The following is a 57339-nucleotide window of genomic DNA, read 5'->3' on the forward strand; positions in this document are numbered from 1 at the left end:
AGTGGCCAGTCTTGTAGAATCCGGCGAGATTCCGGCACGAGGTGAGTTCGTTCTCCTTGTATGGACTGATAAAAGCCGTTAAAATTATGGGGTGAGGGGCCGATAATGTTGATGAAAGGATGGATCAATCGATGACGATTGAACGGCTTGGGCCGATTGACCCGATTCATAGATACCACAAAGCTGAAAAAGCAGCCAAGTCGGCAGGGGCAAAAACTGGTGACGCGATCTCTCTCTCCGATGAGGCGCGGGCCCGGTCAGAGGTCCTGCAGGCCCTGGAAGAGGTGCGGGGGCTTCCCGATATCCGTCAGGACCGTGTCGAGGAAGTGCGCCGAAAGCTTGAAGATCCATCCTACATCTCGGACAAGGTAGTCGAGGCCGTGGCGGAGGAGATCCTCTCCGTCTTCGATCTGGGCTAGTGTTTCTCCTCTGGTTTGCATATATCAGCAGCACCTCCACCGGGGGCGCTGCTTTTTTTTTGATTCCGCGTGAAATAATTCCCAAAGATGATTATGATTACCTGTGTTTGGATCTGTCGCCTGGTCCCGGGTGGTGAGCCAGGGCCGGATGATTGTGAGTAATTATAGCGTGATAACTGGAATGTAAAGCCCATGCGTAGCATATCTCTCAGATTGCCGTCGACTGTTGTCTTTGGCAAGGATGTATTGACCCAGGTAGGTTCGCTGGCTCGGGAGCGGGGAACCCGGGCACTTGTCGTCACCGAAGGTGTCCTCCACGAGGGAGGGCATATCGAGCGCGTCGCCGAGATACTGAGGCGATCGGGTCTGGACGTAATGGTCTACGACGAACTCATGCCGAGTTCCGCCTCGTCCCGGGTGGATGAAATCGCCTCGCTGGCTCGGGCCAGCAAAACCCAGGTTGTTCTTGGTCTGGGGGGGATGAGAGTCCTCTCGGTAGCCCGGTGTGTGGCCAACTGCGCCGCTTCAGCCTTGACCGTGCGGGACCTTCTGGAGGGAAAAACCGCCCGGGACTCGGTCGATTATATTGAGGTCCCCTCGTCGTTCCGGAACCATCTTCTCATGCGTGACGAGGCCCTTTTGCGCGATTCCGGTTCCGAGCGGGCCCGGATGGTCCGGACCTGTCCCGGCACCGTGAAGGCTGTGGTGCTGGAAACGGAGTTCTCCCAGACGCTGTCGGCCAAGTACGCCCTGGCGGCGGTGATGGATACCCTCCTGGCGGCGATCGAGGGGTTCTTCTCCACGCGGTCATCCCTCTATTCCGACACGCTCCTGGAGCGGGCAATTCAGGAGCTCCATGGATCGGCCCTGACAGCGGTAAAAAATCCTCTCGACAGCCGGTTTCGGGAGCGCGCCGCCGAGGCGGGTCTGATGACCGCCCTGGCTCTGGCCGTGACCGGCCAGGGGGCGGGGGGCGCTCTGGCCTACGGTATCAATGCCCGGTTCAGTCTTCCCAAATCCTGGGTCGCCAGTATCTTTCTGCCCCACGTTGTCGAGACCCTGAGCACCCAGAATGTCGAGAAGGCAGCCCGGGTTGCCGCCGCTTTGGGGGAACCCCTGGAGGGAATCTCCCCAGCTGGTGACGCCCCCCGGGCCGCGCGGGGTATCCGCAAGCTGGTGAGCCATCTTGATCTGCCTGCCCGGCTTCGGGATCTCGATGTGACCCTGGACGAGCTCTCCCATTGTGCAGAACAGGTGGCCGACTTTGATATGCTGGCGCATGTTCCCGGGGGAGCGGGGGTTCAGGAGCTGCAACGGCTGGTCTCGGCTGCGTACTAATGAGGCGGGCTCCTTCCCGGATACCCTCGCTGGGGTCCGGCGGGTTGCGTCGGGTTCTGTTGCCCCTCTTTACTCTGGACCAGGAGGGTCGGCCCCGGGTGCTGTGCGATCCCCTCTATCTGGCCCGGGTCCTGGAGGCGGTCCGGGACGATTCCCGGCGGACGACCCCTCTGCGGGAGGCTGCCGGGAAAGCCGTGGCTTTTCTTGCTCAAGGAGGTGATCCCCGGGACCGTTCCTTTCTGATCCTGCGGGATGTTCTTGATCGGGAAGCAGGGGTCATGGTGGAGGAGGAGCCGCTCCGGGAGGGGCTCTCCCGGGAATCCCTGGCTGCTCCCGATGGCCGGGAGTATCGTCCGATACCCCTAGTGCTCTATCTGGAACACCTGCGGTCCCCCTTCAACACCGGAAACATTCTTCGCAGCGCCGCCGCCTTCGGGGTCGCCGGGGTTGTTCTGGGAGCCGGTTGTCCCTCGCTGGATCATCCCAGGCTTCTTCGGGCAGCCATGGGAAGCGAGGGGATGATTCCCTGTCTGGTCGGAACCGAGGAGGATGCCCGGACTCTTCTGGAAGAGCGGTTTCCTGCTCCGGGGCAGGAGCGTCCACGGCTGTACGCGCTCGAAACGGGAGGAACACCCCTCTCCCGGGCCGGGGTTACCTTCCCGGCCGTGGTGATCCTGGGCCATGAGGAGAAGGGGGTGTCAGCACCTCTTCTGGAGAGGACTCGCCTCTCGGGGGGGATTGTGACGATACCCCATCAGGGACCAAAGGGGTCCCTGAACGTGGGTGTTGCGGCGGGAATACTCCTGAATCACCTGAACCACCTGGCCGGGCCGACAGACTCTGCCGGGCCGGAATAGTTACGGGTTGCAGCGGATCCGGTGGGTTATCTTTCCCACGCCTTTCAGAGTAGCCGCAACTCCGCAGTATTTCTCCTGGGACAGCTCCACGGCCTTTTCAAGCTTGCTCTCGTCCAGGTTGTCGCCCCAGAAGGAGTAGACCAGCTGTACATCCTGGTAGACCTTGGGGTGTTCCTCCGAGTTTTCCCCGGCCACGGAAATTTCCAGACGTTCCAGGGGAACCTTCATCTTTTTGAGGATCGAAACTACGTCCATCCCGGTGCACCCTGCCAGCGCACTCAGAAGAAGGGCTTTGGGACGAGGTCCCTGGTCTGAACCGCCCACGGACTCGTCGGCATCCACTATGAAGGAGTGTCCCTGCAACTCGATATCGAAGGACATGTCCCCCCGCCAGCGTGCCTTTGTTTCTGCTGCCATAACGCCTCCTTTGCGGCCTTTGATAGATGTTTCTCTCCCCGAGGGAGGAGAAAGAACATGCTTCTTTTTCTGCTGCCGGTCAAGAAAAAGGAGCTCTGCCAGTTTCAGGAAGAGCTATCGCGGCGATGGTCCAGGTGGGCGTATTCGGTATCGTACTGCTCCTGGAGGCGCTGGTGGATGAGGCGGAGCCGTTCGGGAGATTCCACCCCCAAAAGACGCAACACGCGCCCGTCCAGGAGCTCGTATTCGTCGGCATCCATATTGGCCAGGGTATTTGCCAGGAAAACCGTGGCCACCACATCCCGGTATCGGGGAGGGGCTTTCAGCGGAGCGTGGTGGTGCCGGATCGTCTCAATCAGCACGTCGGGAAAGTTCCACCGCTGGGCCAGCTGGGCCCCCACCTCGGCATGGGCTATCCCCTCGCTCATCTCCTCGAAGACCGACGAGGGGATTCCCTTCTTGCGGGAGAAATCGTTGATCTTCTCAACCGTATCGGGGTGAATATTCGAGAAGACGATCTTGCCCATGTCGTGGAGAATCGCTCCCACGTAGACATCGTCCAGGAGGTCCTTTCGTTTACTCACGTGGCGGGTTATTCCGTAGGCGTAGAAGGCCACGCGCTGGCTGTGCTCCCAGAGGGCACGGGAGACAGCGTTCTCCGAGCCGTCGCCCAGCACCCGCTGTGTTCCGTAACTGAACAGCATCTGCTTGAGCCCCCGGAGCCCCACCACCTTTACCGCCTCTACGACGTTGTCCATCTTGCGGGGGAGCATGTAACGGGCACTGTTCACCGTTCTGAGCAGGTCCGCCGTAAGCGCCGGATCCTGGCCCAGCGTTCTTGCGATCTCTGTGACCTCGGCATCGGGATCGTCCAGGAGTGCCCGCAGTTGCATGATGCTCTCGGGAAACTGGGGAAGCGACTGAATGTGGGCGGTGAGCTCTTGGGACATGTGGGTGAGGTGGTCTCCCTTGGTCTCGTCCATGGGGATTACCAGGCGCGCCACGGTCTCATTGTTCTCCACGTCGATATCGAAGGCCTCTTCGTCAAGGCCCAGCTTCTTGAGCATCAGTACCAGAATAACAATCCCCAGGCCAGCCCCCTCGCTATCGTCCAGAACCGCCGTCATCGCCTCCTCGAGGCTCCGGAATGCCCGGGACCGGGCGATGCGGTCGTAGATCCTGATCTGCTCTTTTCGTGTGATGTGGGTGTTGTTGGCCACGCGGATATGGAGATCCTTGCCCTGGATCTGAAAACTCACCCGCACGTAGAGACCCGCCGCCTCCTGTTTTTCCAGCCAGTAGCCGATGTTGTCCAGGGTTTCCTGCTTGAAGGTTTGCATGCCCTGGCGGTAATCCTCGTCGCTGGAGAGGTCCAGCTCCTTCTCTTCAAAGTACACACGCTTGGTGTTGGCCTTTTTTGCGTTTGTCGTAAGTTCCCGCAGGCAATAGGCGAGAGAGTCCTTGAGAACATCCCGGTTGAGCTCCTTCAGGAACGCCCCCAGAATTTCCTCAATCTGCATTTCCGTTTGGTGAGGAAGGGTATAACTCTTGATAGAGATCGGTTTGTGTGCGCGAGCTGCCGCGCGGACTTTTTGCATCATCGAAGGTGCCTTCTCGCCACTCATACAGACAAGTATAGACGGCACCGGTTCAGGCCGCAAGAAAGGAAGAGCGGGAAAAGTGTAATCGTTCTCATTTCGGGCAGACCGGGAGCAACCCGGTCCACGCCCACCGCATCTTCCCGTAACGAAGGATCTCAGGAACCGATCAGGAAAAGTCCTTGACCTGCTCCGCCATCTGTCGCAGGCGCCGTTCCACCCTGCCGTTTACGGTATGCTTGGGGAAGTGCCCGTCGTTTCCTCGTGTTCCGGCGGGAAGTCCCGTGAGAATCTCGATTCCCTCGTCCACCGTATCGATGGCGTAGATGTGAAACTGTTCCCCCGTTATGGCCTCCTGAACTTCCTGTGAAAGGATCAGGTTCTGGACATTCGTTCGTGGAATGAGCACACCCTGGTCTCCCGTAAGGCCCATGAGGCGGCAGGTGGCAAAGAAGCCCTCGATCTTCTCGCTGATCCCGCCCACGGGCTGGATCTGACCGAACTGGTTTACGCTTCCCGTGACGGCAATATCCTGGCGCAAGGGAATATCCCCGATAGCCGAGAGAAGAACGTAGATCTCGGTGGAAGAGGCGGAATCGCCGTCGACCTCGACGTAACTCTGCTCGAAGCCGATGCTGGCGTTGATCGAGAGAGGGAACGTGGTGGCGTAGGTGGCCTGGAGAAATCCCTGGATGATATAGATCCCCTTGTCGTGGATCTCTCCCGAGAGTCCGCTTTCCCGTTCGATATTGATGATGCCGTCGGATCCGGGGGCGACCCGGGCGGTGATCAGCATGGGGCGGCCAAAGGCATAATAGCCCCGGTCAAGGACGGAAAGCCCGTTGATCGCCCCTATCCGGTGGCCCGTGACCTGGAGAATCATCTCGCCCGAGGAAAGTTGCTCGTCAAACTTTTCTTCCGGCAGATTATGGAGGAAGCGGCGCATGTCCCGGGCCTTTTCCACCGACGCGCGGCCGATCGCCGCGGTCTGGCTCTGCCGTGCCCAGTGGTTCGATTCACGGATCAGGTCCGCGATCAGGGAAAAGCGGGTGCTGATTTTGTCCCTGAACTCGCTGAGACGCACACCGTATTCCAGAATGGCTGCCTTCCCGCCGGGATCCAGCGGCAGAAGCTGTTCCTCCTCGCAGATCATCTCCATGAAATCCAGGTAGGCCTTGCGCGTTTCCGCGCTGTTGGCCATAACCGAATCGAACTCGCTCAGGACCTTGAAGAGTTTTCCAAACTCCTCGTCCTGGTGAAAGAGAATCTCGTAGACATGCTCGCTCCCCATGAGGATGACCTTCAGGTTGAGCTCGATCGGCTCGGGTTTCAGGTTCTGTTGAGGCCCTCCAAAGGGTGAGGGGGGGGTGCGTATCTCGGTGATACCGTCCTGGAGAGCCCGCTTAAGGCTTGCCCAGATCTCGTCGTGGCTGAGCACATCCTCAGCCCGGAGGACCAGGTATCCCCCCGAAGCCGCGATGAGACTTCCGCCGCGGAGGGTAAGAAACCCCTGGGCACCATCACCGTCGGGAAGGCTGTCCTGGGAGCCAAAGAGCTTCTGGTAATCGGGATGGCTTTCAAAGATAACAGGCTTTTTCCGGGTATTGCTGTGGTCGAGGACGATGTTGATGTTGTAGCGCTGGAGTTCCTGCTGGATCTCCTGGTCCCGGGACAGATCCTGGGGAATGAAGAGCTCCAGGTTTTCAAGGATATCCTCCTTGAGCTCCTCCAGGTGGTGGTGGATCTTTTCTCCCTGGAATACATCGGTCACCTCCAGGACAAGCTGGTCAAGAAGAGGTTGAATCGTCTCTTTCTGGAGGGTGCGGAGTTGTTTCTCCGCTACCAGCCGATCGCCCCGGAGGGAGAGAAAAATCTGGTTCATCTGATCCATGAGCTGGTAGTAGCGCCGGCGCAAGGCTTCGGCCCGGGCAGGCTCAAGGGATCCCTGGGCCACGTGCTTCTGAAGCTCCTCCATCGGCACGGGGGTTCCCTCAATCACAGGACTGATATCGCTTCGTTGCTCCTGCTCTTCCTGGATCTGGACGATGGTAAACCCTTCCCGGGAGAGATCGCTCTCGAAAGACTGGAGGGCTGAGGCTTCGCGCTGTTCCGTATCGAGCATGATACGGTCCCGTTCTTCCCGGAACCCGCTTTTTTCGAGAATGGTGGGGAGCTGTTCTTTCAGCGTTTCGATGAGATCGTGGACCTTCCGGCGAAACCGGAGAGCATCACCTGGAGAAAAGGAGAGAACCCGGGGGCGGTCGGGCTGGTGAAAATTGTTCACATAGGCGATATCCCGCAGTTGGTGCGGATCAAAGGGCTGGTCCTTGAGGATCCGCATCACGGCGGTACGCTTGCCGGTCCCGGCCTGACCTGCCACGAAAACGTTGTAGCCCTTTGCCGGGATCGCCAGGGCCAGATTCAGGGCCTCCACCGCCCGGGGTTGCCCGATGATACGGTGGTGGATATAGCTGGGCCGGATGCCGGCGAGTTCTTCCTCGCAGATAGTGTAGCGCACAAGGGCCGGATCCAGGCGGAATCGATCTGAAGACTTTTGCATTGCCAGAGAGTATACCGGGCTCTGTGCATGCGGACAAGTTGAAGGCTCGGAGATTTCGCAGGCCCGATGGCACTACACAGCCTGGCACAGTCCCGAACAGGACAGAACAGGACAGGGCAAAAAACAGATTCAGGGACTGTCCTGGCGGGAACCATGGAAAAAGCCGGATCGCGGGGTATATTGTGCTGCCGAGACGGGGATTTTTTCTGTTGCAAACGTTCAGAGGTGTGATTACAATGATTAAGCTAATATTATGAATACGGAAGATCGAATTTATCAGGAAGCCCTTAGTGTAGCAACAATGTATTACTACCAGGGGCTGACCACCGAGGCCATAGCCCGGGAAATGAACTTTTCCCGGCCAAAAGTGAGCCGACTCCTCTCCCATGCCCGTTCTTCGGGAATGGTGGAGATAAAAATTGTCAATGTCCAGAAGGCTCTCTCTCCACTGGAGCGGCAGATTCGGGATACCTTTGGTCTCGATGCAGTTCACATTGTACCGGCCCCGGAGTTAATGGGCGAGGTTGTGTGGCTGGAACGGGTGGCTCGATACACCGCAAACTACCTGAACTCGGTTCTCTCGAGCGGAGATATTCTGGCGATCGCCTGGGGGACAACAATCAGCGAGATCGCCTCCAACTTGATCCCCCACCGGGTTCCCGAACTGCGGGTAGTCCAGCTGAACGGTTCCGGCAACACCTTCACTCCTGACAACCGCTACGCCGCAAACATTCTCCATCACTTTGCCCAGAACTACGAAGCCAACGTGATGCTCTTTCCCGTCCCCACCTTCTTTGATTATCGGGAGACCAAAGCGGCCATGTGGCAGGAGCGGAGCGTCAAGCGAATTATCGATCTGCAACAGAACGCCAGCGTGCTGCTCTACAGTATCGGCTCCGTGAACGCCGGGGTCCCCAGTCACGTCTACTCCACAGGGTATCTGGATCCCGAGGATATGGAGGAGCTTGAGCGTGAGCAGGTTATTGGTGATCTGGCAACGGTATTCTTCCGCGAAGATGGAAGCTGGGAAGATATTCCTCTGAACAGTCGGGCCAGTGGTCCCCCGCTGTCGCTCTATCGGAAGGTGAAGCGGGCGATCTGTGTTGTCAGCGGCCGGAACAAGGTTCCCGGGTTGAGGGCTGCCCTCAAGGCGCGTCTCATGAGTGAACTCATCCTCGATGAACCCACGGCCCGGCTCCTGTGCCGATCCGGTGATTGTGGAGACCTCGAGACATGATGACCCTGCAGGAAATTGATGCCTATTTTCACGAAATACTCCCTATCGATGAGTTTGCCGGAATAGATTCATCGCGCAATGGCCTGCAGGTTTCCCGGCAGGCCCAGACCATTCGCCGTGTCGCCTTTGCCGTCGATGCTGCCCGGCAGGTCTTCGAGGAGGCTGCCGATTGGGGTGCAGATCTTCTCTTTGTTCATCACGGAATCTTCTGGGGCCGTGAAGAAGTCCTCCGGGGAGCTCACTACAGGCGGCTCTTCACGCTTTTCCAGAAGGATCTGGCGCTCTACGCAGTTCACCTTCCCCTGGACGCGCACCTTTCGTTGGGCAACAACGCCCGTATGGCCGCTGTCCTGGGTTTGACCGATGTCGAACCCTTCGGTCTGGTGCGAAATGTTCCAATTGGTGTATCGGGGCGTCTGACCGAACCTTTGAGTCTCGACGAGGTGCAGAAACGCCTTTTCGGTCCCGCTTTTACCCCCCTGGCGGTTCTTCCCTTTGGTCGGCCCCGGGTCGAGTCGGTGGGGCTCATTTCCGGAGGAGCTCCTCTGGAAGTCGATCAGGCGATCCGGCAGGGTCTGGATCTGTACATAACCGGTGACGCCAACCATGTAGCGTACCACCGTTGCAGGGAGTCCGGGATTAATGCTATTTTCGCAGGGCATTACGCTACTGAGACATGGGGGGTACGGGCCGTTGCGGAAAAACTTGCGAGTGATACGGGAATCGAGACGACCTTTCTCGATGTTCCCACCGGGCTGTGAGGTCTCTCTTTGACCAGATCCTATAAAACCACCTTGGGTGATCCTCCGCAGCGGGAGCTGTTGAAGCCGTTGATCCTCCTGGCAGGAATCGTCATTCTGGATCAGATCACGAAGGCCCTTGTTGTTGCTACGGTGCCGCTCTACTACGAAGCCGGTTACACACTTCCCGTGGTGGGTGATTTCTTTCGGATCCTTCATGTGCGAAATCTGGGAATTGCCTTCAGCATCGGCCAGGGGTTGCCGCCTCTGGTCCGGCAAGGGTTGTTTATTCTCCTGCCGGTTGTTGTTCTGGTGGTTCTCTTTTGTACCTTTTACCTGAGCAGCGATCTGCCGCAACGGCAACGGTGGTGTGTTGCTGCGATCATGGGGGGAGGCGTGGGAAACCTGGTCGACAGGATCTTCCGGCCTCTGGGGGTCGTCGATTTTCTTGATTTCAAGTTTTACGGCATTCTGGGAATGGAGCGGTGGCCGGCTTTCAACGTGGCCGATGCTGCCGTGGTGGTGGGGGGGATCTTTCTGGTCCTCTTTGTTCTTCTGCCTTCATCGGAGGGAACATGAATAAACGCGTCAATACGTTTCTCTTTATTCTGGCTGCTACAGTGGTGAACATCCTCATGATGATGGTGCTCTTTGTGCTTTTCCTGGTGGTCTTCGCCCGCTTTGTGGCGCCATCGCTACCTCCCCAGGTAAACCAGGTGATGCTGATGGTGCTCTTTTTGGCATCGGTGATATCCACCTATCTGCTGTATCATCGGCTTATGCGGTGGGCTTCACGGACCTACGATCTTCAGAAGTATTTTGGCCCTCTTTTCGGGAAGGACGGGAAGGGGCGACGCTCTCCGGAGTAACAACACTGAAGAATCCTGGAGGCCCTGCGGCGTTCCGGGGCACCCCTCTTCCGGGGTGCGGTTCCTCTGCGGGCCGGCTACGCCAGGGTGGCCTCTAAGATATACCCGCTAATATCCCACTGACATGGCCCGGTTCTGATCCTTCTTGTACAGATCCTGGTATACAAAGCCCCTGTTTTTCAGGGTCTCCTTCACCTCCTGGGGGAAGGGAATGTACCGCCAGAAGATATCCCGGACTTCCCGGGGCATCTTCTGGGTTCCGTTGCTCTCCTTGGTGATCCAGAGGATATAATCCTGGATGAACTGATCCTTCACGTCGCCCTTCATGCGCTGTTCGGAAAACCACTGGTAGTACCACCCCGTGAGGCCCTCTTCCATCCAGTAGTGGGCTGCGCGTTCCTTCGCCACCTGCCACCGGAGATCCCCCAGGGCAGCAATAACCGCTGTGGTCAGATCCTTGCTGTACATGGGGATTGCCAGGCGACCGCGGCTGGTGGCACGGTTGTACCGCTCGAAGGGTTCCCAGCAGATACCCAGATCTCCGTAACAGGGGACCAGGATAATGTTTGGTACAATTCTGGTGGTTTTCTGCTTGAAGGTACGAAGGAAGAGTCCCTGATCAAGATGTTCCACATCGGCCAGAATATTGTGAACGTTCTCTCGTGTCCCCACCGAGGCCAGGCCACCCCGAAAGTACTGGCGGGAGAGCAGGGGAAAGTGATTGCCCTGGCGACCCACGCAGAGTTTTGCCATTTGCCGGATCGTTCCCATCTCTTCCATGGAGGCTTTTGTGTCAACGGCATCGATGTCTTCTCCGGCTTGCTCGGCTTGCCGCTTGAGATCGGCCAGAGCGTCCTGGTAGCGTTCAAGTTCCAGGTAGGCCCGGCCCATCTCCCGTCCCTGGTGGCTCAGGCGGCGGAGATCGGCCGATATGTCGGCAAAGATGCTGCGCTGGGCATCGGTGTAGGGGCCTTTCTGCTGAGTCTCGTAACGGACTTCCCGCTCTGTGAGATCCCCCACCAGACGCCTCAGGGAGGTTTCAATCGATTCCATTTCCTCGTTGCGGGTTTTGATGAGCATCAGCTGGGCTTCTACCTTGCCTCGAGCCGTTTCAACCTGACGGGCGAGGCGGGACACCTGCTGGCCCGTGGCGGCCTTGGTCTCATCGGTAGCGGAGAGCGTAAAACTTCCCGAAGCGATTCCCTTCAGCCATTCATCGACGTAGTGAATCGGCTCTCCCCAACGATTGTCCTGGATAATCTGGGCGATCATGAGGCGCTGGTCCTTGTCGAGCATGGTGGGCAGGAGGACACCAAAGCGGAGGAGCAACATCTTGGGCTCGGGCATCGTCCCATAAGCCTTGAGCGCCAGGGAACGAGCCAGGTCCCAGTAGACGGGAATGAGGCGGTTTCGGTATAGCGATCGGTCTTCGGGGTTATCGGCCTTCAGAAATTGCGCCAGGGTACTGTGAAGGCGTTTTGCCACCTCCCCCTCGCCGGTGAGGGCCTCCTGGTAGAAGTTGGCATTGCGGAAGTACGGCTTGGGGTCCTCCGAGAGGGTCTCGATCTTCTGGACCCTCTCTTGGATCGCAGATTTCTCGTCGGCGTCGGGGTCATCCTGAAAATCATCAGGAAGATCTTCATCAAAGAGGTCTGCAAAACGGGGGGCTTCCGTATCCTGTTCCGAGGCCTCGGGCGAGACAAAGAGATTATCGCTTGTGTCAAAGGAGGAACTCATGACACTAGTGTATACCATTTCATTTCACAGGTCATGGGTCTGAAGCAGAAACAGATAGCAGGGTAAAAAAAAACCCGCCGTGGCGGGGTTTTTAAAAGGTGGAAAATTGGAGGTGACGGGAGTCGAACCCGTGACCCCTTGAATGCCATTCAAGTACTCTAGCCAGCTGAGCTACACCCCCAATTCGATGTGACCTGTTGTACCCTTTCACCCGGTTCTGTGTCAAGACCCGGGCGATCATTTTAGAACCCCATGGAGTTGATGGGGCTTCCCCCGCCAAAGGGACCGCCGGATCCCTCGGGGAGACCGCCAAAGCTGCGTTGTTCAATCACCCGGTAGAGCCGGAAGACCGTGCGAACCTCTCCCAGTTGACGCCGGAGATTCTGTTCCACCCGGGAGAAGCGGGCAAAAAAATCACCCGATCGGACTCCGTCGATGGTGGTTTCACCGATGCCCTGGGCGTGGAATCGGCTCAGTTCCTCCAGGCGGTATACGGTGTTCTCGAAGAGAGGCAGGATGCTGCGCATCTTGATGAGGGCAGGGCTCACCTCGGTGCGGAGACGCATATCCCCCCCGAGAGAGGTTCCGGTGCGGGATGCTTCTCTCTCCAGCCGGTTTCGGTGAGCCATGAGTTCTCGGTAGGCCTTCTGAAACTCCGGCTCTGTGTCGTTAAACCGGCGGACGTAGGCCTTGATGAATGTTGGGGCCCCGCTTCGGAAGGCCTGCAACCGGGCCTCGGTCCAGACAGAGTAAAACTGATCGAAGTCACCCTCTGGTACCGTCTGGGAACGAGGGGCCTGGTTCTGCTGGACTTCTGCTGCCGATCCGCCATCGACCAGGACTTTTTGTCCGCTTGAGGAAACTTCAACCTGGCCGGCACGAACCCCTGCCAGGGTGCTCTCGTCTGGTGCGGTGAGAACATCAAACTCCGTTCCCCGGACTCCCAGCACGGCCGATCGGGTTTCCACGTTTACCTGGGAGTTTCGCGACACATTCTGCACCGCCATCTCCACTGACCCTGAAAGAAGACGGAGCCGGGTGTTCTCTCCTCCGCCGGTCTGGGGTTCTACCTCGATATAGTAGGCTGTGTTTTCCTGTATTCGAACGGTGGAGCGGCCTCCGGCGGTCAGGAGAACCTCGGCGTAGCCGTCGAACCCCGTCTGGATCACATCCATTTCCAGCAGAGGATCTCCCGGGTTGATCTGGAACTCATCAAGGATCTCCCCGTCCCGGATCAAGGCCACGTCGCCTTCGATATACTCTATTCTGCCGATTGATTCGGCGAGAACCGCTGGAGAGGACACCAGGAGGCCTCCCAGGATAAGGCCCGGGAGAAGAAGCCCCTTGACGGCGCGCGAGGGTCTGACCGGGCGAAGCCATCGGCTAAAACGCAGGGACGATAAAAATGGTTTCGAGGGTCGTGTCGTGTACAGGATCTTGTTCATGGGAGTCTCCTTGAAATCAGGCAGGCCTTCTTCCTATTGTCCCAGATCTTCCCGGGCCACAACGAGGCTGTAGAAGTATCTTCCATCGGCCGAGGTGTGGCGGGCGAGCACCAGGAACTGGCTGAGCACCGCCGAGGCCTCCTGGGCGCTGAGGGTTTGCTCGAAGGTACCCACCCGTTCTACATCGCGCCGGTCTTCCAGTGTGCGGACGCTGGCGCCGGACAACAAGAGGATATCCTTGAGCGCATCCTGATCGGCGGTGTCTATACTGTTGCGCAGGCGGTGACTCCGCAGGGTTGTTCCCACCGTGACGAGGAACCCCGGGATTGCGGGCGGGCGGTTTACCCACTCCGGTTCACCGGATCCTCCCAGCCCTTTCAGCGCAACCCGGGGTGCTGCAGGAACCTGGGAGACAGCCGCTACAATGTAGGTGCCCTGATGATCCTGGAAGCTTTCAAGGACCTCCACGTGTTCCACCAGGGTCTGGGCATAATCGGCATCCCAGTCGGTGATGATGTCGTCCAGGAACTCTGCAGCACGTCCTCCCCGCTGGGTGACGAGCTGATACCGTGCAGCCATACGGGTGTAGCGGGATGCCTGCTCCGCCACGTGGAGGATGGCCCGGTCTTCTTCCTCGTCACGGTTGCGTAACCGCGGTGAAATGCCCAAAAACACCGGCCGACCGTCTCGGGGGGTGAGGTCACTCATGAGCATGTCCAGAGAGGTTGCCTGTGTCCGCTGCCGGGCGGCTTCCCGGGGCTTTTCCTCGGGCTGGGATGAACACCCCAGGATCAGGAGGATAACTCCAGCGATAATTCCGAAATTCAACTTTGCCATTACCCTCAACTATAGGGGCAGGAATGGGGAAAATCAACCGATTCATTGACAAAGGATAGGGCGAAACCTAAACTTCACACTAGAAACGTACGTGCTGGAGGCAAAGAAGAATGAAAAGGATAACAGGACTTTTGCTGGTGGGGCTTGCTGTGATTTTTGCGGGCTGTTCAACGCCAAGCCGAACGGTTGAACGCACAGCTGCCGACGCCCAGATTGACCTGAGCGGTCGCTGGAACGATACCGATGCCCGGCTTGTGGCAGAGGAGATGATCGACGACGTTCTGGCCAGACCTTGGTTAAACCAGTTCTCGTCGCAGAAGGGCGGCTCGCCTGTGGTGGTGGTTGGCGATGTCCGGAACCTCAGTTCCGAGCACATTGATACGACTCCCTTCATCCGAGATATCGAGCGGGAGCTCATAAACAGCGGCATGGTTCGCTTTGTGGCAGGAGAGCAGGCTCGCCAGCAGATCCGGGCAGAGCGGATGGATCAGCAGACCCAGGCCCGGGAAGAGACGGTGGCGCGCCTTGGTGCCGAGACGGGGGCCGATTTTATGTTGCGCGGATCGATATCCTCCACGGTGGACGCCATCGAGGGGATGCGGGCAATCGCCTACGCCGTCAATATGGAACTTGTTAACATTGAAAGCAACGAGATCGTGTGGATCGGAAACAAGGAAATTAAAAAGTTGATTGAACAGCGGCGCTCGCGTTGGTAGGGCGCAGTGAAGGCTGTCCAGTCAGAAGGAGTAACAGGCATGTTTAGTCCTGCCGGAGTTATCAAGCGGGCCCTGGCGGGGGCCCTTTTTGTCCTGGTTCTGTCCAGTTGTGCGTCGACACGGAATACCCTCTTCATTGAAACTGACGAGGCGGCACAGCAGGGTGATTTTTCCCGTGCAGCCCGGATTGTGGAGGAAAACGTTGACACCCTCTACGGGCGGCGCGACGGCGTGCTCTACTACCTCGATTCGGGGATGTTGCTTCACTACGCCGATTCTCCTGCGGAGAGTTCGCAGCGGTTGAGCGAGGCCGAGCGGCTCATTGAGGAGTATTTCACGCGAAGTATCAGCCAGGCTGCAGCGACCTTTCTGATCAATGATACCATGCGCGATTACGCCGGGGAGGATTTTGAGGACATCTACCTGAACGTCTTCAAGGCACTCAATTTCAATGCCCTGGGGCAGACCGACGGCGCGTTGGTGGAGGCCCGGAGGATCAACATCAAGCTGAACCTTCTCGAGGACAAGTACCAGTCTCTGGCGAAGGGCTATGCCCAGGCCGATGAGGCCGAGGGGCCCGAGATTCAGCCAGGCGAGAGCCGGTTCTACAGCAGCGCCCTGGCCCGGTACCTCAGTCTGGTTCTGCGTCGCGGCGACGGTGATATGGACGGGGTCAGGATCGATTGGGAACTTCTCCAGGAAGCTTTCCGGGAGCAGTCAAACCTCTATGACTTCCCCCTTCCCTTCACCGATGAGGTGATGCAGCGTCCCGACGATGCCCGCATCAGCGTGCTGGTCTTCACGGGGCGTTCTCCCATCAAGGTTGCCCAGACTCTGTGGGTTCTCACCCGTGACGGTGCTGTTGATATTGTTCGCGCCGAGGAGGATGAGCACCTGGGCCGGGTTATAGAAGGCTATCATAGCTTCGCCTTTCCGGGGGTTCAGAGTGGCTACCGCTTCAAGTTTGAGTTGCCCCGAATGCAGCTGCGAGGCTCCGAGATCACCCGGATACGGGTTATGGCCGACGGGAGGCCCCTGGGGGATGTCCAGCTCCTGGAAAACATGGAGCAGATCGCCCTTGATACCTTCCAGATCAGGGAGCCGATCATCTTTCTGAAGACCGTGACCCGGACGATAATAAAGGGCATCGCCGGTCAGCGGGCGGGGCAGGCCATGCGTGAGGCCGGATCGGGTTCCCTTTTCGGAATGGCTGCGGGGCTTGCCGGATCCATAGCAACTGATATTGCCCTGGATGCAAGCGAGCAGGCCGATCTTCGTATTTCCCGATACTTTCCCGCCTACGCCTACGCTGGCGAGTGGGATCTCCCCTCGGGCGAGTACGACATCGCTGTGGAGTATTATCGGGGATCATCCCGAGTGCATGTTGATCAGGTGGGCACCGTGAAGGTGGACAGGAACTCTCCAAACCTGATCTCCTCGTTTCTGATTCGCTGAACCTGGTTGCCAGAAAAAGGAGCTGATGACGATTATGATGAACGGAAAAAAACGAATGGTGCTGTCGGCGGGCGTCTTTGCCGCGATGGTGTCTCTGGTCCTTGCGGGGGTTCTTGCCGGGTGTTCCAGCTCTCCCAAGCCGGCCCGGCCCGCTCCGGGGAAAGCCGATTTGCCCGAGTGGTACCTGAATCCCGCGGCAGTGTATCCCGATGATGTCTATCTGACAGCGGTGGGAACGGGCGATACCCGACGGGCCGCCGAGCAGCAGGCCATGGCGGGGCTTTCCCAAATCTTTGAGGCGAATATCCAGGTGGATATGACCACCCAGGAACGGTACCGGGATATTGTTACTGCCCAGGGGGATTTCTCGGAAGCTGAAGTCGAGTTGGCCCAAACCACCTCGGTCCAGTCTGCGCAGCGTCTCACCAACGTTCAGATGGGTGAAGCCGCTGTGGACGAGTCGGGGCGCGTTCACGCCATTGCCTACATCGAGCGTCTTCCCACGGGTCGCCTTTATGTGGATTTGATCGAGAAAAACGCTGCTCAGGTTGCCTCTTTTCTGACTCAGGCCGATGCAAGTGACAACCTGATCCGGGAATACGCCTACGTGAGCGCAGCCTGGATCATCGCATCGGGGAACGAGCTTCTGCGGGATCAACTGCGAATTATCGCCCCCTCCATGGGTCAGATGGTGCAGTTGCCCTATTCCTACGATTCCTTGATTCAGCGGCGCACCGATATCGCCTCGGGAATGCGCGTTTCCATCTCCATCACCGGGGACACCGGTGACCGTGTCGAGGGCGTGGTTCGCCAGGCCCTGGGGGAGGAACGCTTTCCGGTCTCTGCGACAGATCCGGTCCTTCGGGTCACCGGCAGGGTTCAGGTTGAGCCGATAGAGCTGACCTCGGATTTTGAATCGGCTCGCTGGGTTCTAAACCTTGATGTTGCCGGCCCTGATGGCAGCTCGATCGTCTCCTACGATGATCAGGGCAGGTCTTCGGCGGTCACCACGGAATCGGCCATAGCTTTCGCGTATCGCGATATTCAGGCAGCGGTGAAGAATAACTTTGTCTCCCGCCTGCGCGGATATTTTGATGGGCTGGTGCTGGGGGACTAAGGGTCTCCTGCCGATGTCGTCTCTCCCCGGGAGTACACAACTCTCGGGGGAGGCCGTTTGCGCGTGAGCAGAAACGCCCTGGCCGGAGAATCCGGTCAGCGGCGGGGTTGCACCAATTTTGTCTTGAGGAATCCCAGAAAGATATCAAAAAGAATCGGGTCTATCTTGGGGCTCTTTTCGATGAACTCTGTCTTGATCATGGCGAGGGCCTCGGCTGGTTTCAGGGGTGAGCGATACTTCCTGTTCGGGTCGGTAAGGGAATCGTAGACGTCGACGATCTCGAGCATTTTTGCCGGAAAGTAAGACAGCACCTGGTAGTCAATGAGGGGTTCCATCGTGTAGGACATGATGTAATCCTGAACAGCCTCGGGGCGCGCTCTCTTGTAGGCCTTCAGGAACTCCCGAAAGTAACCGTAGCCCTGGGGATGGCCGTAGTACTCATGGTGATACCCCGTGATCAGGGCGGCCTCGCGGGGGTAGTTGGTTTTTTCCATGACCGCCTTGTAGCCAATCTTCACATGGCGCTCCACCGTGGCACGGTCGAAACCTGCCTCTCCCTCGTGGTACTCGATATCCTCGGCTTTGCCCACGTCGTGAACAAGGAACCCCGTGGCAAAGGCGTTGATCTCTGCCTCGTCCAGAGCCTTCATGCCACCATAGAAGACGTGCTCCAGCGTTATCTGATCTTCGTGAAGGTGAGGGAGGAGAGAGTGATAGAAAGGCCTGTAGGTGGACCGGAACCGGACGCGAATCTTGCTGGCGATGCCCCGCATGATGACCTGCCTGTTGTAAAAAAGAAGAAACTCCAGCCCCAGCAGAAAGACGCGGGTCATGTGCTGAACCACGGTACCGTCTGATTTCGCAATGACCTGCAGGACCAGGTCATCGTTGTAGATCGCCGAATCAACGAGACGGGCCGTTGTTTTTACCAGTTCCCGCGTTTCTGTTACCATCTGTTGCGTATAGGTCCGGGCCTGATCGTTGCCCTGGCGAAGCGCTTCCATAAGAGTTGCCCGGTTTGCGAGGGTTGCATCTCTGGTCGCATCCACCACCGCCGTGGCGACCTCCTGTTGTGGGGCATCGTCTTTCTGAAGCAGCTCGTTGAGGTGGTCCCGTGACTTTTTGAGAAGGCCGCACCGCTCCTGGGGGTGCAGGTGCGAGTACTTTTCGGCGAGGCCCCCAAAATTACTCAGACCGGACGGCGGGGCGGGCGTTGAGTGTTCGGGCGTCGGGGCTTGTGATGGCGGGATAGCATCGGAACTCCGGGCCTCTTCGGCATTCCGGGCTGTCGGTGCACCCTTGGTCTGTTTTGTCAGGGCCTCGATATGGTGCTCGGCGACAGCCCGGTCCAGAAAAAACTCCCATGATCCGGGGCTTTCCCAAAAACGGGGATTGTTCTGATGAAGAGCCCGGAGCTGTACCTTTTTGACCTTTCCCGAGGTGCGATTGCGGCAGAAGAGGTTCTCCCGATCCCGAAGCAGGAGATCAAGCGCCTGGGGATAGCGGCGGATAAACTGGCGAAAGGGTACAACTTTTGCTGTTTCCACAGATAAACCCAGCTTACGACAGTTGAAAAAGCTCTGCAAGCGCTCCGGGTCACCCCCAGGTGATCAGAGTTCCTCCGTAGGTGAGGCCCGATCCAAAGCCCACGCAGAGCACGCGGTCGCCCGGGGCAAGAAGTCCTTTCTCGTTCATCTCGTCCAGGGCAAGAGGGATCGACGCCGCCGAGGTGTTGGCGTACTCTTCTATGTTCATGTAGAACCGGTCTGCATCCCACCCGCCGCGCTTTGCCGCAGCAGCAATGATCCTGGTATTTGCTTGATGGGGAACCACATAGGCAAGATCAGAGAAGGTCAGTCCGTTTTGATCCAGCAGATCCTGAATAACTTGAACGATTACTGCTACGGCGAAGGTATAGACCTTCTTGCCATCCATCTGAAGGAGCAGGGCCTCGGGGGGGGTTACACCAGGGATATAGGGATGGCGGGTTCCTCCGTAGAGGCGGCAGAGTGATTCTGCTCCGCTGCCCCGGCTTCCCAGAATGGCGGGAGATATGCGGTTCTCTCCTTCGGACAGAACACTCACCACGGCGGCACCAGCGCCGTCTCCAAAGAGAACACTGCTTCCCCGGTCTTCCCAGTTGACGATTCTGCTGTAGATCTCGCTTCCCACCACCAGAACGTTTCGGGCTGCCCCGGCGGCAACGTAGGTGCGGGCCGTCTCCAGACCGTAGATGAATCCGGAACAGGCGGCCACCAGGTCCATGGCTCCCGCCGAGGGGATACCCAGCTTTTCCTGGAGGACACAGGCCGTCGAGGGCAAGCCGGGATAATCGGGGGTACTCGTGGCGACCAGGATGAGGTCTATATCGTCGGGGGAGACCCCGGCCTTGGCCATTGCTTTTTTCGCTGCCGGCACGGCCAGATCACTGGCGGCCTGGTCTTCACTGGCAATGTGACGGTAACGAATTCCCGTGTGGGAGAAGATCCACTCATCGGAGGTATCCACCATTTGAGCGAGATCCTCGTTGTGGACACGTCGCTCCGGGGCAAAGGCCCCCACTCCGGTGACCGCTACGGGTCTCAATATCGTATTCACAATAAAATCTTACCAGAACATCAGGGAAAGGGGGAAGAGAAAATGAGAAATTTTGTCGGTTCTCGGCCGACTAACTTGATCGTTCCTGCCGGGCGTGGTACTATATAGACCATGAATATTGCTTATCTTTTTCCCGGACAGGGAGCCCAATACGTAGGAATGGGGAAGGATCTCTTCGAATACAGTCCCGCCGTGCGCGAACTTTTCGAGATCGGTTCCGATGCAGGGAAGCTCGATCTTGCGGCGCTTCTCTTTTCGGGAAGCGAAGAGAGCCTCCGGAAAACCGACAACACCCAGATCGCCGTGACCCTGGTAAACCTTGCGGCTGCCCAGGTTCTGGCCGATTTTGGTGTTCACAGTACCGTCTCGGCCGGGTTCAGTCTGGGCGAGTATTCGGCTCTGGTGGACGCCGGTGTGCTGTCCCGGAACGATGCCCTCACCCTGGTTGTGCAGCGGGGGCAGATCATGGAGCGTGTCAGCCGTCACCTGGATGGGGCCGAGGGGCCTGCCGGTATGATGGCTGTCATGGGCCACGAGGCCGATGCGGTGAAGAAAATTCTTCAGGACGCCGGCGTTGAGGAAGCCTATCCTTCCCTGGCGAACAGCCCGGTCCAGACTGTGGTAGGAGGAAGCGCCCGGGGCCTCGCAGCAGCTCGGGACGCGCTGAAAGCTGCGGGTGTCAGAAAGATGATTCCGCTCAAAGTGTCAGGGCCGTTTCATACCCCCCTGATGGCCGAGGCCCGGGAAGCCTTCTCCCGAATACTGGAGATGGTTGCCTTCAGCGAGCCTGCGCAGCCGGTGTATTCCAACGTAACGGGATCCCGGATCATGAGCAGCGGAGAAGCACGCCAGATGTGTCTGGATCAGCTGGTAACTACCGTCTCCTGGGTGCAGGAGCAGCGGCAGATCCTTGCTGACGGTGCCGATGTGGTTCTTGAAGTGGGGCCGGGGAAGGTTCTGCAGGGATTGTGGACGGCTCTGGGCAAGACCGATTCCGACTGGCCCGGTGAGCGATGCCACACCGCAGGAACGCTCGAGGAGATCGAAAAAATCGCCCTGATGCTCGAAAAAGAGGAACAACGTGTTGGATAAAGCCTTGCTGCAAGGAAAAGTAGCTGTCGTTACGGGAGGATCCCGAGGGATCGGTCGCGCCATTGTGGAACAGTTTCTGCTGAATGGCGCGGTGGTCCATTACTTCTCGCGAACCGAAGGGGGCTCCCTCGAATATTTTCGCAACCAGGTTCCTGGGGCCGATGTAACCCACCACGAGGTGGATGTGAGCAATGAGGAGGCCCTTCAGGCTGCCTTTGAGGAAATCTTCACCCTCCGCGAGGGGATAGATATTCTGGTGAACAACGCCGGGATCACCCGGGACGGGCTGATCATGAGAATGTCGCTGGAAGACTGGGAGACCGTTCAGACGATAAACCTGACCAGCGCATTTCTTGCCAGCCGGGCCGTGGCACGACACATGATCAAGCGAAGATCCGGCTCGATCATAAACATCACCTCGGTGGTGGGAAAGATCGGAAACGCGGGACAGGCAAATTATGCGGCCAGTAAGGCGGGGCTTATCGGGTTCACCAAGAGCCTGGCCCGGGAGACAGCAAGCCGGGGGGTTCGGGTGAATGCCGTTGCCCCGGGGTTTATCGCCACGGAAATGACGGAAAAGCTCTCTCCCCAGCAGCAGGAACAGCTCACAGAGCAGATTCCTCTGGGCAGAATCGGGGAAGCTGGTGATGTGGCTGGAGCGTGTCTGTTCCTTGCTTCGGATATGGCCTCCTACATCACCGGTGAGATCCTCACCGTGGGCGGCGGCCTTGCCATGTGAGAACCCCCGAGGGGGTCTCCAGGAGGATGAAATGAAACGGGTTGTTGTAACTGGAATGGGTGTGGTGAGCCCCGTGGGAAATTCCCTGGCCGATTTCTGGCAATCCCTCCAGGAGGGAAGGAGCGGCGTTGGTCCGATTACACGGTTTGATACTACAGGGTTTGTAACAAACTACGCCGCTGAGGTGAAGGATTTTGATCCCACCCGGCGGATTGATCGTCGTGATGCCCGGAAAATGGATCGCTTCTCCCAGTACGCTGTCTATGCTGCGGCCGAGGCCTGGGAAGACGCTGGCTTTGCCGGGATAAAGAGCTCCTCGGGCGGTGCATCCTTTGATCCGGAGCGTCTTGGGGTTGTCCTTGGTATCGGAATCGGCGGGTTTGAAACCACCGAAGAATCCCTTCGGGCTCTGCACGAGAAGGGGCCATCCCGGGTTCCTCCCATGACAATTCCAAAGTTGATTGCCAATATTGGGCCTGCCCACGTTGCGATCTCTCTGGGAGCTCTGGGGCCTGTGTACTCCCTGGCTACGGCCTGTGCCAGTGCCACCGATGCAATCGGCAGCGCCCTGCGGCACCTGAGGGATGGGTCCCTGGATATTGTGGTAACTGGAGGGGCCGAGGCCTGCATCACGCCCCTGGGAATTGCCGGGTTTAATGTGATTCAGGCCCTGAGTTCATCCTTTGCTGATGATCCCCAACGCGCATCCCGCCCCTTCGATGCAGATCGCGATGGATTTGTCATGGGCGAAGGAGCAGGTATCCTGGTTCTGGAGACGCTCGATCACGCCCTGGCGCGAGGAGCCCGGATCTATGCCGAGGTTGCCGGAAGCGGCATGACCGATGATGCCTACCATCTCACGGCGCCTCATCCCGAAGGGATCGGTGCAGCCCGGGCGATCAAGGCTGCGCTGGCCGATGGAGGGCTGGTGCCCGAGGATATCGACTATGTGAACGCTCACGGAACCTCAACTCCCGTAAATGATCCCACCGAGACAAGGGCAATCAGGAATGCCTTCGGTGATCATGCCGAGAAGCTGGCTGTGTCGTCAACCAAGTCAATGACTGGGCATTGCGTGGGTGCTGCCGGGGGAATAGAGGCGATCGCTTCTGTGCTGGCGATCCACGACAGCTTTATCCCGCCCACGATCAACTTTGAGAAGCCCGGTGAGGGGTGTGATCTGGACTATGTTCCCGGCACGGGGCGGCGGCAGCCGGTTCGGGCCGCCCTGAGCACATCCCTCGGATTCGGGGGGCACAACGGGGTGATCATCTTCAGGAAGTATGAATAAGGAAGAATGACAAAAAGGGACTGCCCGGTTTGCTGACGTGACGGGCTTGTTTCTTTTGTGTACAAGAGGCGCCTGGAGTCGGCCGGGGCTTTTCGGGAGATCCCGTCAGTCCCCGGCCGGGTGGACGTATCCTGGTCAGTCCTCGGTGGGGCTGAACTCGTCCTTGTCTGCGCCGCAGACGGGACAGACCCAATCCTCGGGGAGATCTTCAAAGGACGTGCCTGCGGGGACGTCGCTGTCGGGGTCTCCCTCGGCCGGATCGTAGATGTAACCGCACAAGTCACAAACGTACTTTTTCATGGTTGCTCCTTTCTGAATGTTTGCGTTAGCTCACCCTGGGGGCGATGCCCCAAGACTGGGTGAATTGTACCCTTTTATGGAGTTTATGCAACAAAATTTCGCCACCCCCGTCGCTACATCGAGACGTTTCGGGGGAAGCGTATCCGCTGTACGGGTGCCTTCCTGTCAGCCCGTGGAGATGAGCAAATGGGGATACGGGCTCTGCTGAACCAGGTGGAGCCGTATCCGGGCGGGGGTTCCCATTTTTTCAACAGCCTTCAGGCTTATCTCCACGTTTCCCATGGCGCACTCGTTCTTCTGCCGCACCGTTCCGTGGATCGGTCGCACTTCAGATCCCTCGATGGTGGCCGGACTCTCGCCGTAGTAAAAAACGGCCGTTGTGTCCGACGTGAGCAGGCCCAGATCGAAACCGTCGTTAGGGTTGATCACGATCTGGTTTTCCGGGAACGAAAAATCAGCAAGCACCTTCAGGTATCCTGTTTCCTTGACATCCATGGCGATACTTTAAACCATTTTTCCCGGATCAAGCAAATCCTGAATCTGCTGTTCCGTGAGAAAACCGCTTTCTCGGACCACATCACGAATCATCCGCTTTTCCCTGTAGGCCTGATAGGCAAGATGTGCCGCCTTGTCGTAGCCGATTTCCCGGGCCAGGGGGGTGACCAGAGCAAGTGACCACTCGATCCAGTAGGAAAGCCGTTCCGGGTCCGCCTCGATCCCCAAAATGGCCCGCTCGGCAAAGACCCGACAGGTTCTTGTGAGCAGTTCCAGGGCGGAGAGTGTTTCGTGGGCAATAAGGGGGAGCATCATGTTCAGCTCCAGAGGGCCGTGCTGACCGGCGATGGTGACGCTCAGGGCCTTGCCGTTGATGTGGGCTGCGACCTGGATGACCATCTCGGGAATCACGGGGTTGACCTTGCCCGGCATGATGGAGCTTCCCGGCTGGAGTGAGGGGAGCGTGATTTCGCCCAGTCCTCCCCGGGGGCCACTCGCCAGAAGACGCAGATCGTTGGCGATTTTCATGAGACTTGTGGCCAGTGTGTTGAGTGCTCCCATGAGCGCTACCTGGGCGTCGCGGGAGGCGATCGCCTCAAACTTGTTGGGGGCGCTTCGGAAGGGGAGTCCCGTCTCTTCGGCGAGGGTCCTGGCCACGGTCTGGGCAAATCCGGGCTCGCAGTTGAGGCCCGTTCCCAGAGCGGTTCCTCCCAGGGCAAGTTCTTCCAGATCGGATGCTGTGGCCCTGATGCGGTCCCGGGCTTTTTCAATTTGTACGGCAAAGCCGGAAAACTCCTGGCCCAGAGTCATGGGAACCGCATCCTGAAGATGGGTTCTTCCCAGTTTTATCAGGGCAGAGAAGTCCTGCTCTTTTTTGCGCAAGCTCTCAGCCAGCACCTGGAGGGCCTGCAGCAGGTCTTCCAGGGCGATGCGGTTTGCCAGGTGGATTGCCGTAGGAATTACATCGTTGGAGGACTGCCCCCGGTTTACGTGATCGTTCGGGTGGATGGGAGTTTTGCTCCCCCGGGTTCCTCCCAGGAGTTCGTTTGCCCGGTTGGAGATCACTTCGTTGATGTTCATGTTCCAGCTGGTGCCGCTTCCGGTCTGGAAAACGTCCAGGGGAAAGTGATCGTTCCATGTTCCGGCGATAATCTCGGCGGCGGCGGTCTCGATCGCCTCTGCCAAGGGAGGGTCCAGAACCCCCAGACCGGCGTTGGCCCGGGCGGCGTGCTTCTTGACCAGACCAAGCGCGACGATCATCCCCCGGGGAATCCGAAGGGGCGAAACATCGAAATTCTCCCGGGCTCGCTCTGTCTGGGCTCCCCAGAGAGCCCAGGCAGGCAAGGTCATCTCTCCCATGGTGTCCGATTCAACCCTCGTGGCATGAGGTTCACCAGGCCGGGGGGTCATGGCATGACCTCCTTCGAGAGGTCCTTATGCTGGAAGATCCGGTAGACTTCGTAGGCCGGTTCTTCGTAGGGGTGAGCCCTGAGGAGGGCTTCCACAGCGGCCAGGGCCACATGGTCGGGCAGCAGAATTTCCACGCGAAACTCCTCCAGGCGTTCCAGTTGGCCCGCCTCCCCGATGCCAGCCCTTCCAATGAAGGGGTTGCTCCCCGAAAGAGGCCGAAACTGTCCGGTCCCCTGTGATTGCCACGAGCAACGGTCGTATTTCTCGTAGGATCCACCGCCAGCCTGAAAAACAGCCTCCTTCACCGCTTCCGCGTGGTCGGGAGGGACAAAAAATACCAGTTTGAACATGACAAAACTGTAATGATATTGAAAGAAAGGGGAAAGAGCCGGGCCTCATATTCTTCTCATGAAAACAGGAGGAGCAGTTATGAAAAAGCACAGTCTCTTTGGTGTGGCATATCTCGTTCTGGCCCTCTTGCCCGGTACCGTGGCGGGACAGAGCCGGCTGGATCCCATGACCGTTATGGAGGCACAGCAGGAAACGCTTCGGCGTGTCTCCCAGGAAGTTCTCCCCGTAGTGGTCGAGGTGGAAGTTGTGCAGCGGGTGACGCGCAGAACGATGCCCCGGATGTCTCCCTTCGACTTCTTTTTTGGCCGTCCCGATCCGGAGAACCGGGAGCAGCAGCGGGAGTTCGAGCAGCGAGGAATCGGTTCGGGCATTATTGTGCGCCGTGTGGATGAGAAGGTGTATGTGCTCAGTAATGATCACGTGATTGGCAAGGCCGAGGAGATCAACATAACCCTTCACGACGGAAGAACCTTTAAAGCTACCCGGGTTGGTTCCGATCCCAATACGGATCTGGCTTTGGCGATGTTTGAGACCGACCAGGATATACCCCTTGCGGTTTTAGGTGATTCCGACACTGTGCAGGTCGGAGACTTTGCTCTGGCTGTAGGAAACCCCTTGGGATTCGAGTCAACTGTTACCAGCGGGATAATCAGCGCTGTGGGACGGCAAGGTCCGCAGGGACAGCGCATTCCCGTTCTCACCGATTATATTCAGACCGATGCGGCGATAAACCGGGGCAACTCCGGGGGGCCTCTGGTCAATTTGAGGGGAGAAGTAATCGGAATAAACACCTGGATCGCTTCCCAGACCGGAGGCAGCATCGGGCTCGGTTTTGCGATCCCCGTAAATGTGGCGAGCAGGGCGATTAATCAGTTTATCGAGACCGGAAGCGCCCAGTACGGGTGGCTGGGTGTCAACATGGCCGATCCTCCCGAAAGTCCCTCCAATTCGCTTCGTGAATCCGAGGGCGGTGCGATCGTCTATAATCTTTACAGCGGGTCTCCTGCGGAAGAGGCCGGTCTGCGGCCTGGCGATATTATCGTCAGTGTAGGTGACGAGACGATACGAACCAGTAACGATCTGCTTCGTGCTGTGACCCGGCTTGATCCAGGCGTACGGACGCGCTTCGGGATTTTGCGCGAGGGAACACGGCAGGATGTATTTGTCAGAACCGGATCCCGGCCCAGCGACGGTGAAGCCACGTCCCCGGCAAATCTGTGGCCCGGTATGTCCGTGGTGGAAATGACCGATTCGATCCGTGAAAATCTTGATCTGTCGAGCCGTGATGGAGCGGTTATTATTGGACAGGTCTCCTCCGGCTCTCCTGCTGCTATGGCAGGTTTGCGAAGCGGAGATATTATCCTGCGGGTAAACAATACCGGCGTTTCGACGCTCCGGGAGTTCTACCGCGAGTTGAACAGGGCCTCAGTCGCTGACGACGAAGTTCTCTTCCGGGTGAGGCGCAACGATACCAATCTGATCATCGGGTTGGTTCGCTAATTTTTGGGATTCCTCCTCTTGTGTTTTGGTCCGTCCAAGGCTTCCTGGAAGCAACGCCCCCGCAACCCTGAAGCCGAGGGCGGGCCTTTTTTTCCTGACCTTTCTTTACAGACCCGGTGAGAGCCGGGTACGCTTGCTGTCCTATGAATAATCTTCTTGTTGTAGCGGGAGCCCTGGCGCTTCTTGCCCTGGGAGTGGTGCAGCGTCGGCGCGGGCTGGCGAGAAACCCCGCACCCCTGGATGCTGTGCTCACGGCCATTGAAGAGGGCGCTCTTGCGGTTGATGTCAGGTCAGCCGATGCCTTCCGGGAGGACCATTACCCCGGTGCGATAAACCTGCCCCTGGAAGACCTCTCCCGAAGGATGCGGGAACTGACAGATCAGGAGCGTACTATTATCCTGTATTGCGAATCGGGGTACTCCAGCGGGCTGGCACAACGTCTTCTGGCTCGCCGGACCTCGCACCCGGTTCTGAACGCCGGGGGCCTCAACCGGTTGAGGGGGCAGTAGGCCCGTGAAATTCCGTGAAAACCTCCTGTCGGTGATCGTTCCTGTCTACAATCGGGAGACCTTGATACGCCGGGCGATCTGTTCCGTTCTGGACCAGGCGCTTCCCGAGGGGTGGGATCTGGAATTGATCGTAGTGGACGACGGTTCTTCCGATCGAACCCGGTCATCAGCCCTGGAGTCTTGCGGGGACGACCCCCGGACCCTGGTCCTCACCAAACCCCCTGGAGGGACGCCCGGAGGGGCTCGAAATTATGGAGTTTGCCGGGCCTCCGGAGCTCTCCTGGCCTTTCTGGATTCCGATGACACCTGGCTTCCGGGAAAGCTTCTCCGGCAAATCCCTCTCCACCATCCCGGAGGAGCGATCGTTTCCCATACCCGTGAGCGCTGGATTCGGGGGGAGCGCGAGATTTCCCAGGAAGGACGCCGGTTTTCAGCCTATCGCCGTTCGGGAGATCTTCTGAAAGATTCTCTGGTGAAATGTATCATTGGTCCTTCCACGGTGATGATAGGCAGGTCTCTCTGGGAAGAGACCGGAGGGTTCCGGGAGGATCTGGAAGTGGCCGAGGACTACGAATACTGGTTGCGTCTGGCCACTCTTGCCGATGTCTCCTATTTGCAGGAACCCTTTACGGTAAAATACGCCGGTCACGGAGATCAGCTCTCGGAGAAGTACGGCCACATCGAGCTTTTCCGCCTCCAGGGGCTCCGGGATCTTGTGGAGAACCGATGGTTTCTTCGGTGCCGGGGCGATAGCGCCCAGGAGCTGGCTGAGAACGAGTTGGGTCGCAAGGCCCTGATCTACGCCCGGGGGGCCCTCAAGCGAGGACGGACCGGGGAAGCAGAGGAGTATCACGCTCTGGCGCAGCGGTACGGCAGCCAGGATTGTGATATACTTGAGCTGTTATGAGAGAAACAGTACCCCTGCGATCGGGTTTGCTCCGGGCCCTGGCCATCTGGGTGTTGGCGCTGGCATCTTTGGGGTGCAGCGTTCGGCAGGAGATATCGCTCCGCCCCGACGGGTCCGGCCAGGCTGATATCAGGATCGTTCTTGATCCCGCCTTTTCCGAATACATTCAGGATTTGAGCGCAACTCTGGGGAGCGACGAGGAAACCCGGGAGAGCGGTGACGAGGGGTTCTTTCAGATCCACCTCCTGGAGCAGGCCTTCGCCGAGGAGCCTGGCCTTTTCCTGGTTCACGCCTCCTCTCCTCGCCCCGAAGAGCTGACGTTGCTGGTCAACTTCGATTCCCTGGCTCGTCTCGTGACGATGCGAAGCAGTCGTCTTGCAGGGATTATTCGGTTTGAACGAACCGAGCTTTTTCGTCGCCTCGCTGTGCGTCTGGATCGAAGGGGGATCGAGCAGCTGATCTCTCTTGTGGGGGTGGACCCGTTCATTACCGAGACCCTGCTCCCTCCCGAGGGAGACATGTCCGAGGAGGAGTACCGGGATTACCTTGCCTGGGCTCTGGAGGAATACGGTCAGGGCCGATCCATATCGGACGTCCTGGACGATTCCCGCATCGAGACACGGGTGATTCCCCAGGGGAGGATCACCCAGATTCGGGGCGGTACGGCCCAGGAGGAGGGTGTGCTCTTTGTTACTCCTCTTCTGAAGGCTCTCACAACCCAGGTTCCTCTGGAATACTCGCTGGTCTTTCAGCCTCTGGACTGACAGCACACTGAGACACTGACAACACTGACAGCATGCGTGACAGCACACTGTCAGAATGTTGTCAGAAATTGTCAGCCGCTCCTGCGGAGCCGAACCATTTTCGGGCCACCGGCCTGAAGATTCAAGTTTGATCACCCGGGTGATCACCCGGGTCCGATCCTCAGGCGGTGGCGGATTCCTATTTCTCGGAGAAGCTGGCCATCTCCCTCATCTGGTGGGCCGGTCCTTCGTCAAGATCCCGGTACTTGTGCACCAGGGCCTGCACTCCCGTGGCGAGGCCATAGAGGTTGATGAACCCCGTGGCGTCGTTGTGGTTGTAGCTGCTTTCGCCAAAACTGGCCAGATCTTCGATATAGAGGGAGTAAGGTGATTTTCGTCCAGCGATGATAATGTTTCCCTTGTAGAGAACAACCCGAACAGATCCGGTCATGTACTTTGCCGCTGTCTCCATATAGGAATCCAGGGATTCCCGGAAATGGGTATACCACTTGCCCGCGTAGATCAGGCTGGCGTACCGCAGAGCCAGCTGGTTCTTGATCTCTAGGGTATCGAAATCGAGAGTGATCATTTCCAGCTCGCGTAGAGCCTGGAAGAGGATCGTTCCTGCCGGTGTCTCGTAGACACCTCGACTTTTCATTCCCACAAGACGTGTCTCGACCAGATCGGCCCGGCCGATTCCGTTTTCGCCTCCCACCTTGTTCAGGTGGGCCAGGATTTCCAGGGGAGCCATGGCCGATCCGTTGATTCCCACGGGGATGCCCTTCTCGAAGTCCAGGATGAGTTCAGTTTCCTTGTCGGGGGCGTCCTTGGGCGAACAGGAAAGCTGGAGCATTTCTTCCTTGGGGCGATTCCAGGGGTTTTCCAGGTCGCCTCCTTCGTGGCTCATGTGCCAGATATTCCAGTCCCGGGAGTAGATGTTCTTCTCGCTGATGTTCCCCAGGGGAATGTTGTTCCTTCGGGCGTAGGCGATTGCCTCTTCACGGCTGGTAATATCCCAGGTTCGCCAGGGGGCAATCACTTCCAGGTGTGGGGCCAGGGCCTTGTAGGTGAGTTCAAAGCGGACCTGGTCGTTTCCCTTGCCGGTACAGCCGTGAGCAACAGCCTCGGCACCCTCGGCCAGGGCCAGGTCTACCTGGTGTTTTGCCTGGAGCGGTCGCGCGATGGAGGTTCCCAGGAGATATTTCCCTTCGTAGATCGCGCCGGCGCGAAGCATGGGGAAGAGAAAATCCCGGGCAAACTCCTCCCGGATATCCTGAATAACCAGCTTGGATGCTCCCGAGGCGAGGGCCTTTGCTTCCATTCCCTCCCAGTCCTCGTCTTGTCCCACGTTTGTGCAGATCCCGATGATTTCTACGCCGGGGTGCTGTTCCTTCAACCAGGGGATGATGATAGAGGTATCCAGCCCTCCGGAGTAGGCGAGGACGATCTTCCTGATTTCCCGCTCCTGTGCGGGATGAGCCGATTGTGTCATTGGTGCCTCCTGGCATTAATAGTGTGAAAAACGGTGTCAAGAATCGCGAGACCGCGTTGCATATCACGTCGGGAGATGATCAGGGGCGGGGCGATTCTGATTACATCGCTTCCCGACCGCAGGATCAAAAGGCCCCTCTCCAGGGCCGTGGGCAGAATTGTGGGGAAAAGGCCTTCCTGATCGGTGCCCAGATCGATTCGCAGACCCCGCAGCAGCCCCTGTCCGGGACGTTCCGTGATCCAGGAATAGCGTTTTTGCAGTCCTTGAAGCCCCTCCTCAAGTTCTTGAGCCCGTTGCCGGACCTGATCCATGAAGCCTGGTGCGGTGATTCTGTCCAGGACGTAGCGCCCGGCCTCGGCCGTGACCGGTCCCCCCCCAAAGGTGGTGCCGTGGTCACCGGGTTCCAGACGTTCGTTTATTGAGGCAGGAATCAGCGTTGCCGAAAGGGGCAGTCCTCCTGCAAGAGGTTTCGAGAGGGTAATGATATCGGGGGTGAGGCCGATCACGGTGCTGCCAAAGAGCTCTCCCAGACGTCCCAGGCCGGTTTGGATCTCGTCGGCGATGACCAGAACTTCCCGTTCGGCGCTGATCCGGTTAAGCAACTCCACCATCTCCGGGGAAGGGCTGTTCAGGCCTCCTTCGCCCTGGAGGGGCTCCAGGATCACCGCAGCTGTCTCTTCCGTAACGGCCCGGTCCAGGGCAGCCCGATCGTTCAGGGGCAGGAAGGTGAAGCCCGGGAGCAGGGGTTCAAACTTTTTCCGGTAGGCTTCGTTCGGTGTGGCTGAAAGTGCTCCCAGGGTTCGTCCGTGAAAGGCTTTCTCGAAGGCCACGATCGTGTGATGACCCGGGCCCTTGTGGTGGTGCGCCCGGAGGCGGGCGTATTTTATCGCTGCTTCGTTTGCTTCGGCCCCGCTGTTTCCGAAATGGACTGCCTGAAAGGGGGTTCTCCCCACGGGAGCGGCGAGTTCAAGGAGTTGCTCCGCCAGGGCCAGTGAAGGAGTGGTTGCGTAGAGGTTGGAGACATGGACCAGTTTTCTCATCTGGCGGGCCACCCTGCGGGCGAGGCCGCGATCACCGTAGCCCAGGGCGTTTACGGCGATCCCCGAGCCGAAATCCAGGTATGAGTTGCCCCGGGTATCTTTCACGATACAACCTCGACCGCTGGCGATCTCCAGAACCTGTCTGGCGTAGTTTCTGGCAAAGGGAGTTTCATCGGTCATGGCTGGGGTGCGTAGGGGGGTGCTGGTCATGGGGAGCTCCTTTCCGAGGCGGTGGATCCTCGTGATGAAGGGACAAGGGAGGTTCCTTTTGTTCCCTGGAGTAGTCGGGTTATGTCTCCGGCCTCGCTGTAATCGCCTATGACCACCCGGGCAACTCCCGCCTCCAGGGCGGAACGGCAGGAGCGAATCTTGGCGGCCATGCCGTCCTTGACCGTCCCTGCTGCGATAAGCTCTTCTATGGCAGAGGTGGTGATTTCTGGTATGATCCGGCCCTGGTCGTTCAGAACTCCCACCGTATCAGAGATAAAGCAAAGGTGCACAGGGGGAGATCCCTTCCGGGCGCGTCTGGCCGCAGCACAGGCGATCGCCTGGGCCGCCTCGTCGGCGTTGATGTTGACGGCCAGGCCGTCTTCTCCGGTGCCCACCGTGGCGATAACGGGTAGAAATCCTTCCTTCAGAAGCAGTTCCGGAACGGCCAGGTTCACCGATGAGACCCGGGCGGTGCGCCCCTCCCCGGGAAAGAGGAGCGTTCCTGTAAGGAGAGCCCCGTCGGCACCGGTGAGCCCCACCGCGGCGACACCCGCCCGCTGGGCCAGACGGACCAGTTCGGTGTTGGTCTCACCGGCGAGGACCATATCCACCAGGGCCATTTCCCGGGGCTGGGTAACTCTCACCCCCTCGTGAAAGGAGGAGGTGATTCCCAGGCGTGCCGCCAGATCGGTTACGGCCTTTCCGCCGCCGTGGACAAGAACCGACGGGATTCGGAGTGAGGCGAGATCCTGAAACAGCGAGGCCATGGCCTGCTGATCGGCGGCAACGCTGCCGCCTACTTTTACGATTAGTTCCATTATTCTGTTCCCTGTGGTTTTCGGGTTTCCCCTGATGGGGTTAAGCCCTGGAGATCCCTAGAGATCTGCTTCCTGCTGAAGCCCTTCGGTCTCGTCAAAACCGAAGCGAATGTTCATGTTCTGAACGGCTTGTCCCGCTGCGCCTTTCCAGAGGTTGTCGATCGCCGAGACCAGGATGAGGGAGTTTCCCTCGAGCTGCCAGCCGATCCGGACATGGTTTGTGCCCCGCACGTGGCGCGTTTCCGGCATGGCCGATCCTGTGAGGGTGACAAAGGGCTCTGACCGGTAGCGTTCCTCCAGGGCCGCCACCGCGGCGTTTCCGTCCCGGACGGAGATGGTTGTGGTAACCAGCATTCCCTGTTTCACCGGAATGAGGTGGGGGGAAAAGAGGATCTGCTCCGTTTCAAGCTGTTCCGCGATCTCTCCCGTGTGACGGTGTTGCCGGCCCACGCTGTAGGCTGTGGCGTTCTCCGTTCGCTCTGCGTAGAGAAGGTTGGTCTTTTCCTTTTTTCCTGCTCCCGTGATTCCGCTCAGGGCGTTCACCACCAGGGGCGTTTCCCGACGGATCTGATCCCGCAGAGGCAGAAGGGGCAGAAGCGTGGCCGTAGGATAACACCCGGGGTTGGCAATAATCTCGGCGTTTTTGAGAAGATCCCGATTCCACTCGGAGAGGCCATAGACAGAGCGGCTCTGGAACTCCGCCTGGGGAGGCGGGGTCCCGTAGGAGGCGGCAAAGCTTCGGGGGTCGCTGAAACGGAAATCTGCCGAGAGATCGATCACCAGGGTTTTGCCCAGCACGGGGGAACAGGTATCGGCCGAGGCTCCGTGGGGAAGGGCAGAGAAAAGAACATCTCCGGGAGATTCCAGCGCTTCGGCGGGGGAGCGCACTATGGGGTCCAGGCATCCCTTTTCCAGGGTGCTCCGCGAAAGGCCGGGGTCTGCTTCAGCCAGGGGGCGTCCTGCCATGGTTCTGCTCGAGGCCGTGATGCCGGTAATGCGGGGGTGCTGCGCCAGGATGCGCAACAACACCATTCCTGTGTACCCTGTGGCGCCAAGAATTGTTGCTTTCATGCTATTCCTCAAACTCGGGGAAGCGTTCCCGAAGATTCTCGATGAAATCGTCCTCGCTGGTGTCGTTTTTTAGTGCTACGAAGACTGTGTCGTCACCGGCAACGGTGCCCAGAAGGGGCTCGATGTCGAGATTTTCCAGAGCGATCGCTACGCTGTTGGCATGGCCATTCAGGGTGCGGATAATCGCCAGGGAACCGGAGAAGTTCAGCGAAATGTACCCCCGGGCGAAGTCTTCCACGTAGCTGCGGTGCTGTTCCCGCCGGAGTTCCTCCGAAGGGAGGGTGTAGTAACTCCCGCTGGTACCTCGGGCCTGTTTGCCCACCTTGAGCAGTTTCAGGTCCCGCGAGAGCGTAGCCTGGGTCACAGAAAAGCCTTTTTGAGCCAGGAGATGCAGGAGCTGTTCCTGACTTTCAATCCGGTGGCTCCGGATAATTTTTTTTACGACTCGAAGTCGCTGTTGCCGTTCTCGCACGTTACATCCTCATTTATCGCGGATCGCGGATCGTGGATCGCGCATCACACAAACATACATTTTGCATAAATATACGGTAAGAGCATAAATCTACGGTAATGCGCCGTTTGTTTCAACCGCCCTGTCTCTCAATCCTGGCAGTTCCGGAAATACGGGGCGTCCCGGCGCCTGGAGGGTTCTCCGGCTACCGCGCCTTTGGTTGCGTGTATTCAGGGAAGGAAGTACACTGGTGTTCTGAAAGTGAAGAAACAATGGATCGAGACGGGTATATTGAGCTGACCATAGCCGAAGACGCCATGTCGGTGCTGGGGGACTTCTTCCCCGCCCTGGGGGAAGGGAGAACCCTTTCCCCGGACTATCTCGCCACGGTCCTGGAGTCGAAGAATATCGTCCACGGGGTACGCTCCGACGAACTGGCAGAGGTCATCTTTGAGGTGAATACCAGCCACCACGTCATGCGGGAAGTTCCCGTTGCCCAAGGGACTCCTTCGGTTCCCCTGAGGCCCTCTTTTTTTCGTGTGCTCCAGCGAAGCACCGAAGCTATCGGTGATTTTCACCACGATCTGGGGCGGATCGACTACAAGCACGTGAGTCGTCTTCCCGTTGTCCGGAAAGGACAGGTCATCGCTCGGCAGATTCCTCTCCAGGAGGGAGTTCCGGGAATAAATGTTCACGGCACAGAGGTCCCCTTCGAGACCCTTCCCGTGGATACGGTGGCTCCCGGAAAGAATACCCTGCAACGAGACGATGTGGTGGTCGCTGAAATCGGCGGGCAACTTCAGACCAGAGACGGTCAGTTTTTTGTTGAGGATCGGCTGGAGATCGGCGGCAACGTCGATTACCAGACAGGCAGTATCGAGTTCCCTGGCGATGTCATCCTGAAAGGTGAGGTGAAGGACGGCTTTCACATCTGGGCCGGAGGCAGTATCACCGCAGCAGGAACCGTGGATGTTTCGGAGATCTATTGCCGGAAGGATTTTTCTGCCCGCGGGGGGCTGGTCGGGCGAGGGCGGGCGCTTCTTCGGTGCGGTGGACGAATCCAGGCTCGTTTTGTGGGAAATTGTCATGTGGAAAGCAAGTCCTCGGTCTTTATCAAGCAATATGTCTACCAGTCCCATATCGGGTCTCTTGATCGCCTGGCCCTGGGGCCGCGGGGGCGAATTATCGGCGGAGTTGTCACCGCCGCCCAGGGAGTTCGCTGTTATACCCTGGGAAATGGAGCAAGCGCTCCCACCCTGATTCGGGTCGGTTTGAACTTTATCGCAGAGCGGAAGCTGAATCTCTGCTCCCGGAGGCATCAGGTTGTGACGCTCCGGCTCCAGAAGCTTCTGGAACGCACCCCCGAAGACCCCACCGATCGCCAGTTGGGCGTATTGCATCAGCTTGAGGAGGAGCGGCAGAAACTGGCTGCCCAGATGGGGGACCTGGCGGGCGAGCTGGACCGCTATGAGGATGCCGATATAACGGTTGATGGTGTGGTCTATCCCGGCGTCCAGATTCAAATTTGCCGGGCTATGCTGGTGGTAGAAAAAGAAATGAAAAAAGTTCGCTTCTCTCTGGATAAAAGCGCGGGGCGCGTTGTGATCTCCTCTCTTGCTGGTGGAGGAACGGGTGCTGGTGGAGGAGCGGGAGCATCGTGAGCCTTCAGACCCTGCGGGAGTACTATTACGGAGAGGTCGATTCCACCATGACCCGGGCTCGGGAGATCGGGGCGGAATTGCCTCCGGGAATCGGCGGCTTCTGGGTCCGGGCCGGGCACCAGACAGCAGGCCGGGGCCGGCGGGGTAAGCGCTGGGAAGATTGTAGCGGTTCGGCCCTGATGGTTACCCTGGCCGTGGAGCGAGGTGGTCCCTGGGACCCTGGTGATCCCCTGCCGGGAACGCTGGCGCTTCGGGCTGCGGCGGCGGTGCAGGAATCGCTGGGTTTCTTCCTCTCCCCATCGGAGCTTTCCATAAAGTGGCCCAATGATATTCTGGCCCGGGGCCGAAAGATCTGCGGCATTCTGACCGAGGCTGACCGACGATGGTTTCTGATTGGAATCGGAATAAATATTCATGGAGCTCCCCAGGTGCAGGCAGAACCCCGTGCCACGTCCCTGGGAGAAATGGTGGAGCGTTCGGGCTGTATCTGGTCCGGAAAGGCCCTGACCGAGGCGCTCTTTCCCCGTCTGCGTCGCCATCTGGCGGAGCATCTTGGGGGTGAGCGCTGGTTTTCGGTAGTGGAACAGGCCCTGGCCTGGCGTGATTCCCTGGTGGTGGCGGGGGAGCACTGTGGTGTTCTCTCCGGCATCGACTCCGATGGCGCGCTCCTGCTGAAGATCCACGAGGGACCCTCCCGGATGGTGCAGAAGATTTATTCCGGCACGGTTCGGCTGAAGCGGTAGAGCGGGGTTTTCTCGCTGGACGGGATAACCAGCGTCTCCAGAGGGGTGTCGCCCCGGGCAAGGAGGATGGTCCCGGCAAGGCTGGTTCCGGCCAGATCCTGCGGAAGGATCCCGTCGTGGCGAAAGATCGGCTCCACCGCCAGCAGAAGTCCCTGGGGGGTGCGGATGATCTCTATCTCGAAGGCCGTGGCGATTCGCACTCCCGGCTCGGCTGTGCCGATCAGAAGAGACTGCTCCCGGGAGATCGGTATCCGGAGAAACCAGGCCGCTACGGTGATTCGTCCCGGTTTGGGAGAGAGGTTGAGCGCCAGAGAGCCCCCATCGGGGGTGATGACCTCTGCCGAGAGGGAGGTGTCCCCGGTTGAGGCAGAGCCCGAAACGTAGCGAAGCGGAATCTGGAAAAGACGTATCGAACAGGGTGCTTCAGGCAGGGTTTCGGGAAAGCGGGCGCGAAAGCTCAGGGTGAGTCCCGGTATCCCCGTGATCAAGGACGCCGAGGTGTGCAGCTCCAGGGAACCGCTGGCACAGTCCAGGTTCGCTATCTCCTCCACGCCGCGAGCTGATTCCCCCGAAAACCAGGCGGCATGGCGGGTTTGCAGGTACGCCACCGCGGGCCGACGTCGTGTTGTGTCCAGAAAGAACCCCTGGGCCCGGCGGGGAACAGTGGTCAGTCCCGCTTCCGGGGTGTTCTTGCCCCAGGCTATGCCCGCCAGTCGCCCCGAGGCAAACTTGAAGGTCAGGGAATCCTCCTCCATCATCAGGTGGCCTTCGGTGGTGCTCTGAAAATCTCCCGGAGGCAGGTGTTGAGGTGGAATGGAACCGGTCTTCCCGGCAGGGCGGAGAGTTTCCCGGTAGGGCGAAAGGGTTCGCAGGACCTTGTCGGGATGTCGGGGCCTCTGATCGGGGGATGTTCGCCAGGGAGTTGCTGTTCCTGCGGCCAGGGAGAAATCCCGCGGGGTGGAGAGGGGAAGGGGATCTGCAAAAAAAGGAGGGAGAAGGCCGTCCTTTCCAGGGTCTGATCCGGTCCCTTCGGTGCGGGGAGCAGGTTCAGGGGCCTTCGGGGCCACATTCTCCGAGGGCAACCCTTTAGAAAGGTTCTCAGGCAGGACGTGATCCAGGAAAGGCAGCAAGGTCTGAACGATACGGTCCGGAGCGGGAAGCCCGTCCGGGGAAGCGTCAGGTCCGATCAGAAGATGGATCAGGGGCAATCCCGCCTCACCGGATCCTGACGGAAAAGATTCGGCCAGGGGAGGCTCTGCATCAAGGACCAGAGAGGGGCGCCACACCCAGCGGGAACCGGTGAAGAACCACAAAGGAGCAACCCCTCCGGGACGAGGCTGCTGCCGGTAGCCGCCACAGAGGGCTGTTCCCGTGCGTTTGCTGAGCTCCTCGGCCTGCGGAGGAGAGAGGCCACGGAGGAAAAACATTTCCGGTGGCAGCGGAAAAAGCTGTGCAAGTCCCAGGGCCTCCTCGTTTCGATCCGCCCGAAGCAGTTCCTCCTCCAGCTCCCGGGAGAGAAGGAAGGCCCCCGGAGCGCCGCTCCATCCGCCGGACCAGAGCGTCAGGGCCTCCTCCTTCTGGAGATGGGCCAGGGAGCGGAAACATCGGGCCGCTTCGGGTGTAACCGTGGCAGGAGCGGGTGCCGGCAGATGCAGGGCAACCCGACCCGCCATGTCCGGCCGGTTCCGGAGAAGCTCCGCAAGAAAAGGGGCTACCCACAGGGCGGTTTCCCCGTTTCGGCAGAGAATCGAGAGCAAAAGGGCTGTCTTTTCACCAGGAAAGGCCCTTTCCGTAAAAATTGGTGAAGAATTCAGTTGATGATTCAGCAAAACGTTTGTATCTTTCCACGCGCGAGTTAAGCGCACAACACCTTAATTATACTACATTATCACACGTATCCAAGAGGGAGTGTTATGGCAAAACAACTGAAGTTTGACGAAGATGTACGGCGGTCCCTGCTCCGGGGAGTAGAAAAGCTTTCCAGAGCAGTAAAAGTAACGTTGGGTCCCAAGGGACGGAACGTTCTTCTGGACAAGAAGTTTGGTGCCCCCACCGTTACCAAGGACGGGGTGTCTGTGGCCAAAGAGATCGAGCTTGAGGACGAGTTCGAGAACATGGGGGCGCAGCTCCTGAAAGAGGTAGCCACCAAAACCAACGATGTCGCCGGTGATGGTACCACCACCGCCACGGTTCTCGCCTACTCGATCATCCGGGAAGGTCTCAAGTCCGTTGCTGCGGGGATCAGCCCCATGGGTATCAAGCGCGGTATCGATCATGCCGTTGTGGTCGCCTCCGATGAGATCCTGAAGATGGCCAAGACCATCAAGGATCGCAACGAGATCGCCCAGGTGGCATCCATTTCCGCCAACAACGACAAGGAGATCGGAAACGAGATCGCCGAAGCGATGGAGCGGGTTGGAAAAGACGGTGTCATCACCGTGGAAGAGTCCAAGACCATGGAAACCACCACGGACTACGTGGAAGGTATGCAGTTTGACCGGGGATACCTCTCTCCCTACTTTGTTACCAACCGGGAGCATATGGTGGCAGAGATGGAGAACCCCTACATCCTGATCCACGACAAGAAGATATCCAACATGAAGGATATGCTCCCCGTGCTTGAGAAAGTAGCTCAGGCCAACAAGCCCATCGTGATCATTGCCGAAGACGTGGACGGCGAGGCCCTGGCTACCCTGGTGGTAAACAACCTGAGGGGAACCCTCAACGCCTGTGCCGTGAAAGCCCCCGGTTTCGGTGATCGCCGCAAGGCAATGCTGGAAGATATCGCGGTGCTCACGGGTGGTCAGGTGATCAGCGAGGAGCTGGGTCTCAAACTGGAGACGGTGGACATCTCCCAGCTGGGTACGGCCCAGTCCGTGAAGGTGGACAAGGAAAACACCACCATCATTAACGGTGCCGGAAAGCCTCAGGACATCAAGGATCGCACAGCCCAGATCAAGGCCCAGATTGAGGATACCACCAGCGATTACGACCGGGAGAAACTCCAGGAGCGCCTTGCCAAGCTTGCCGGAGGCGTTGCCGTAATCAACGTTGGTGCGGCCACCGAGGTGGAGCTGAAAGAGAAGAAGCACCGTGTTGAGGATGCGCTTTCGGCTACCCGGGCTGCTGTGGAAGAGGGAATCGTTCCCGGTGGTGGTACCGCACTGGTACAGATCATCGATGTTCTGGAAAAGGCTGACCTCTCCAAAGAGGATGAAGACGCCAAGGTAGGTTTCAAGATCGTTCGTCGCGCCCTGGAAGAGCCCATGCGCCAGATTGCTGTGAACGCCGGTGTGGATGGTTCCATCATCGTTGACCGGGCCAAAAAAGAGAAAAAAGGCGTGGGCTACGACGCAGCTACCGGTGAATGGGTGAACATGATGCAAGCCGGTATTATCGACCCCGCAAAGGTGACCCGTTCGGCTCTGCAGAACGCAGCCTCCATCGCAAGTCTGCTCCTCACCACGGAATGCGCCGTGACGGACATGCCCGAGAAAGAGGGCGCTGCTCCTGCCGGTGGCATGGACATGGGAGGCATGGGCGGAATGGGAGGCATGGGCGGCATGATGTAAGCCCCCCGTGCTTGTTACCATTCAGGTACCGTATTGTTGAAAAACCGGGGGCGGGGCTTTTCCCGCCCCCTTTTTGTCGATATCATGGTGAGTGCAGAAATCACCCCGGGTCTGTGTGTTGCTCCGGGAGAAACCCTGCAGAAAAGGGATAAAGGGAAGGGTGCCATGAAAAGAGACGATTTTATCTGGACCATCGGTTATCAGGATGGAACCGCTCTTGTTGATGGGCCTGCCCGGAAAAAGTACCGAAACCGTTCCGCCGGGGAACTTCTCGAAGCGGGCCAGTATCGCGCCGCCTTTTGTGCAGCTCTTTACGATGGGGAAATGGACGATTTTCTCCCCCGATTCCAGGCTTCTGCAGAAATTCCCGTGGATTCCGAAGAAGCGCTCCAGCGTCTCTTTGGGGTATTTCACCCCCCTCGGGGAGGCCGATCCGTTTCCGTCATCGGGTAGCCCCGCTTTCTCAAGCTTGACCGTCCCCCCCCTCCGTGATACCGTAACCGGAAATTTCTCAAACACGAAGGACGTGATTACATGAATATGCTGTATTCCCTGCCCCTGCTGGTGGGTGTTTCCGAGGGCGGAGGCGCTTCAGGTGGAGCCGCTTCCATGGCCCCGACGCTAATTACCTTTGGCCTTGTCTTCGCCATATTTTACTTTCTTATTATCCGGCCACAGAGCAAGCGTCAGAAAAAGACCCAGGACATGTTGAAATCCCTGAAAAAGGGAGACCGGGTTCAGACGATTGGTGGAATCCGCGGCACGATCTTCTCCATGAAAGAGGAGTCGGTGGTCCTGAAGGTTGACGACCACTGCAAGATCCAGTTTGCCCGCTCCGCTATTGCGCAGGTTCTTGACAAGAGTAACGAGTCGAGCAGCAACGACGTTGCGCTCAACGAGAAATAACACCATCTCTCCCCCTTCGGAGTTGCACGAATGAGTAAACGACTGAGACTGTCAATCATTCTGGCGCTTGTCGCTTTTGGAGCCGCCGCCTTTTACCCGACGGTTCGCTGGTACTTTTTTGTGCCGGAAAGTCAAAAGCAACTTGCCCAGAGTTCCCGAATCGAGATTCGAGATTGGGCCCAGGGTCGGGCACGAGAGGCCCTGGATGATCTGCGCGGCGCCGCCGCAGCAGGAGAAACGGTTCCCCCGGAGTATTCTTTTCTGATCCCCCAGGCACGTGATGCCTACCGGGCCATGGAAAAGACCCTGCCCGATGAGTGGAGCGCAACCGCCCTTTTGCGGGGCTTCCGTGACGAAGCTGAGGCCTTCGAGGTGCTGGAACGGAAATACCGTCATGATATCCTGGAGCTCAAGGATCTGAAGGATCGGATCATCCTGCTGGGGCTGGACCTCTCGGGGGGTATCAGTGTGACCCTGGAGGCGGATGAACAAAACCTGACCGAGCGCCTGGGCCGGCAGCCCTCACAGACGGAAATGTCTGAGGCTGTAGATCTGGCCATGGAGATCATCCGCAACCGGATCGACCGCTTTGGAGTGACGGAGCCGCAGATCCGCGAAGCTGAAAACAACCGGATTGTGATCGAGATTCCCGGTGACGATGATCGGGAGCGAGTGAACGCCTTTCTCCTGGGCCGGGGAAGTCTGAACTTTCATATCGTCCACGGTGATGCGACAGACCAGCTCATTCGTTTGCAGAACGAGCAGCCCGGCTGGTCCCCCGACATTGACGGGGTTCCCGAGTTTGTCCCGGCAGGAACGGTGGTGCGGGAGTACGTCACGCGCGACGCCTACGGTATCGATGAGCGGGTTCGCTGGATCGTCATTTACGACGACATTGTCGAGCACGGCCTGGACGGGCAGTATATCACCGATGCCCAGGTGGCGAGGGACCCCCTCACCAATCGTCCCACGGTCAACTTTGTTCTGGACGCCCAGGGAGCCGAGGAGTTTGCTCTTCTGACCAGGGATAACGTGGGGAACTCCATGGCGATTGTCATGGACGAAAAGGTGCGTGCCTACGCCCGGATCCAGGAAGAGATCCCCACTGGCCAGGTTCGGATCACCGGGTTTGACCAGGAACAGGCAGCGAACATCGCTCTGGTATTGCGGACGGCGGCTCTGCCGGTAAATCTGGAGATCGTGAACCAGCAGGTGGTAGGAGCAACCCTCGGCGCAGGAGCAATCCGCGTGGGGTTGCAGTCGATCGCCCTGGGGTTTGCCCTGATCATCGTCTTCATGGTTATCTATTACAAGCGGGCTGGCCTTATCGCCGATGTGGCCCTGGTACTGAATCTTTTTTTCATACTGGCGGTGCTCTCGGCGTTCAATCTCACCCTCACCCTGACAAGCGTGGCCGGTATTATCCTCACCGTGGGTATGGCCGTGGACGCCAACGTGATCATCTTCGAGCGGATCAAGGAAGAGTATCGTCTGGGCAAGGGAGCCCGTTCGGCGGTTCGCGGAGGGTTTGATAAAGCCTTCTGGACGGTAATGGACGCGAACATTACCACCTTTATCGCGGCGCTGTTCCTCTCTCAGCTTGGGTCCGGTCCCATTCAGGGCTTTGCAATCACCCTGGCTGTGGGAATCCTCTCCTCCATGTTTACTGCCCTGGTGGTGACCCGGCTCTTCTTTGACTTTGCCACCGACACCTTGCGCCGAAGCAAACTGAGTATCGCCTGGAGGCTTTCATGACACGTGTGTTTGACTTTATGAAATCCCGGTTGATTATGATGCTTCTCTCGGCGGTGGTTATCGTCGGGGGAATCGCCGGCACGGTGGTGCAGGGCGGGTTCAATCTGGGAATCGATTTCCGGGCTGGTCTCAGCATGACCGTGGGTATCTCCGGAGACGTTTCCGAGGATGATCTTCGGGCTGCCCTGACCGGCTTTGAGGGCGCCCAGGTGCAGCGCCTGGGCGCCGAGGCTGACCAGCGCTTTGTTATCCGTGTCCGTGATGAGGGGACTGACGGGGACGATGTCCAGGAAGGCTTTGCCGAACGGACAAGCCGGGAGCTTCTGGACGTCCTTGCTGGCGCGTTCCCCGCTTCGCAGGTTGAGGAGCTGGAAACGGTCTACGTGGGGCCCCGCTTTTCCCGGGATCTTACCCAACAGGCCCTCTTTCTGACAGTCTTTGCCCTGCTGCTGATTCTGGCCTATCTCTGGTTCCGTTTTCGTCTGGAATACGCCGCATCGTCGATCGTGGCTCTGCTTCACGACGTGGTGGTTATCCTCGGTGTCATCGGAACGCTTCAGATGGAGGTGTCCACAGCGACGATCGCTGCGGTCCTTACTATCATCGGCTACTCCTTGAACGACACAATCGTTATCTTTGACAGGATCCGTGAGAACGAGGTGCTCCTGCGGGAGAAGGATTTCCGCACGGTCATTAACACCAGTATCACCCAAAGCCTGAGTCGGACGATCATCACCTCCGTAACCACTCTGCTTGCGGTGGGGGCTATCTACATTTTCAGCACCGGAGCAATCCAGCTCTTTGCGCTGACCTTGATCATCGGAGTTCTGGTGGGAACCTATTCGTCGGTCTTTGTGGCCTCGCCGGTGCTCTTCTTCTGGCACATTCGGGCTGGCGTCCATCGACGGCGAAAAGATGCTGAACGATATCATCGTGGAGCTGTTTCCCGGTCTTCCGAGGGTGAAACCACAAAACAGAGCGGTGCCAAAGCTGCCCAGGCAGCAGTGGATCGGCAGGCTGCTGACGCTGAAGCTGCCAAACGCGAGATTCTTCAGAAACGGCGCGGGCAAAAGAAAAAGGGCGGCCACTAGGACGTCTCTTTTTCCCTGTCTTTTTTGTTATACCCTGTTATGCCGCCCGGATCGCTCTGATCCGTGGCGGTTTTTTTGTGGCCCCGGCAGGGCAGCCCTACTTGTTCTATTCCGGGGAAGATTCTATCCTCCAGAGGCGGCTTCTCTCAAAAGACCGGCCATTCTGAGGCGCGTTTTTTATCTGCCGGCACAGAAGGAGACACCATGAACAAGAATGAAACAGCCCTGGGAGATCGTCTCGCCTCGGTCAGGGGCATCATCTCCGATATGGATGGAGTGATCTATCACGGTAATCAGCTGCTCCCGGGGGTTCCTGAGTTTATACAATGGCTTCAGGAATCGGGCAGACAGTATCTGTTTCTCACCAATTCCAGTGAACGGAGCCCCCGGGAATTGCAGGAGAAGTTACGCCGTCTTGGCCTTGATGTGCCGGTGGAGAACTTCCTGACCAGCGCCCTGGCTACGGCAGGATTTCTCAAAAGCCAGGTACCGGGGGGGAGCGTCTACGCCGTGGGCGAGGCCGGGCTGATCAGCGCTTTGTACGATGCGGGATTCTCCATGAACGATGTGGATCCTGACTACGTGGTTATCGGCGAAACTCGCAGTTACAGTTTTGAGAAGATCGAGAAGGCCATTAACCTGGTGAACCGGGGGGCAAAACTGATTGGCACGAACCCTGATCTGACGGGTCCTGTGGAGTCGGGTATTGTTCCGGCCTGCGGGGCGCTTATCAAGCCCATAGAGCTTGCCACAGGAAAAACCCCCTACTTTGTGGGAAAACCCAATCCGCTCATGATGCGCCAGGCCCTGAAAAGAATAGAATGTCGCCGTGAGGAGAGTCTTATCGTGGGAGACCGTATGGACACCGACGTGATCGCCGGAGTCGAGGCGGAGATCGAGACGGTGCTGGTCCTCTCGGGAGTAACCTCAAGGGAAGAGGTCTCGCGCTTTGCCTACCAGCCGAGCTATGTCCTTTCCGGAGTGGATCAGCTGGTTTCGCTTGCCCGGGCCGCAGGGGTGTAGAGGATGGAGGGTCTGAAAGGGCCCTTTCTTCTAGTTTGCCCGCGCAATTTGTAGTATACTAGCGCTCTGTGCAATATTCTGAAATTACTACCCAGCCCGGAAAACCCTATCCTCTTGGAGCAACTCCCCTGCCGGGCCGGGTTCATTTCGGGCTTGTAAGCCGGCACGCTACGCGAGTCTGGCTTCAGCTCTATAGCGATCCCCAGGCCCGCTTTCCCGAAAGGGAGTTTGAACTGCTCCCCGAGCTCCATCGCACCGGCGATGTGTGGCACATCGAGGTCCAGGGGATCGGCCCCGGTGCGCTTTACCTCTTTCGGGTGGACGGACCCTTTGCTCCCGAAGAGGGCTTGCGCTTTAACTCCTGCCGCCCCCTGCTCGACCCCTATGCCAAGGCCCTGACGGGAAACTTTGTCTGGAACCTGCGGGAGGCTCTGGCCTACGATCCCGATTCTCCGCAGAAAGATCTGAACTTTCGCACTACCGGCGACGCCGGGGCCTTCCCCAAGTGTATTGTGGTGGATGATTTCTTCGACTGGCAGGGTGATCGGCCTCTGAACTATCCCCTCCAGGACTGTATTATTTACGAATCCCATCTGCGGGGCCTTTCGTGTCATCCTTCAGCAGAGGTTCCTCACCCTGGTACCTACCGGGGGGTGATCGAAATGATCCCGTACCTGAAGGAGCTGGGAATCACCAGCCTGGAGTTGCTTCCGGTTCACGAGTTCGATGAGAACGAGTTTGAGCGCTACAACCCCGGGACAGGGGAGCGCCTCATCAATTACTGGGGCTACAACACCGTGGCGTTCTTCGCCCCCAAAGGGGCCTACGCTGCCGATGGCGCTCTGGGTGAGCAGGTGGCAGAGTTCAAGGAGATGGTCCGGGAACTCCACAAGGCGGGAATCGAGGTGATCCTGGACGTGGTGTTCAACCATAGCGGCGAGGGGAATGAGCTGGGCCCCACCTTCAGTTTTCGGGGGATCGATAACCCCACGTATTACATGCTTGAAGACAACCGGCGCTATTATCGCAACTTTTCCGGCACCGGCAACACCATGAACTGCAATAACCCCGTCATGCGCACCCTGATTATGGAGTGTCTTCACTATTGGGTAGTGGATATGCATGTGGATGGCTTTCGGTTCGATCTGGGCAGCATCCTGGGGCGTGATGAGCGAGGCAACCTTCTGGAGAACGCTCCCATCCTGGATCGGATCGCTAACGATCCCATCCTGCGGGATACAAAAATTATCGCCGAAGCCTGGGATGCTGGCGGAGCCTATCAGGTGGGCGCTTTTCGCGGACGCTGGGCCGAGTGGAACGACCGGTTTCGGGATGATCTCCGTCGTTTCTGGAGAGGTGATCGTAACACTGTGGCTGCCCTGGCAACACGCTTTGCCGGAAGCGCCGACCTCTACCACGCAGGAGGACGCAAACCCTTTCACAGCATCAACTTTATCACCTCCCACGATGGTTTTACCCTGCGCGATCTGGTGAGCTATAACCGGAAGCACAACGAGGAAAACGGTGAGGAGAACCGCGACGGTCACAACGGGAACTTCAGCTACAATTATGGACACGAGGGAGATACGGAGAACCCCGAAATCTGGTCCCTGCGGTTGCGGCAGATGAAAAACCTCATGGGATCCCTGCTTCTTTCCCTGGGGACACCCATGATCCTCTCGGGCGACGAGTTTGGCCGAAGTCAGGGAGGGAACAATAACGCCTACTGCCAGAACAACCCTATCAGCTGGAACGATTATCGCCTGGGTGTCGACTACGGCGATCTTTTCCGGTTCACGCGAATGCTTATCGCCCTGCGGAAAAAACACCCTGTCTTCACCCGCCCCGAATTCTACACCGGTCTCGATAACAGCCGGAGCACCAGAAACGATATCGACTGGTTTGATAGCGGCGGCGGCCGCATGGATTGGGCAAAAAGCGCCAGTTGTCTCGCAATTTACATCGATGGAACAGAGATAGAGCGCCACGCAAACCGCGAGGACGACGATTTTTATATCATGTTTAACGCATCGCGGGAGGAGGAGAACTTTACCGTTCCTGACCCTCCCGAGGGGCTTCGCTGGGTCCGGGTCATTGATACCAGCCGGAGCGCTCCGGAAGATTTTTTCGAACCCGGTCTGGAAGAAGAAATGCCGCCAGAACTGGAGATTTCCCTGGAAGGGCGCTCTCTGGTGATGTTGAGAACCGCTCCGGATATTGACGAGGAGTGAGGTGAAATGGTACCCCTTTGAGTTGGAGGTACCCCACCCATGGCGGATGCGCTCACGCGTGAAGAAAAACTGTATCGAATTCGGCATACCACGGCCCACGTAATGGCCGAAGCTGTTCTCCAGATCTTTCCCGAGGCCTCGATTGCGATCGGTCCTCCTGTTGAGAACGGGTTTTACTACGATTTTCAGCTGCCCCGTTCCCTGAAACCGGAGGATCTCGAGTCGATCGAGGAAGGGATGCGAACAATTCTCGCAGGAAAGCATCCCCTCACCAGGGAAGTTGTCGGAAAAGAGCGTGCTCGGGAGATATTCCAGAACCAACCCTTCAAACTGGAGCTTATCGATGATCTGCCCGAGGACGTGGAGGTATCAACCTACACAGTAGATACCTTTGTAGACCTCTGCAAAGGTCCTCATGTGGAGTCCACCGCAGAGATCCATCCCAAGGCCTTCAAGCTCCTCTCTATCGCTGGAGCGTACTGGCGGGGTGACGAGAAGCGGCCCATGTTGCAGCGCATCTACGGCACAGCCTGGGAGACCCCCAAAGAGCTGCGGGAGCACCTGAACTGGCTCGCCGAGGTGGAAAAACGGGATCACCGCAAGGTAGGCCGGGAACTCGATCTCTTCAGCACCCACGAGGAAGCCGGGTCCGGCCTTGTCTACTGGCACCCCAAGGGTGCGCGAATCCGGGGGGCGATCGAAGATTTCTGGCGAGAAGAGCACCGCAAAGGCGGATACGACATGCTCTATACGCCCCATGTGGGAAAAAGCTGGCTTTGGGAGACCTCGGGGCACCTCGATTTCTACAAAGACAACATGTATTCGCCCATGGAGCTGGACAACGCCGAGTATTTTGCCAAGCCCATGAACTGCCCCTTCCACATCATGATCTATCGGACGGCAAAACACAGCTACCGGGATCTCCCTCTCCGGTGGGGTGAGCTTGGAACGGTCTATCGCTACGAGCGCAGCGGCGTTCTCCATGGACTCTTGCGCGTTCGGGGGTTCACCCAGGACGATGCTCACATCTTCTGCACTCCCGACCAGGTGGAGGCGGAAATTCTGGAGGTTCTGCAGTTCAGCATGAACATCTGGGATGCCTTCGGCTTTCAGAAGATCAAAGCCTATCTCTCGACACGGCCCGAAAAATCTGTTGGAGACCCGGCTGATTGGGACCGGGCCACCGAGAGCCTGCGGAAGGCTCTGGAAGCAGAGGGAATGGACTACGAACTGGATGAGGGTGGCGGAGCCTTCTATGGACCAAAAATCGATCTCAAGGTTCAGGATGCCCTGGGCCGGGAGTGGCAGATGACCACCATCCAGTTTGACTTCAACCTGCCAGAACGGTTCGACATGACCTTTGTGGACCGCGATGGCCAGGAGAAGCGGCCTTACATGGTCCATCGGGCTCTTCTGGGCTCCCTGGAGCGGTTTTTTGGTGTTCTGATCGAACATTACGGAGGGGCCTTTCCCGTCTGGCTTTCGCCCCTTCAGGTTATGGTGGTCCCCGTTGCCCCTGCCTTCAACGACTACGCGGACAAGGTTGCAAAACGTCTCTTTGCAGAGGGCTACCGGGTCGAGGCGGATCTTTCGGATAACCGGATGAACGCAAAAATCCGCTCTGCCCAGCAACAGAAGGTTCCCTATATGCTGGTGGTGGGCGAGGCCGAGGAGCAGGCCGGGGCGGTGAGCCCCAGAACCCGCACGGGTGAACGGCCCGGAACGATGTCCCTCGAGGATTTTGAAACCTTTCTGGCCGGGAAGGTCCGGGAAAAGGCTCTGCTGTGATCGGTGAAACAAATTCTCCTTGCGCAAGGGCGGGCTCCCCCGGCGATCCCCTGGAGGAGCTCAAGGCCCTGGACCGGGAGGCCCGGTTGCTGGAGCACTCCGGGGCCGTCCTGAGCTGGGATCAGGAGGTCTATATGCCTCCCGCCGCTGTGGAGGAGCGAGCCGACCAGTTGGCGCTCCTCCAGAGCCTGGCTCATCAGCGGGACAGTTCTCCCCGGGTTGGGGAGCTGCTGGATCTTCTTCAGGCAGAATCTTCCCTTCAGGAGGGGGTGGAGGGATTTTTCCTGCGGGAAAAGCGACGTTCCTACGAGCGCAGCTGTCGTGTGCCGGAGCGATTGGTACGGGACCTGGCCCAGACGGCAAGCCGTGGTCAGAACGCTTGGGTGGCAGCGCGGAAGGCCAACGACTACGATCAGTTCAAGCCCTGGCTTGAGCGCCTTATCGAACTAAACCGGGAGCTGGCGGACCATCTGGGATACCGGGAGACTCCCTACGATGCACTCCTGGATCAATACGAGCCCTATACCTCGACGGCGGAGGTAGCGGAGGTGTTTGGCACCCTCAAGGAGGGGCTGATTCCCCTGGTCCAGAAGATAGCCTCCCGGCCCCTGGCTGATCACTCTTTCCTGCGGCACTCCTTCCCGGTGGAGGGTCAGAAGCAGCTCAGCCAGGAGGTGATGCTGGCTCTGGGCTATGACCTGGACCAGGGCCGTCTGGACTGTTCAGCTCACCCCTTTACAACAACCCTGGGTTCCAGGGATGTTCGAATCACTACCCGCTTTAACGAAAAACTCGTTGAGTCGGGGCTTTTCTCCACAATCCACGAAACGGGCCACGCTCTCTATGAACTCGGAGTGGGAGAGGACCTGGCGGGAACCCTCCTGGCCGAAGGAACCTCCCTGGGTATTCACGAATCCCAGTCCCGAATGTGGGAGAACATGATTGGCCGGAGCCGGGCCTTCTGGTCCCACTGGTTGCCCCGGATGGCGGAGATCTTCCCTGATCAGCTCGAGGGGGTCTCGCTGGAGAGGTTTTATCGCGGAATCAACCGGGTGGAACCCTCGCTGATCCGGGTGGAAGCCGATGAGGTTACCTACAGTCTGCACGTAATTCTCCGCTTTGAGCTTGAGCAGGCCCTGATATCAGGAGATCTTCCGGTGGATGATCTTCCCGGGGCCTGGAACCAGGGAATGAAAGAGCTTCTGGGAGTGGTGCCTCGTGACTACTCCTCGGGGGTTCTCCAGGATGTACACTGGTCCATGGGGGCCTTCGGGTATTTCCCCACCTATGCCCTGGGGAATCTCTACGCAGCGCAGTTCCTGAAAGCCCTGGAGCGGGATCTTCCCGCTCTTTGGGAGGGGATTGCCCGGGGCGAGTACGCCCCTATTCTGGGGTGGCTCCGCCAGAAGGTTCACCGCCACGGCAAGTGCCGGAGCGCTGGCGAGCTGGTCCGGGAAATTACCGGCGGTCCACTGGATTCCTCGGTCTTTCTGGAGTATCTTTGGGGTAAGTACGACGAAGAGCAGGGGAGGTAACCAGGCCTATCATCCAGGCACTTGGGGTAAATCCTTTTTTTCTTGTGTCTGCCTCGGGAGGTTGCGCCGGGTGTGCTCTCGGGTGGGGGATTTTCCTGTGGAGAGGGGCGGAGACGTGCTCCAGGCCTCTCTCGTATCGACGGCGTAGACGCCTCCTGGTCCCGCTGTTTCTGACGTTTTCTATTGTGCTCTCCGGGTTGGCGGCATTGTTTGGTGGTGACGTGCTGACGCAATGGCCGCTCTGGACCGGAGGGCTTTTTTGGGTTTTTTTTCTTTTATTTTTGGCTTTTTTTCTTGTTTCTGGAATTTCTGGATTTTCCCGGGCGGGGCGCGTCCTGGCGCGGGCTCTCATGGCGGCCTTCCTGCCGGGGCTTTTTCTGGCTGGTGGGGGACTGTTGTTTCTCCCGGGGTACGGCCAGGCCTTATGGTACGGCCAGGCTCGCCAGCCCGGGAGGTATCCCGGTGAGGATCTGGAGGTTCTGATCTGTTCCATTCGTCCCGGTGAATCAGGGCTGGAACTTTCGGGGGTTCTCTTTCCGGAATCCTCCCGGGAGAAGGAGATTCTTCTCCAGGGATCTCGTGAGAGCCGCTTGCGGGTTCGTGTGGCGGTTCTTCAGGCGATCCCCCCGGCCTGGTGGATTCCGGTTGATCCCCTGCCCCGAGTGGCGGAACTGGTTCTGGAAAACAGGGGAGGCGAAGAGATCGCTACCCTGTCAGATCCAGAAGATTCTTCCCTTCCCCTGGTAGAACTGCTGACAGAATGGGGCCTCTTTCGGGAAGCCTCCTTCCAGATGGTGCTTCCCCGGCGCGATTCCTGGTATCTTCAGCCGGGGCGATACGCCGTGATTCTGGACCTTTCCGGGGATGCCCGGCCCGGGGGTAATGTGCAGGGTCAATCGCTCCGATACACAAGGCAATGATGATTTCCCTCTATGCCCGGAACAAGAACGGTGCTGCCCGGTACGTCACGATTACAGATCGCCAGGGGAATCTCTTTGGCTATAAGACGCTCACCGTTACAACGGGCAGTGATTTTCTTGCCACCCGGGAGCGGAACTTCACGTATGCCACGGAAGCCGAGATGCAGCGGGCCCTCCGGGGAATGATCGATCGGCGTCTGCGCAAGGGTTATAGCGTTCTCTATAGCTTCTTTGCTCCTGGTCAGTACGGGGAACTCCCTGAACGTGTTGCTGCCCGGCAATCTTGACAGATTGGCCGTGACCCGCCACTATAGGTGGCGTGAACGCTGCAAACGCTTTGACTTCTCTCCGGCTCGTCTTGAGCCCTGTTTTTTTTGTTTTCGCCTTTCTCCCTCTCTGGGCTGACGGGCGATTTGCCCTTCTCAGTACGGTAGTACTCTGGATTCTCTTCGTCATCATTGAGCTCTCGGATATACTGGACGGAGCCGTGGCCCGGGGGCTGGGGATAGTCTCTGATCTGGGGAAACTGCTGGACCCCTTCGCCGACGTGGTGAGCCGCCTCACCTATTTCCTCGTCTTTGTTGTGCTGGGAATCATGCCGGCCTGGATGTTCCTTCTCATCATGTACCGCGAAGTGGGGATCATCTTTGTGCGGATGATGATGATGCGCGATGGAGTTGCCCTGGCAGCGAGGAAGGGTGGAAAGACCAAGGCTGTCATGTATGCCGTGAGCGCTGGTCTGGGGCTGGTGTTGCTCATGAATATCCGGCTGGGCAGTTTTGCTGCCTTCGCGACGGTCCTCCCCTGGGTTGTCCTCGCATCCTTTGGTGTGTCGGTATTTCTCTCGTGGGCAAGCTTTCTCGATTACCTGATCATTCTGTACCGCCACTACAAAGGTCGCGCCTGACCGAGGGGCTTCCCGGGGACTGGCCCGCCCCGGGGCCGGCCTTCACGGCCGAAGCCACGTCTCGAAACACCGTCCTGCCTTTTTTCTGAATCATTTCTTCCCTTCATCCTCCCTCCCTGGTTTCCCACATGAACCCTCCGGCACAGATTTGTGCGCTTCTTCGGGCCGTTTCGGGCACGTCCTGCTCCCCGTGTAAGGGGCTGGCCAGGAAAAAGATCCCGATTTTTCCATTTTTTTCTGCACACCTCTTTACAGGGAGGGGAATTTTTTATATTATACCCACATAAATGTAGCAAGTAAGAATAGAACCCACCAAAAAGGGGGTTAAAATTGTTCTTGCTGTCCGATTCGTCAGGGAGGAATGCCATGAGTACAGAAATGACGGCACAAGACGTGCTTGATTTGGTGAAGAAGGAAGAGGTAAAGATCATCGATTTCCGGTTTATGGACTTCCCGGGAATGCAGCAGCATTTCTCTGTTCCTGCCGAGGCTCTGGAGCTGGATACCTTCACGGAAGGTCTCGGCTTTGACGGGTCCAGCATACGGGGATGGCAGGCGATTAACGAATCGGACATGATCGTGGTACCGCAGCCGCAGACGGCTTTTATCGATCCCTTTATGGAGATCAAGACCCTGGTAATGACCTGTAACATCGGGGATCCCATCACCGGTGAGGATTATACCCGGGATCCGCGCAATATCGCTCAGAAGGCTCAGAACTATCTCAAGAGCACCGGTATCGGTGACACCGCCTTTATCGGAGCCGAGGCGGAGTTCTTTGTTCTCGATGACATTCGCTACGATCAGAACGAGCACAGTGGCTATTATTTCATCGATTCCTCCGAGGGGCGATGGAACTCAGGACGGGACGAGGGGCCAAACCTGGGGTACAAGCCCCGATACAAGGAGGGATACTTTCCCGTACCGCCTTCGGACGCCCTGCAGGATCTCCGGAGCGAGATGGTTTTGCATATGCAGAACGTGGGACTCTCCGTAGAGGCACATCACCACGAGGTTGCCACGGGAGGTCAGTGCGAGATCGATCTTCGCTTTGCCCCGCTTCTGGATATGGCCGACGATATGACCAAGTACAAATACATCGTCAAGAACACCGCCCGGAAGCACGGAAAAACTGTGACCTTCATGCCCAAGCCGCTCTTCATGGATAACGGGAGCGGTATGCATACGCACCTGTCTATCTGGAAGGACGGAAAGAATACCTTCTTTGGTGATGGCTACGCAGGGCTTTCCCAGGAGGCGCTCTATGCAATCGGCGGCATTTTGAAGCACGCTCCGGCTCTCCTGGCCTTTACCAACCCCACAACCAACAGTTACAAGCGTCTTGTGCCCGGCTACGAGGCTCCGGTGAACCTCGCCTACAGCAGGAGAAACAGAAGCGCCGCCGTGCGGATTCCCATGTACTCCACCAGCGAAAAATCCAAGCGCTTCGAGTTCCGCTGCCCTGATCCTTCCTGTAACCCCTATCTTTCCTTCAGTGCCCTGCTGATGGCTGCTGTCGACGGCATACAGAACAAGATCGATCCCGGTGAGCCCCTGGACCGGAACATCTACGATCTGAGCCCCCAGGAAGCTGCTCAGGTTCTGACCACGCCGGGAACCTTGCGGGAGGCTCTGGAAGCGCTTCGGGCCGATCATGATTTCCTCCTTCGGGGTGACGTCTTTACCGAAGATGTAATCCAGACCTGGATTGACTACAAGCTTGAGAACGAGGTTCTTGCTCTGGACCTGCGGCCCCACCCCTACGAGTTTGCGCTCTACTACGATATTTGATGCGTCCTCTGGCATAACATCCCGGATATGAAATCCGGGAAAGGCCAGCTCTTTGGAGCACAAAAAAACCCCCGGCGTTGTGCCGGGGGTTTTTTGTGCTCCAGCCCGAGGGCGCCGGAGCTATAAAGAATCGGGCCAGGTCAGGAAGACGCGCCGAACCAGTTCAGCGGTTCCGTGGCATAATTCTGGTAAACGTGCTTGATCTCGGTATATTCCTCAAGCCCAGCTGCTCCAAGCTCCCGGCCGATACCGGATTGTTTATATCCGCCCCAGGGTGCCTGGGCAAAATAAATGTTGAAATCGTTGATCCAGACCGTTCCCATCCGCATGGCGCTGGCAACCCGGTGAGCCCGGTTCTGATCCTTGCTCCAGACAGCCCCGGAGAGACCGTAGGTGGTATCGTTGGCCAGGCGAATTGCCTCTTCTTCAGTGTGGAACCGTTCCACCGTCAGAACCGGCCCGAAGACCTCTTCCTGGACGATCCGCATGGAAGTATCGCAGTCTACAAAGATCGTGGGGTTAACAAAGAAACCCTTCTGAAGAGCGGGATCGCTGGGCCGGTCGCCGCCGAGAACAAGCTTTGCACCCTCGTCTTTGCCGATCTGGATATAGCGCTCCACCTTGGCCCGATGCTTCTCGGAAATCAGGGGGCCCATCTCTGTTTTGGGATCAAAGGCTTCTCCCAAACGAATCTTTTTGGTTCGCTCGATCACGCCCTCTACGAGCTTGTCGTGCAGGGAATCCTCAACAATGAGGCGTGCCCCGGCCGAGCAGACCTGGCCGGCATGAAAAAAGATTCCGTTCAGCACGTAATCAATGGCCAGCTCAAGATCGGTATCGGCAAAGATCACGTTGGGGTTCTTTCCACCCAGCTCAAAAGCGATCTTCTTCATGTTGCCCGTAGCTGCCTGCATGATCTTGCGGCCCGTCTCGATGCCTCCGGTAAAGCTGATCAGGTCCACATCGACGCTTTCGGCGAGCTCCTTCCCCACGGTGGGGCCGGCTCCGAGGACCAGGTTCACCACGCCGGCGGGAAATCCTGCTTCTTCGGCAAGCTGGGTCACCTTAATGGTAGTAAGGGGGGTGTCCTCGCTGGGTTTCATCACGATGGTGTTTCCCGTGGCCAGAGCCGGGGCCATCTTCCAGGAAGCCTGAAGCAAGGGATAGTTCCAGGGAGAAATCTGGCCACACACCCCCACAGGCTCACGAACGATGGTGCTGGTGGTGTTGGGGATGGGTGAGGCAATCACCTCTCCGGCGTCCTTATCGGCGAGACCCGCGAAGTAGCGGAAAATCCCGGCGATATCCTGCATATCACCACGGCTCTCTTCCATCGTCTTGGCCGTGTCCCAGCTTTCCAGGGCTGCCAGCTCTTCAGCGTCCCGCTCAATCAGGTCGGCCAGCTTGCCCACAAGAGCACCACGCTCGCTGGCGGGGGTTCGTGCCCAGTCTCCCTTGTCAAAAGCGCGCCGCGCTGCTGCGATAGCCTGCCGGGCATCCTCAACGTCGCCCTCGGTGACCCGGGCGATCTTGCGCTGATCGTAGGGATAGATAATGTCCCGGGTCTTTCCCGATGCTGCCTCTCGCCACTCTCCGTCGATATACATTTTTCCCAGGGTATCGGGGTTCAAATATTGTTCCATGGTTGTCTCCTTTTATGTGATTCGGGTTTTATGTGATTCGGGTTCTTGTGATCCAGTTTGTGTGGCGAGGGCCCTCGCGATGAAGGCCCTCGTGATTACGGTATTTACCAGACGGACCCGGCCGAGACGGTGATGTCCTGCCCGGTGATTCCTACAGCTTCGTCCTTGCAGAGGAACGCCGCCAGGGCGCCGATCTCCACGGGCTGGATCATGCGTTTCTGGGGGTTCTCTGCCTTCTGCTCCTGAATGAAGAGATCTCCCTTGGTGTTCATCTGCTTTTCTGCGATATCGCTGAGCCACTCGGTTCCAAAGGTGGTCTCCACCCAACCGGGGCTGATGCTGTTAGCTGTAACCAGAGCCTCGGCACCTTCCTGGGCTACCGCCCTGGTGAAGCCCGTTACAGCAGCCTTGCTGGCGCAGTACGCGGGAGACATGGGGGCACCCACGCTCGCTGCAGTGGAGGCGATATTGATAATCCGGCCCCAGCGCCGTTCCAGCATGCCGGGAAGCACCTCGCGGGTTGCCCGGAAGACCCCGTTGGCGTTGACGTCCATTACCTTGAGCCACAGGCCCTCGTCGTGATTGACCACACCGTGCTCTGCCGTTATTCCTGCGGCGTTCGCCAGAATATCAACAGGACCCAGCTCGTTTGTAACGGCCTCGTGGAACTTCTTCACGCTGGCGGTGTCACAGACATCCAGGCCCACAGCGACGCATTTTACACCGCAGGACTCAATGTCCTTCTTTGTTTTCTCCAGCTCGGTTTTTCCAGGCCGGTTTACCAGCTCTCCCTCGGCGTTTTTTGCGCTGTCCTCGCTCAGGAGTGAGCCGATTCCAACATGGGCACCTGCCTTTGCAAAAGCAAGAGCCATGGCTCGTCCCATACCCGATGCACCGCCGGTGACCATCGCTACTCGTCCCTCAAGATACCGTTCGCTCATAATTCTTCTCTCCGTTTCGTAAAAAATCATCCCGCATCACTGCGGTAATACATAGTACAGTAAAGTTTAGCTAGCCAACCTAAAATACGGTACCCGAAAATAAAAAACATGGCAAGTCCCCGGAGAATGCTCTAATTAATAGTATAACAACAAGTTAGAGCGGCGCCTTGTTTGTCTAATTTCTACAATTATAAAGCACTGGACCATTATAATTAGATATTTAATCGAAACACACCTTGATGTGCGATGGAATAGTGGTTAATGTTTAGACTTGAAATCATTACCAAGGAGGAAATACAAGGAATGATTGATCGGAAACAGAGGAAGATATTTTTGCAGGTGCTTACCCTGATTGTGCTGTCGGTTCCCACCGTTTTTGCAGGGGGGCAGAAGGAGTCGGCGAAACCGGCTGATGTCGAAGGAAGACCCCGGGAGGTGGTGGTACGATTTGCCGAGGTGGGCTGGATGGATAT

The 57339-nt window shown here is 58.1% G+C and carries 53 protein-coding genes and 1 tRNA gene (1 of these 54 only partly in view); 33 read left to right on the plus strand and 21 right to left on the minus strand.

Going from position 1 to position 57339, the window contains the following annotated elements; translation table 11 throughout:
- Positions 1–131: 131 nt before the first annotated feature.
- The 3 genes from BW950_RS10765 to BW950_RS10775 all read left to right on the plus strand — a co-directional run bounded on the left by BW950_RS10765 (position 132) and on the right by BW950_RS10775 (position 2614).
- Positions 132–419 (plus strand): flagellar biosynthesis anti-sigma factor FlgM, encoded by a 288-nt coding sequence (locus BW950_RS10765; RefSeq protein WP_076489312.1) that lies wholly within the window; start codon positions 132–134, stop codon positions 417–419.
- Positions 420–611: 192 nt separating this feature from the next.
- Complete coding sequence (locus BW950_RS10770; RefSeq protein ID WP_083943943.1) at positions 612–1757, plus strand: iron-containing alcohol dehydrogenase; 1146 nt, start codon at positions 612–614, stop codon at positions 1755–1757.
- Positions 1757–2614 (plus strand): TrmH family RNA methyltransferase, encoded by an 858-nt coding sequence (locus tag BW950_RS10775; RefSeq protein WP_076489314.1) that lies wholly within the window; start codon positions 1757–1759, stop codon positions 2612–2614. The genes BW950_RS10770 and BW950_RS10775 overlap by 1 nt, the downstream gene beginning before the upstream one ends.
- On the opposite strand, the gene BW950_RS10780 is transcribed toward BW950_RS10775, so the two are convergent.
- The 3 genes from BW950_RS10780 to BW950_RS10790 all read right to left on the minus strand — a co-directional run bounded on the left by BW950_RS10780 (position 2615) and on the right by BW950_RS10790 (position 7189).
- Positions 2615–3031: an OsmC family protein gene (locus BW950_RS10780; RefSeq protein WP_076489315.1), complete on the minus strand. Its 417-nt coding sequence runs from the start codon at positions 3029–3031 to the stop codon at positions 2615–2617. It abuts the gene before it with no gap.
- 104 nt (positions 3032–3135) lie between these two features.
- Entirely contained in the window at positions 3136–4632 is a 1497-nt protein-coding gene (locus BW950_RS10785; RefSeq protein ID WP_234969090.1) for an HDOD domain-containing protein, read from the minus strand.
- A 166-nt stretch (positions 4633–4798) separates the two neighbouring features.
- Complete coding sequence (locus tag BW950_RS10790) at positions 4799–7189, minus strand: Lon protease family protein (RefSeq protein WP_076489317.1); 2391 nt, start codon at positions 7187–7189, stop codon at positions 4799–4801.
- Positions 7190–7442: 253 nt separating this feature from the next.
- Here BW950_RS10790 and BW950_RS10795 point away from each other — a divergent pair, with 253 nt between their 5' ends.
- Genes BW950_RS10795 through BW950_RS10810 form a run of 4 tightly spaced genes read left to right on the plus strand, consistent with a single transcriptional unit; the run spans position 7443 to position 10035 of the window.
- Complete coding sequence (locus BW950_RS10795; protein WP_076489318.1) at positions 7443–8426, plus strand: sugar-binding transcriptional regulator; 984 nt, start codon at positions 7443–7445, stop codon at positions 8424–8426.
- Positions 8423–9187 (plus strand): Nif3-like dinuclear metal center hexameric protein, encoded by a 765-nt coding sequence (locus tag BW950_RS10800; RefSeq protein ID WP_499697552.1) that lies wholly within the window; start codon positions 8423–8425, stop codon positions 9185–9187. The genes BW950_RS10795 and BW950_RS10800 overlap by 4 nt, the downstream gene beginning before the upstream one ends.
- A gap of 9 nt (positions 9188–9196) precedes the next feature.
- The gene (gene lspA / locus BW950_RS10805) at positions 9197–9745 is read left to right on the plus strand and encodes a signal peptidase II (RefSeq protein WP_083943945.1); all 549 of its coding nucleotides are present in this window, start codon (positions 9197–9199) and stop codon (positions 9743–9745) included.
- On the plus strand, positions 9742–10035 hold the full coding sequence (locus tag BW950_RS10810; RefSeq protein WP_076489319.1) for a hypothetical protein: 294 nt from the start codon (positions 9742–9744) through the stop codon (positions 10033–10035). Before lspA ends, BW950_RS10810 begins: the two co-directional genes overlap by 4 nt.
- Positions 10036–10143: 108 nt before the next feature.
- On the opposite strand, the gene BW950_RS10815 is transcribed toward BW950_RS10810, so the two are convergent.
- The 4 genes from BW950_RS10815 to BW950_RS10830 all read right to left on the minus strand — a co-directional run bounded on the left by BW950_RS10815 (position 10144) and on the right by BW950_RS10830 (position 14054).
- Positions 10144–11790, minus strand: a complete 1647-nt coding sequence (locus tag BW950_RS10815) for a coiled-coil domain-containing protein (RefSeq protein WP_234969091.1) — start codon at positions 11788–11790, stop codon at positions 10144–10146.
- 89 nt (positions 11791–11879) lie between these two features.
- Positions 11880–11953 (minus strand) — tRNA-Ala (locus BW950_RS10820).
- 61 nt (positions 11954–12014) lie between these two features.
- Positions 12015–13217, minus strand: coding sequence for a FecR family protein (locus BW950_RS10825; protein ID WP_076489321.1), 1203 nt, complete (start codon positions 13215–13217; stop codon positions 12015–12017).
- Between the two features lie 33 nt (positions 13218–13250).
- Complete coding sequence (locus BW950_RS10830; protein WP_076489322.1) at positions 13251–14054, minus strand: hypothetical protein; 804 nt, start codon at positions 14052–14054, stop codon at positions 13251–13253.
- Between the two features lie 110 nt (positions 14055–14164).
- Here BW950_RS10830 and BW950_RS10835 point away from each other — a divergent pair, with 110 nt between their 5' ends.
- The 3 genes from BW950_RS10835 to BW950_RS10845 are packed head-to-tail and all read left to right on the plus strand — an operon-like array spanning position 14165 to position 17342.
- Positions 14165–14770 (plus strand): penicillin-binding protein activator LpoB, encoded by a 606-nt coding sequence (locus BW950_RS10835; protein ID WP_076489323.1) that lies wholly within the window; start codon positions 14165–14167, stop codon positions 14768–14770.
- A gap of 39 nt (positions 14771–14809) precedes the next feature.
- On the plus strand, positions 14810–16225 hold the full coding sequence (locus BW950_RS10840) for a COG3014 family protein (RefSeq protein WP_076489324.1): 1416 nt from the start codon (positions 14810–14812) through the stop codon (positions 16223–16225).
- A gap of 25 nt (positions 16226–16250) precedes the next feature.
- Positions 16251–17342: an LPP20 family lipoprotein gene (locus BW950_RS10845; RefSeq protein ID WP_076489325.1), complete on the plus strand. Its 1092-nt coding sequence runs from the start codon at positions 16251–16253 to the stop codon at positions 17340–17342.
- Positions 17343–17437: 95 nt separating this feature from the next.
- On the opposite strand, the gene BW950_RS10850 is transcribed toward BW950_RS10845, so the two are convergent.
- Together BW950_RS10850 and BW950_RS10855 are read right to left on the minus strand one after the other, a co-directional pair.
- The gene (locus tag BW950_RS10850) at positions 17438–18889 is read right to left on the minus strand and encodes an HD-GYP domain-containing protein (protein WP_143559212.1); all 1452 of its coding nucleotides are present in this window, start codon (positions 18887–18889) and stop codon (positions 17438–17440) included.
- Positions 18890–18938: 49 nt separating this feature from the next.
- Entirely contained in the window at positions 18939–19940 is a 1002-nt protein-coding gene (locus BW950_RS10855) for a beta-ketoacyl-ACP synthase III (protein ID WP_234969092.1), read from the minus strand.
- A gap of 111 nt (positions 19941–20051) precedes the next feature.
- On the opposite strand from BW950_RS10855, the gene BW950_RS10860 reads away from it, so the two are divergent.
- Genes BW950_RS10860 through fabF form a run of 3 tightly spaced genes read left to right on the plus strand, consistent with a single transcriptional unit; the run spans position 20052 to position 23062 of the window.
- Positions 20052–21032 carry an ACP S-malonyltransferase gene (locus BW950_RS10860; RefSeq protein ID WP_076489328.1) on the plus strand — a complete coding sequence of 327 codons (981 nt, stop codon included), beginning with the start codon at positions 20052–20054 and terminating at the stop codon, positions 21030–21032.
- The gene (gene fabG / locus BW950_RS10865) at positions 21022–21771 is read left to right on the plus strand and encodes a 3-oxoacyl-[acyl-carrier-protein] reductase (protein WP_499697554.1); all 750 of its coding nucleotides are present in this window, start codon (positions 21022–21024) and stop codon (positions 21769–21771) included. The genes BW950_RS10860 and fabG overlap by 11 nt, the downstream gene beginning before the upstream one ends.
- Before the next feature lie 31 nt (positions 21772–21802).
- Positions 21803–23062 (plus strand): beta-ketoacyl-ACP synthase II, encoded by a 1260-nt coding sequence (fabF, locus tag BW950_RS10870; RefSeq protein WP_076489329.1) that lies wholly within the window; start codon positions 21803–21805, stop codon positions 23060–23062.
- A gap of 135 nt (positions 23063–23197) precedes the next feature.
- On the opposite strand, the gene rd is transcribed toward fabF, so the two are convergent.
- The 4 genes from rd to BW950_RS10890 all read right to left on the minus strand — a co-directional run bounded on the left by rd (position 23198) and on the right by BW950_RS10890 (position 25617).
- Positions 23198–23362 (minus strand): rubredoxin, encoded by a 165-nt coding sequence (gene rd / locus BW950_RS10875; RefSeq protein WP_076489330.1) that lies wholly within the window; start codon positions 23360–23362, stop codon positions 23198–23200.
- 165 nt (positions 23363–23527) lie between these two features.
- Complete coding sequence (locus BW950_RS10880; RefSeq protein ID WP_076489331.1) at positions 23528–23857, minus strand: hypothetical protein; 330 nt, start codon at positions 23855–23857, stop codon at positions 23528–23530.
- A gap of 9 nt (positions 23858–23866) precedes the next feature.
- Positions 23867–25267 (minus strand): class II fumarate hydratase, encoded by a 1401-nt coding sequence (locus BW950_RS10885; protein WP_076489332.1) that lies wholly within the window; start codon positions 25265–25267, stop codon positions 23867–23869.
- On the minus strand, positions 25264–25617 hold the full coding sequence (locus tag BW950_RS10890; protein ID WP_076489333.1) for a YqfO family protein: 354 nt from the start codon (positions 25615–25617) through the stop codon (positions 25264–25266). Before BW950_RS10890 ends, BW950_RS10885 begins: the two co-directional genes overlap by 4 nt.
- A 79-nt stretch (positions 25618–25696) precedes the next feature.
- Between BW950_RS10890 and BW950_RS10895 the strand changes: the two genes are divergently transcribed.
- The 4 genes from BW950_RS10895 to BW950_RS10910 all read left to right on the plus strand — a co-directional run bounded on the left by BW950_RS10895 (position 25697) and on the right by BW950_RS10910 (position 29298).
- Complete coding sequence (locus tag BW950_RS10895; RefSeq protein WP_076489334.1) at positions 25697–27118, plus strand: Do family serine endopeptidase; 1422 nt, start codon at positions 25697–25699, stop codon at positions 27116–27118.
- A 143-nt stretch (positions 27119–27261) separates the two neighbouring features.
- Positions 27262–27627: a rhodanese-like domain-containing protein gene (locus BW950_RS10900; protein ID WP_083943948.1), complete on the plus strand. Its 366-nt coding sequence runs from the start codon at positions 27262–27264 to the stop codon at positions 27625–27627.
- Positions 27628–27631: 4 nt separating this feature from the next.
- On the plus strand, positions 27632–28534 hold the full coding sequence (locus BW950_RS10905; RefSeq protein ID WP_083943949.1) for a glycosyltransferase family 2 protein: 903 nt from the start codon (positions 27632–27634) through the stop codon (positions 28532–28534).
- Positions 28531–29298, plus strand: coding sequence for a hypothetical protein (locus BW950_RS10910; RefSeq protein WP_076489335.1), 768 nt, complete (start codon positions 28531–28533; stop codon positions 29296–29298). Before BW950_RS10905 ends, BW950_RS10910 begins: the two co-directional genes overlap by 4 nt.
- A gap of 178 nt (positions 29299–29476) precedes the next feature.
- Here BW950_RS10910 and BW950_RS10915 read toward each other — a convergent pair whose 3' ends face one another.
- From BW950_RS10915 to BW950_RS10935, 5 genes are read right to left on the minus strand one after another with little or no spacing between them, the layout of a single operon-like run.
- Positions 29477–30769 (minus strand): argininosuccinate synthase, encoded by a 1293-nt coding sequence (locus BW950_RS10915; RefSeq protein WP_076489336.1) that lies wholly within the window; start codon positions 30767–30769, stop codon positions 29477–29479.
- Positions 30766–32019: an aspartate aminotransferase family protein gene (locus tag BW950_RS10920; protein ID WP_076489337.1), complete on the minus strand. Its 1254-nt coding sequence runs from the start codon at positions 32017–32019 to the stop codon at positions 30766–30768. Before BW950_RS10920 ends, BW950_RS10915 begins: the two co-directional genes overlap by 4 nt.
- The gene (gene argB / locus BW950_RS10925; protein WP_076489338.1) at positions 32016–32837 is read right to left on the minus strand and encodes an acetylglutamate kinase; all 822 of its coding nucleotides are present in this window, start codon (positions 32835–32837) and stop codon (positions 32016–32018) included. The genes BW950_RS10920 and argB overlap by 4 nt, the downstream gene beginning before the upstream one ends.
- 57 nt (positions 32838–32894) lie before the next feature.
- Positions 32895–33908, minus strand: a complete 1014-nt coding sequence (gene argC / locus BW950_RS10930) for an N-acetyl-gamma-glutamyl-phosphate reductase (protein ID WP_076489339.1) — start codon at positions 33906–33908, stop codon at positions 32895–32897.
- 1 nt (position 33909) lies between these two features.
- Positions 33910–34380 carry an arginine repressor gene (locus BW950_RS10935; protein WP_076489340.1) on the minus strand — a complete coding sequence of 157 codons (471 nt, stop codon included), beginning with the start codon at positions 34378–34380 and terminating at the stop codon, positions 33910–33912.
- 251 nt (positions 34381–34631) lie between these two features.
- Between BW950_RS10935 and BW950_RS10940 the strand changes: the two genes are divergently transcribed.
- Positions 34632–36020, plus strand: coding sequence for a flagellar assembly protein A (locus BW950_RS10940; protein WP_076489341.1), 1389 nt, complete (start codon positions 34632–34634; stop codon positions 36018–36020).
- Complete coding sequence (locus BW950_RS10945) at positions 36017–36763, plus strand: biotin--[acetyl-CoA-carboxylase] ligase (protein WP_076489342.1); 747 nt, start codon at positions 36017–36019, stop codon at positions 36761–36763. The genes BW950_RS10940 and BW950_RS10945 overlap by 4 nt, the downstream gene beginning before the upstream one ends.
- On the opposite strand, the gene BW950_RS10950 is transcribed toward BW950_RS10945, so the two are convergent.
- On the minus strand, positions 36733–38436 hold the full coding sequence (locus tag BW950_RS10950; RefSeq protein WP_143559213.1) for a hypothetical protein: 1704 nt from the start codon (positions 38434–38436) through the stop codon (positions 36733–36735). The genes BW950_RS10945 and BW950_RS10950 overlap by 31 nt on opposite strands.
- A gap of 240 nt (positions 38437–38676) precedes the next feature.
- Here BW950_RS10950 and groL point away from each other — a divergent pair, with 240 nt between their 5' ends.
- The 13 genes from groL to glnA all read left to right on the plus strand — a co-directional run bounded on the left by groL (position 38677) and on the right by glnA (position 54282).
- Positions 38677–40335 (plus strand): chaperonin GroEL, encoded by a 1659-nt coding sequence (gene groL, locus BW950_RS10955; protein ID WP_076489344.1) that lies wholly within the window; start codon positions 38677–38679, stop codon positions 40333–40335.
- 165 nt (positions 40336–40500) lie between these two features.
- Positions 40501–40788: a hypothetical protein gene (locus BW950_RS10960; RefSeq protein WP_076489401.1), complete on the plus strand. Its 288-nt coding sequence runs from the start codon at positions 40501–40503 to the stop codon at positions 40786–40788.
- An 81-nt stretch (positions 40789–40869) separates the two neighbouring features.
- Positions 40870–41241, plus strand: coding sequence for a preprotein translocase subunit YajC (gene yajC, locus BW950_RS10965; protein WP_076489345.1), 372 nt, complete (start codon positions 40870–40872; stop codon positions 41239–41241).
- Positions 41242–41271: 30 nt separating this feature from the next.
- Positions 41272–42996, plus strand: a complete 1725-nt coding sequence (secD, locus tag BW950_RS10970; protein ID WP_076489346.1) for a protein translocase subunit SecD — start codon at positions 41272–41274, stop codon at positions 42994–42996.
- On the plus strand, positions 42993–44087 hold the full coding sequence (gene secF / locus BW950_RS10975) for a protein translocase subunit SecF (protein ID WP_076489347.1): 1095 nt from the start codon (positions 42993–42995) through the stop codon (positions 44085–44087). The genes secD and secF overlap by 4 nt, the downstream gene beginning before the upstream one ends.
- Positions 44088–44291: 204 nt before the next feature.
- Positions 44292–45110 carry an HAD-IIA family hydrolase gene (locus BW950_RS10980; RefSeq protein ID WP_076489348.1) on the plus strand — a complete coding sequence of 273 codons (819 nt, stop codon included), beginning with the start codon at positions 44292–44294 and terminating at the stop codon, positions 45108–45110.
- Between the two features lie 68 nt (positions 45111–45178).
- A complete protein-coding gene (gene glgX / locus BW950_RS10985) occupies positions 45179–47341 on the plus strand; it encodes a glycogen debranching protein GlgX (protein WP_076489349.1) in 2163 nt (720 codons plus the stop codon).
- A 39-nt stretch (positions 47342–47380) separates the two neighbouring features.
- The gene (thrS, locus tag BW950_RS10990; RefSeq protein ID WP_076489350.1) at positions 47381–49129 is read left to right on the plus strand and encodes a threonine--tRNA ligase; all 1749 of its coding nucleotides are present in this window, start codon (positions 47381–47383) and stop codon (positions 49127–49129) included.
- Positions 49126–50664 (plus strand): carboxypeptidase M32, encoded by a 1539-nt coding sequence (locus tag BW950_RS10995; RefSeq protein ID WP_094336531.1) that lies wholly within the window; start codon positions 49126–49128, stop codon positions 50662–50664. The genes thrS and BW950_RS10995 overlap by 4 nt, the downstream gene beginning before the upstream one ends.
- Before the next feature lie 350 nt (positions 50665–51014).
- Positions 51015–51584 (plus strand): hypothetical protein, encoded by a 570-nt coding sequence (locus tag BW950_RS11000; RefSeq protein ID WP_143559214.1) that lies wholly within the window; start codon positions 51015–51017, stop codon positions 51582–51584.
- Positions 51581–51871, plus strand: coding sequence for a hypothetical protein (locus tag BW950_RS11005; RefSeq protein WP_076489352.1), 291 nt, complete (start codon positions 51581–51583; stop codon positions 51869–51871). The genes BW950_RS11000 and BW950_RS11005 overlap by 4 nt, the downstream gene beginning before the upstream one ends.
- Before the next feature lie 32 nt (positions 51872–51903).
- Positions 51904–52491: a CDP-alcohol phosphatidyltransferase family protein gene (locus BW950_RS11010; protein ID WP_076489353.1), complete on the plus strand. Its 588-nt coding sequence runs from the start codon at positions 51904–51906 to the stop codon at positions 52489–52491.
- Between the two features lie 366 nt (positions 52492–52857).
- The gene (glnA, locus tag BW950_RS11015; RefSeq protein ID WP_076489354.1) at positions 52858–54282 is read left to right on the plus strand and encodes a type I glutamate--ammonia ligase; all 1425 of its coding nucleotides are present in this window, start codon (positions 52858–52860) and stop codon (positions 54280–54282) included.
- A gap of 140 nt (positions 54283–54422) precedes the next feature.
- On the opposite strand, the gene betB is transcribed toward glnA, so the two are convergent.
- Both betB and BW950_RS11025 read right to left on the minus strand, forming a co-directional pair.
- Positions 54423–55925 (minus strand): betaine-aldehyde dehydrogenase, encoded by a 1503-nt coding sequence (gene betB, locus BW950_RS11020; RefSeq protein WP_076489355.1) that lies wholly within the window; start codon positions 55923–55925, stop codon positions 54423–54425.
- A 104-nt stretch (positions 55926–56029) separates the two neighbouring features.
- Positions 56030–56866, minus strand: coding sequence for an SDR family NAD(P)-dependent oxidoreductase (locus BW950_RS11025; RefSeq protein ID WP_076489356.1), 837 nt, complete (start codon positions 56864–56866; stop codon positions 56030–56032).
- 303 nt (positions 56867–57169) lie between these two features.
- Here BW950_RS11025 and BW950_RS11030 point away from each other — a divergent pair, with 303 nt between their 5' ends.
- A protein-coding gene (locus BW950_RS11030; protein ID WP_076489403.1) for a glycine betaine ABC transporter substrate-binding protein crosses the window boundary here: on the plus strand, positions 57170–57339 show its 5' end (the start). Its footprint extends 817 nt past the window's final position; the window shows 170 of its 987 coding nt (coding positions 1–170); its start codon is at positions 57170–57172; its stop codon lies beyond the right edge, outside the window.

This window comes from Alkalispirochaeta americana, from assembly GCF_900156105.1.
Classification (GTDB): domain Bacteria; phylum Spirochaetota; class Spirochaetia; order DSM-27196; family Alkalispirochaetaceae; genus Alkalispirochaeta; species Alkalispirochaeta americana.

Bases quoted from the DNA above. Each gene is read 5' to 3' on its own strand.
- BW950_RS10765 (WP_076489312.1), top strand. From the start codon at position 132: ATGACGATTGAACGGCTTGGGCCGATTGACCCGATTCATAGATACCAC.
- BW950_RS10770 (WP_083943943.1), top strand. From the start codon at position 612: ATGCGTAGCATATCTCTCAGATTGCCGTCGACTGTTGTCTTTGGCAAG.
- BW950_RS10775 (WP_076489314.1), top strand. From the start codon at position 1,757: ATGAGGCGGGCTCCTTCCCGGATACCCTCGCTGGGGTCCGGCGGGTTG.
- BW950_RS10780 (WP_076489315.1), bottom strand. From the start codon at position 3,031: ATGGCAGCAGAAACAAAGGCACGCTGGCGGGGGGACATGTCCTTCGAT.
- BW950_RS10785 (WP_234969090.1), bottom strand. From the start codon at position 4,632: ATGATGCAAAAAGTCCGCGCGGCAGCTCGCGCACACAAACCGATCTCT.
- BW950_RS10790 (WP_076489317.1), bottom strand. From the start codon at position 7,189: ATGCAAAAGTCTTCAGATCGATTCCGCCTGGATCCGGCCCTTGTGCGC.
- BW950_RS10795 (WP_076489318.1), top strand. From the start codon at position 7,443: ATGAATACGGAAGATCGAATTTATCAGGAAGCCCTTAGTGTAGCAACA.
- BW950_RS10800 (WP_499697552.1), top strand. From the start codon at position 8,423: ATGATGACCCTGCAGGAAATTGATGCCTATTTTCACGAAATACTCCCT.
- BW950_RS10810 (WP_076489319.1), top strand. From the start codon at position 9,742: ATGAATAAACGCGTCAATACGTTTCTCTTTATTCTGGCTGCTACAGTG.
- BW950_RS10815 (WP_234969091.1), bottom strand. From the start codon at position 11,790: ATGGTATACACTAGTGTCATGAGTTCCTCCTTTGACACAAGCGATAAT.
- BW950_RS10825 (WP_076489321.1), bottom strand. From the start codon at position 13,217: ATGAACAAGATCCTGTACACGACACGACCCTCGAAACCATTTTTATCG.
- BW950_RS10830 (WP_076489322.1), bottom strand. From the start codon at position 14,054: ATGGCAAAGTTGAATTTCGGAATTATCGCTGGAGTTATCCTCCTGATC.
- BW950_RS10835 (WP_076489323.1), top strand. From the start codon at position 14,165: ATGAAAAGGATAACAGGACTTTTGCTGGTGGGGCTTGCTGTGATTTTT.
- BW950_RS10840 (WP_076489324.1), top strand. From the start codon at position 14,810: ATGTTTAGTCCTGCCGGAGTTATCAAGCGGGCCCTGGCGGGGGCCCTT.
- BW950_RS10845 (WP_076489325.1), top strand. From the start codon at position 16,251: ATGACGATTATGATGAACGGAAAAAAACGAATGGTGCTGTCGGCGGGC.
- BW950_RS10860 (WP_076489328.1), top strand. From the start codon at position 20,052: ATGAATATTGCTTATCTTTTTCCCGGACAGGGAGCCCAATACGTAGGA.
- fabF (WP_076489329.1), top strand. From the start codon at position 21,803: ATGAAACGGGTTGTTGTAACTGGAATGGGTGTGGTGAGCCCCGTGGGA.
- rd (WP_076489330.1), bottom strand. From the start codon at position 23,362: ATGAAAAAGTACGTTTGTGACTTGTGCGGTTACATCTACGATCCGGCC.
- BW950_RS10880 (WP_076489331.1), bottom strand. From the start codon at position 23,857: ATGGATGTCAAGGAAACAGGATACCTGAAGGTGCTTGCTGATTTTTCG.
- BW950_RS10885 (WP_076489332.1), bottom strand. From the start codon at position 25,267: ATGACCCCCCGGCCTGGTGAACCTCATGCCACGAGGGTTGAATCGGAC.
- BW950_RS10890 (WP_076489333.1), bottom strand. From the start codon at position 25,617: ATGTTCAAACTGGTATTTTTTGTCCCTCCCGACCACGCGGAAGCGGTG.
- BW950_RS10895 (WP_076489334.1), top strand. From the start codon at position 25,697: ATGAAAAAGCACAGTCTCTTTGGTGTGGCATATCTCGTTCTGGCCCTC.
- BW950_RS10900 (WP_083943948.1), top strand. From the start codon at position 27,262: ATGAATAATCTTCTTGTTGTAGCGGGAGCCCTGGCGCTTCTTGCCCTG.
- BW950_RS10910 (WP_076489335.1), top strand. From the start codon at position 28,531: ATGAGAGAAACAGTACCCCTGCGATCGGGTTTGCTCCGGGCCCTGGCC.
- BW950_RS10915 (WP_076489336.1), bottom strand. From the start codon at position 30,769: ATGACACAATCGGCTCATCCCGCACAGGAGCGGGAAATCAGGAAGATC.
- BW950_RS10920 (WP_076489337.1), bottom strand. From the start codon at position 32,019: ATGACCAGCACCCCCCTACGCACCCCAGCCATGACCGATGAAACTCCC.
- argB (WP_076489338.1), bottom strand. From the start codon at position 32,837: ATGGAACTAATCGTAAAAGTAGGCGGCAGCGTTGCCGCCGATCAGCAG.
- argC (WP_076489339.1), bottom strand. From the start codon at position 33,908: ATGAAAGCAACAATTCTTGGCGCCACAGGGTACACAGGAATGGTGTTG.
- BW950_RS10940 (WP_076489341.1), top strand. From the start codon at position 34,632: ATGGATCGAGACGGGTATATTGAGCTGACCATAGCCGAAGACGCCATG.
- BW950_RS10950 (WP_143559213.1), bottom strand. From the start codon at position 38,436: ATGGCGGGTCGGGTTGCCCTGCATCTGCCGGCACCCGCTCCTGCCACG.
- groL (WP_076489344.1), top strand. From the start codon at position 38,677: ATGGCAAAACAACTGAAGTTTGACGAAGATGTACGGCGGTCCCTGCTC.
- BW950_RS10960 (WP_076489401.1), top strand. From the start codon at position 40,501: ATGAAAAGAGACGATTTTATCTGGACCATCGGTTATCAGGATGGAACC.
- yajC (WP_076489345.1), top strand. From the start codon at position 40,870: ATGAATATGCTGTATTCCCTGCCCCTGCTGGTGGGTGTTTCCGAGGGC.
- secD (WP_076489346.1), top strand. From the start codon at position 41,272: ATGAGTAAACGACTGAGACTGTCAATCATTCTGGCGCTTGTCGCTTTT.
- secF (WP_076489347.1), top strand. From the start codon at position 42,993: ATGACACGTGTGTTTGACTTTATGAAATCCCGGTTGATTATGATGCTT.
- BW950_RS10980 (WP_076489348.1), top strand. From the start codon at position 44,292: ATGAACAAGAATGAAACAGCCCTGGGAGATCGTCTCGCCTCGGTCAGG.
- thrS (WP_076489350.1), top strand. From the start codon at position 47,381: ATGGCGGATGCGCTCACGCGTGAAGAAAAACTGTATCGAATTCGGCAT.
- BW950_RS11000 (WP_143559214.1), top strand. From the start codon at position 51,015: ATGGCGGCCTTCCTGCCGGGGCTTTTTCTGGCTGGTGGGGGACTGTTG.
- BW950_RS11005 (WP_076489352.1), top strand. From the start codon at position 51,581: ATGATGATTTCCCTCTATGCCCGGAACAAGAACGGTGCTGCCCGGTAC.
- glnA (WP_076489354.1), top strand. From the start codon at position 52,858: ATGAGTACAGAAATGACGGCACAAGACGTGCTTGATTTGGTGAAGAAG.
- betB (WP_076489355.1), bottom strand. From the start codon at position 55,925: ATGGAACAATATTTGAACCCCGATACCCTGGGAAAAATGTATATCGAC.
- BW950_RS11025 (WP_076489356.1), bottom strand. From the start codon at position 56,866: ATGAGCGAACGGTATCTTGAGGGACGAGTAGCGATGGTCACCGGCGGT.